The organism is Spirillospora sp. NPDC029432 (assembly GCF_040703975.1).
In the GTDB taxonomy this organism is placed as follows: domain Bacteria; phylum Actinomycetota; class Actinomycetes; order Streptosporangiales; family Streptosporangiaceae; genus Spirillospora.
In genome coordinates this window covers 55,499-112,946 of the sequence record NZ_JBEZWH010000023.1, presented here as the reverse complement: position 1 = coordinate 112,946, position 57,448 = coordinate 55,499, and the positions used below count along the sequence as shown (strand labels likewise).

Annotated in this window: 51 protein-coding genes and 2 tRNA genes (2 of these 53 cut by a window edge); 33 read left to right on the top strand and 20 right to left on the bottom strand. The window is 71.4% G+C overall.

Annotated features, from left to right (window positions below; all coding sequences use genetic code 11):
• A protein-coding gene (locus AB0881_RS20220; protein WP_366618646.1) for an MFS transporter crosses the window boundary here: on the top strand, positions 1–788 show its 3' portion. Its footprint begins 496 nt before the window's first position; only the last 788 of its 1,284 coding nucleotides appear in the window; its start codon lies off the left edge, out of view; it ends in the stop codon at positions 786–788.
• Here the strand turns inward: AB0881_RS20220 and AB0881_RS20215 are convergent.
• Positions 743–2,077 (bottom strand): adenosylmethionine--8-amino-7-oxononanoate transaminase, encoded by a 1,335-nt coding sequence (locus AB0881_RS20215; protein WP_366618644.1) that lies wholly within the window; start codon positions 2,075–2,077, stop codon positions 743–745. The two genes, AB0881_RS20220 and AB0881_RS20215, sit on opposite strands and share 46 nt — an antisense overlap.
• The gene (locus AB0881_RS20210) at positions 2,074–3,540 is read right to left on the bottom strand and encodes a CCA tRNA nucleotidyltransferase (protein ID WP_366618642.1); all 1,467 of its coding nucleotides are present in this window, start codon (positions 3,538–3,540) and stop codon (positions 2,074–2,076) included. Before AB0881_RS20210 ends, AB0881_RS20215 begins: the two co-directional genes overlap by 4 nt.
• A 386-nt stretch (positions 3,541–3,926) precedes the next feature.
• Here AB0881_RS20210 and AB0881_RS20205 point away from each other — a divergent pair, with 386 nt between their 5' ends.
• From AB0881_RS20205 to AB0881_RS20180, 6 genes are all read left to right on the top strand, one after another.
• Positions 3,927–4,637 carry a YbaK/EbsC family protein gene (locus AB0881_RS20205; RefSeq protein ID WP_366618640.1) on the top strand — a complete coding sequence of 237 codons (711 nt, stop codon included), beginning with the start codon at positions 3,927–3,929 and terminating at the stop codon, positions 4,635–4,637.
• Between the two features lie 174 nt (positions 4,638–4,811).
• On the top strand, positions 4,812–7,601 hold the full coding sequence (locus AB0881_RS20200) for a DUF6049 family protein (protein ID WP_366618638.1): 2,790 nt from the start codon (positions 4,812–4,814) through the stop codon (positions 7,599–7,601).
• A gap of 1 nt (position 7,602) precedes the next feature.
• The gene (gene murJ / locus AB0881_RS20195) at positions 7,603–9,399 is read left to right on the top strand and encodes a murein biosynthesis integral membrane protein MurJ (protein ID WP_366618664.1); all 1,797 of its coding nucleotides are present in this window, start codon (positions 7,603–7,605) and stop codon (positions 9,397–9,399) included.
• A gap of 226 nt (positions 9,400–9,625) precedes the next feature.
• Complete coding sequence (locus AB0881_RS20190) at positions 9,626–11,284, top strand: AMP-binding protein (RefSeq protein WP_366618636.1); 1,659 nt, start codon at positions 9,626–9,628, stop codon at positions 11,282–11,284.
• A gap of 218 nt (positions 11,285–11,502) precedes the next feature.
• A complete protein-coding gene (sigM, locus tag AB0881_RS20185) occupies positions 11,503–12,096 on the top strand; it encodes an RNA polymerase sigma factor SigM (protein ID WP_366618635.1) in 594 nt (197 codons plus the stop codon).
• A 26-nt stretch (positions 12,097–12,122) separates the two neighbouring features.
• Positions 12,123–12,929, top strand: coding sequence for a hypothetical protein (locus AB0881_RS20180; RefSeq protein WP_366618634.1), 807 nt, complete (start codon positions 12,123–12,125; stop codon positions 12,927–12,929).
• Between the two features lie 109 nt (positions 12,930–13,038).
• Here AB0881_RS20180 and AB0881_RS20175 read toward each other — a convergent pair whose 3' ends face one another.
• Positions 13,039–13,608: a dienelactone hydrolase family protein gene (locus tag AB0881_RS20175; protein WP_366618633.1), complete on the bottom strand. Its 570-nt coding sequence runs from the start codon at positions 13,606–13,608 to the stop codon at positions 13,039–13,041.
• Between the two features lie 171 nt (positions 13,609–13,779).
• Here AB0881_RS20175 and trxB point away from each other — a divergent pair, with 171 nt between their 5' ends.
• The 3 genes from trxB (at position 13,780) to AB0881_RS20160 (ending at position 16,095) form a co-directional block, all read left to right on the top strand.
• Positions 13,780–14,757 (top strand): thioredoxin-disulfide reductase, encoded by a 978-nt coding sequence (gene trxB / locus AB0881_RS20170; RefSeq protein WP_366618630.1) that lies wholly within the window; start codon positions 13,780–13,782, stop codon positions 14,755–14,757.
• 18 nt (positions 14,758–14,775) lie between these two features.
• A complete protein-coding gene (gene trxA / locus AB0881_RS20165) occupies positions 14,776–15,090 on the top strand; it encodes a thioredoxin (RefSeq protein ID WP_366618628.1) in 315 nt (104 codons plus the stop codon).
• A 444-nt stretch (positions 15,091–15,534) separates the two neighbouring features.
• Positions 15,535–16,095 (top strand): hypothetical protein, encoded by a 561-nt coding sequence (locus tag AB0881_RS20160; protein ID WP_366618626.1) that lies wholly within the window; start codon positions 15,535–15,537, stop codon positions 16,093–16,095.
• Positions 16,096–16,131: 36 nt separating this feature from the next.
• Here the strand turns inward: AB0881_RS20160 and AB0881_RS20155 are convergent, their stop codons facing one another.
• Positions 16,132–16,749, bottom strand: a complete 618-nt coding sequence (locus AB0881_RS20155) for a GNAT family N-acetyltransferase (protein WP_366618624.1) — start codon at positions 16,747–16,749, stop codon at positions 16,132–16,134.
• 256 nt (positions 16,750–17,005) lie between these two features.
• Here AB0881_RS20155 and AB0881_RS20150 point away from each other — a divergent pair, with 256 nt between their 5' ends.
• From AB0881_RS20150 to AB0881_RS20140, 3 genes are all read left to right on the top strand, one after another.
• Positions 17,006–18,262: a PLP-dependent aminotransferase family protein gene (locus tag AB0881_RS20150; RefSeq protein WP_366618662.1), complete on the top strand. Its 1,257-nt coding sequence runs from the start codon at positions 17,006–17,008 to the stop codon at positions 18,260–18,262.
• Positions 18,263–18,362: 100 nt separating this feature from the next.
• Positions 18,363–19,316, top strand: coding sequence for a D-alanine--D-alanine ligase (locus tag AB0881_RS20145; protein ID WP_366618622.1), 954 nt, complete (start codon positions 18,363–18,365; stop codon positions 19,314–19,316).
• A 312-nt stretch (positions 19,317–19,628) separates the two neighbouring features.
• Entirely contained in the window at positions 19,629–20,240 is a 612-nt protein-coding gene (locus AB0881_RS20140; protein ID WP_366618621.1) for a hypothetical protein, read from the top strand.
• Between the two features lie 254 nt (positions 20,241–20,494).
• On the opposite strand, the gene AB0881_RS20135 is transcribed toward AB0881_RS20140, so the two are convergent.
• The 3 genes from AB0881_RS20135 to rsmG form a co-directional block, all read right to left on the bottom strand.
• Positions 20,495–21,490 (bottom strand): ParB/RepB/Spo0J family partition protein, encoded by a 996-nt coding sequence (locus AB0881_RS20135; protein WP_366618619.1) that lies wholly within the window; start codon positions 21,488–21,490, stop codon positions 20,495–20,497.
• Positions 21,487–22,296, bottom strand: coding sequence for a ParA family protein (locus tag AB0881_RS20130; RefSeq protein WP_366618617.1), 810 nt, complete (start codon positions 22,294–22,296; stop codon positions 21,487–21,489). The genes AB0881_RS20135 and AB0881_RS20130 overlap by 4 nt, the downstream gene beginning before the upstream one ends.
• 263 nt (positions 22,297–22,559) lie before the next feature.
• The gene (gene rsmG, locus AB0881_RS20125; protein WP_366618615.1) at positions 22,560–23,219 is read right to left on the bottom strand and encodes a 16S rRNA (guanine(527)-N(7))-methyltransferase RsmG; all 660 of its coding nucleotides are present in this window, start codon (positions 23,217–23,219) and stop codon (positions 22,560–22,562) included.
• A 176-nt stretch (positions 23,220–23,395) separates the two neighbouring features.
• On the opposite strand from rsmG, the gene AB0881_RS20120 reads away from it, so the two are divergent.
• A complete protein-coding gene (locus AB0881_RS20120) occupies positions 23,396–23,854 on the top strand; it encodes a DUF6458 family protein (protein ID WP_366618613.1) in 459 nt (152 codons plus the stop codon).
• Positions 23,855–24,090: 236 nt separating this feature from the next.
• On the opposite strand, the gene AB0881_RS20115 is transcribed toward AB0881_RS20120, so the two are convergent.
• From AB0881_RS20115 to rpmH, 5 genes are all read right to left on the bottom strand, one after another.
• The gene (locus AB0881_RS20115; RefSeq protein WP_366618611.1) at positions 24,091–24,576 is read right to left on the bottom strand and encodes a R3H domain-containing nucleic acid-binding protein; all 486 of its coding nucleotides are present in this window, start codon (positions 24,574–24,576) and stop codon (positions 24,091–24,093) included.
• Between the two features lie 36 nt (positions 24,577–24,612).
• Positions 24,613–25,587: a membrane protein insertase YidC gene (gene yidC, locus AB0881_RS20110; RefSeq protein WP_366618609.1), complete on the bottom strand. Its 975-nt coding sequence runs from the start codon at positions 25,585–25,587 to the stop codon at positions 24,613–24,615.
• Positions 25,580–25,861 (bottom strand): membrane protein insertion efficiency factor YidD, encoded by a 282-nt coding sequence (yidD, locus tag AB0881_RS20105; RefSeq protein ID WP_366618660.1) that lies wholly within the window; start codon positions 25,859–25,861, stop codon positions 25,580–25,582. The genes yidC and yidD overlap by 8 nt, the downstream gene beginning before the upstream one ends.
• Before the next feature lie 71 nt (positions 25,862–25,932).
• Complete coding sequence (gene rnpA / locus AB0881_RS20100; protein ID WP_366618607.1) at positions 25,933–26,301, bottom strand: ribonuclease P protein component; 369 nt, start codon at positions 26,299–26,301, stop codon at positions 25,933–25,935.
• 13 nt (positions 26,302–26,314) lie between these two features.
• On the bottom strand, positions 26,315–26,452 hold the full coding sequence (gene rpmH / locus AB0881_RS20095) for a 50S ribosomal protein L34 (protein ID WP_366618605.1): 138 nt from the start codon (positions 26,450–26,452) through the stop codon (positions 26,315–26,317).
• Between the two features lie 754 nt (positions 26,453–27,206).
• Between rpmH and dnaA the strand changes: the two genes are divergently transcribed.
• The 10 genes from dnaA (at position 27,207) to AB0881_RS20045 (ending at position 40,904) form a co-directional block, all read left to right on the top strand.
• Positions 27,207–29,339 carry a chromosomal replication initiator protein DnaA gene (gene dnaA / locus AB0881_RS20090; RefSeq protein WP_366618603.1) on the top strand — a complete coding sequence of 711 codons (2,133 nt, stop codon included), beginning with the start codon at positions 27,207–27,209 and terminating at the stop codon, positions 29,337–29,339.
• Between the two features lie 722 nt (positions 29,340–30,061).
• A complete protein-coding gene (gene dnaN, locus AB0881_RS20085; RefSeq protein WP_366618601.1) occupies positions 30,062–31,204 on the top strand; it encodes a DNA polymerase III subunit beta in 1,143 nt (380 codons plus the stop codon).
• 158 nt (positions 31,205–31,362) lie between these two features.
• Positions 31,363–32,283, top strand: a complete 921-nt coding sequence (gnd, locus tag AB0881_RS20080) for a phosphogluconate dehydrogenase (NAD(+)-dependent, decarboxylating) (protein ID WP_366618599.1) — start codon at positions 31,363–31,365, stop codon at positions 32,281–32,283.
• Positions 32,284–32,442: 159 nt separating this feature from the next.
• The gene (gene recF, locus AB0881_RS20075; RefSeq protein ID WP_366618597.1) at positions 32,443–33,609 is read left to right on the top strand and encodes a DNA replication/repair protein RecF; all 1,167 of its coding nucleotides are present in this window, start codon (positions 32,443–32,445) and stop codon (positions 33,607–33,609) included.
• Positions 33,610–33,622: 13 nt separating this feature from the next.
• Positions 33,623–34,180 (top strand): DUF721 domain-containing protein, encoded by a 558-nt coding sequence (locus AB0881_RS20070; protein ID WP_366618595.1) that lies wholly within the window; start codon positions 33,623–33,625, stop codon positions 34,178–34,180.
• Between the two features lie 517 nt (positions 34,181–34,697).
• Positions 34,698–36,638 carry a DNA topoisomerase (ATP-hydrolyzing) subunit B gene (gene gyrB / locus AB0881_RS20065; protein ID WP_366618593.1) on the top strand — a complete coding sequence of 647 codons (1,941 nt, stop codon included), beginning with the start codon at positions 34,698–34,700 and terminating at the stop codon, positions 36,636–36,638.
• Positions 36,639–36,748: 110 nt separating this feature from the next.
• Positions 36,749–39,259, top strand: a complete 2,511-nt coding sequence (gene gyrA / locus AB0881_RS20060) for a DNA gyrase subunit A (RefSeq protein ID WP_366618592.1) — start codon at positions 36,749–36,751, stop codon at positions 39,257–39,259.
• Positions 39,260–39,352: 93 nt separating this feature from the next.
• Complete coding sequence (locus AB0881_RS20055) at positions 39,353–40,363, top strand: DUF3566 domain-containing protein (protein WP_366618590.1); 1,011 nt, start codon at positions 39,353–39,355, stop codon at positions 40,361–40,363.
• Between the two features lie 88 nt (positions 40,364–40,451).
• Positions 40,452–40,525 (top strand) — tRNA-Ile (locus AB0881_RS20050).
• A gap of 121 nt (positions 40,526–40,646) precedes the next feature.
• Entirely contained in the window at positions 40,647–40,904 is a 258-nt protein-coding gene (locus tag AB0881_RS20045) for a hypothetical protein (protein ID WP_366618588.1), read from the top strand.
• A 132-nt stretch (positions 40,905–41,036) separates the two neighbouring features.
• Here the strand turns inward: AB0881_RS20045 and AB0881_RS20040 are convergent, their stop codons facing one another.
• From AB0881_RS20040 to AB0881_RS20030, 3 genes are all read right to left on the bottom strand, one after another.
• Entirely contained in the window at positions 41,037–41,807 is a 771-nt protein-coding gene (locus AB0881_RS20040) for a DUF899 family protein (RefSeq protein WP_366618586.1), read from the bottom strand.
• Positions 41,808–41,946: 139 nt separating this feature from the next.
• Entirely contained in the window at positions 41,947–42,474 is a 528-nt protein-coding gene (locus tag AB0881_RS20035) for a hypothetical protein (RefSeq protein WP_366618584.1), read from the bottom strand.
• A 21-nt stretch (positions 42,475–42,495) separates the two neighbouring features.
• Complete coding sequence (locus tag AB0881_RS20030; RefSeq protein ID WP_366618582.1) at positions 42,496–43,065, bottom strand: hypothetical protein; 570 nt, start codon at positions 43,063–43,065, stop codon at positions 42,496–42,498.
• A 153-nt stretch (positions 43,066–43,218) separates the two neighbouring features.
• Here AB0881_RS20030 and AB0881_RS20025 point away from each other — a divergent pair, with 153 nt between their 5' ends.
• The 3 genes from AB0881_RS20025 to AB0881_RS20015 all read left to right on the top strand — a co-directional run bounded on the left by AB0881_RS20025 (position 43,219) and on the right by AB0881_RS20015 (position 46,145).
• The gene (locus tag AB0881_RS20025; RefSeq protein WP_366618580.1) at positions 43,219–43,983 is read left to right on the top strand and encodes a DUF4253 domain-containing protein; all 765 of its coding nucleotides are present in this window, start codon (positions 43,219–43,221) and stop codon (positions 43,981–43,983) included.
• A gap of 105 nt (positions 43,984–44,088) precedes the next feature.
• On the top strand, positions 44,089–45,378 hold the full coding sequence (locus AB0881_RS20020) for an SGNH/GDSL hydrolase family protein (protein WP_366618578.1): 1,290 nt from the start codon (positions 44,089–44,091) through the stop codon (positions 45,376–45,378).
• 50 nt (positions 45,379–45,428) lie between these two features.
• Complete coding sequence (locus AB0881_RS20015; RefSeq protein ID WP_366618576.1) at positions 45,429–46,145, top strand: VOC family protein; 717 nt, start codon at positions 45,429–45,431, stop codon at positions 46,143–46,145.
• Positions 46,146–46,175: 30 nt separating this feature from the next.
• On the opposite strand, the gene dnaE is transcribed toward AB0881_RS20015, so the two are convergent.
• Both dnaE and AB0881_RS20005 read right to left on the bottom strand, forming a co-directional pair.
• On the bottom strand, positions 46,176–49,697 hold the full coding sequence (gene dnaE, locus AB0881_RS20010; RefSeq protein ID WP_366618574.1) for a DNA polymerase III subunit alpha: 3,522 nt from the start codon (positions 49,695–49,697) through the stop codon (positions 46,176–46,178).
• Between the two features lie 19 nt (positions 49,698–49,716).
• A complete protein-coding gene (locus AB0881_RS20005) occupies positions 49,717–50,331 on the bottom strand; it encodes a TetR family transcriptional regulator (RefSeq protein ID WP_366618572.1) in 615 nt (204 codons plus the stop codon).
• A 759-nt stretch (positions 50,332–51,090) separates the two neighbouring features.
• Between AB0881_RS20005 and AB0881_RS20000 the strand changes: the two genes are divergently transcribed.
• The 3 genes from AB0881_RS20000 (at position 51,091) to AB0881_RS19990 (ending at position 53,210) form a co-directional block, all read left to right on the top strand.
• Entirely contained in the window at positions 51,091–51,324 is a 234-nt protein-coding gene (locus AB0881_RS20000) for a hypothetical protein (protein WP_366618570.1), read from the top strand.
• Entirely contained in the window at positions 51,281–52,207 is a 927-nt protein-coding gene (locus AB0881_RS19995; RefSeq protein ID WP_366618569.1) for an AraC family transcriptional regulator, read from the top strand. Before AB0881_RS20000 ends, AB0881_RS19995 begins: the two co-directional genes overlap by 44 nt.
• Before the next feature lie 64 nt (positions 52,208–52,271).
• On the top strand, positions 52,272–53,210 hold the full coding sequence (locus AB0881_RS19990; RefSeq protein WP_366618567.1) for a DMT family transporter: 939 nt from the start codon (positions 52,272–52,274) through the stop codon (positions 53,208–53,210).
• On the opposite strand, the gene AB0881_RS19985 is transcribed toward AB0881_RS19990, so the two are convergent.
• Both AB0881_RS19985 and AB0881_RS19980 read right to left on the bottom strand, forming a co-directional pair.
• A complete protein-coding gene (locus tag AB0881_RS19985) occupies positions 53,191–54,987 on the bottom strand; it encodes a M64 family metallopeptidase (RefSeq protein WP_366618565.1) in 1,797 nt (598 codons plus the stop codon). The two genes, AB0881_RS19990 and AB0881_RS19985, sit on opposite strands and share 20 nt — an antisense overlap.
• A 222-nt stretch (positions 54,988–55,209) precedes the next feature.
• Positions 55,210–55,419, bottom strand: a complete 210-nt coding sequence (locus tag AB0881_RS19980; protein ID WP_366618563.1) for a hypothetical protein — start codon at positions 55,417–55,419, stop codon at positions 55,210–55,212.
• Between the two features lie 227 nt (positions 55,420–55,646).
• On the opposite strand from AB0881_RS19980, the gene AB0881_RS19975 reads away from it, so the two are divergent.
• Positions 55,647–55,763, top strand: coding sequence for a DLW-39 family protein (locus AB0881_RS19975; RefSeq protein ID WP_366618562.1), 117 nt, complete (start codon positions 55,647–55,649; stop codon positions 55,761–55,763).
• Between the two features lie 194 nt (positions 55,764–55,957).
• Positions 55,958–56,030 (top strand) — tRNA-Ala (locus AB0881_RS19970).
• Between the two features lie 235 nt (positions 56,031–56,265).
• Here AB0881_RS19970 and AB0881_RS19965 read toward each other — a convergent pair.
• Positions 56,266–57,216: a helix-turn-helix domain-containing protein gene (locus AB0881_RS19965; RefSeq protein ID WP_366618560.1), complete on the bottom strand. Its 951-nt coding sequence runs from the start codon at positions 57,214–57,216 to the stop codon at positions 56,266–56,268.
• 72 nt (positions 57,217–57,288) lie between these two features.
• Between AB0881_RS19965 and AB0881_RS19960 the strand changes: the two genes are divergently transcribed.
• Positions 57,289–57,448: the 5' portion of a rhodanese-like domain-containing protein gene (locus tag AB0881_RS19960; protein WP_366618558.1), read on the top strand. Its footprint extends 251 nt past the window's final position; 160 of the gene's 411 nt are visible here — the first part of the coding sequence; it begins with the start codon at positions 57,289–57,291; the stop codon falls past the right edge of the window.

Sequence of the window (57,448 nt, the reverse complement as noted above, 5' to 3'; positions counted from 1 at the left end):
TGCTGCGCGGCCTGTTCGGGGCCGGGCACGCCGGGACGGCGCTGATCCTGCTGTGCTGCGGCGGCATGTTCCTGCTCGCCGGGCTGGTCGCGACGTCGCTGCCGCGCGGCGTCCTCGGCCCCCATCTGGACGAGGCGACGCCGCAGACGCGCGAGGCCCTCGGGAACGTCCTGCGCGGCCTCGTGGACGGCGGGCGGCACATCGTGCGGCGGCGCCCGGCGGCGTTCGGGCTGGCGGCGATGTCGTTCCACCGGTTCCTGTACGGCGTCGTCCTGATCATGACGCTGCTGCTGTGCCGCAACCACTTCGCGGACGACGCCGACGCGGGGCTCGCCACGTTCGCGATGATGCTGGGCGTCTCGGGCGCCGGCTTCTTCGCCGCCGCGGTGATCACGCCGCTGGTGGTGCGGCGGATCAGCAAGCAGGCGTGGATCACCGTGCTGCTGGCGGCCGGGGCGGTGTGCCTGCTCGTGCTCGGCACGCCGTTCAGCGAGCCGCTGTGGGCGGCCGGCGGGTTCGCGCTCGGGGTGGTGTCGCAGGGCGTGAAGCTCTGCGTCGACACGATCCTCCAGGAGTCGATCGACGACGCCTACCGGGGGCGCGTCTTCGCCGTGTACGACATGCTCTTCAACGCCACGTTCGCGGCCGCCGCCGCTGCGGCGGCCGCCTGGCTGCCCGCTGACGGGCTCTCCTACCCGACCCTGGGGATCGTCGTCGCCGCGTACTCGGTGGGCGCCGCCGTCTACTGGGCCGCGTCGTCGCGCACTAGGGACTCGGCGATCGCGTAGAGGGCGTCGGCGATGTGGCCGGTCTCGTCCTCGGTGCAGACGTACGGCGGCATCGCGTAGATCAGCTTCCCGAACGGCCGCAGCCACACGCCGTGGTCCATGGCGATCTGCTGGACGTCCGTCACGTCCACCGGCTCGCGCGCCTCGACCACGCCGATCCCGCCCAGCACGCGGACATCCGCGACGCCGGGCAGCCCGGCCGCGCCTTCCAGGCCGGCGGTCAGCACCGCCTCGATCGTGTCGACCTCGGAACGCCAGTCCCGCGACAGGAGCAGGTCGATGGACGCGCTCGCGACCGCCGCCGCCAGGGGGTTGGCCATGTACGTGGGGCCGTGCATGAGCGCCCCGGCCTCGCCCGAGGAGATGCCGTGCGCGACCTCGTCGGTGCACAGGGTCGCGGCCATCGTCATGTAGCCGCCGGTCAGCGCCTTGCCGAGGCACATGATGTCGGGAGCGATCTCGGCGTGGTCGCAGCCCCACAGCTCGCCCGTACGGCCGAAGCCGGTGGCGATCTCGTCCAGGATCAGCAGCAGGCCGTGCTCGTCGGCCAGCGCGCGCAGGGCCTGGAGGTACTCGGGGGCGTAGAAGCGCATCCCGCCGGCGCCCTGGACGATCGGCTCGACGATGATCCCGGCGAGTTCGTGCGCGTGCTTGCCGGCGAGGTCGGACAGCTCGTCCAGGTAGGCCGCGTCGGGCTCGGCGGCGTACCCCAGCGGGGGCGGCGGCGCGAAGACGTGCCGCGCCAGCACGTCGCTGAACAGGTGGTGCATCCCGTTCACCGGGTCGCACACGGCCATGTCGCCGAACGTGTCGCCGTGGTAGCCGCCCCGCACGGTCAGCAGGCGGTGCTTCTCCGGCCTGCCCTGCGACCGCCAGTACTGGAGCGCCATCTTGATCGCGACCTCGACCGACACCGAGCCGGAGTCGGCGAAGAACACCTTGGTCAGCGGCGCGGGGGAGAGCTCGACCAGCTTCCCGGCCAGCTCCACCGCGGGCGGATGGGTGAGGCCGCCGAACATCACGTGCGCCATCTTGCCGAGCTGCCGGGTCACGGCGGCGTTCAACGCCGGGTGGTCGTAGCCGTGCACGGCCGCCCACCAGGACGACATCCCGTCGATCAGCTCGGTGCCGTCGGCCAGCGTCAGCCGCACTCCCGACGCCGACACCACCGGCAGCACGGGCGCGGTCGCCGGCATCGGCGCGTACGGGTGCCAGATGTGCTCGCGGTCGAACTCCAGCAGCCGGTCGGCCTCGGCCGGGCTCATCCGGCCGAGGTTCAGCTCGATCACGGCGCCTCCCCGCCGATGATGCCCTGCTCGGCGCCCCAGCGGCGGAGCTCGTCGGCCGCCGCGTCGTGCCCGATCGGGCCGCGGTCCAGGCGCAGTTCGAGCAGGAACCGGTACGCCTTCCCCACCAGCGGGCCCGGCGTGATCCCGAGGATCTCCTGGATCTCGTTCCCGTCGATCTCCGGGCGGATCGCGGCCAGTTCCTCCTCCTCGGCCAGCCGCTCGATCCGCGCCTCCAGGTCGTCGTACGTGCGGCGCAGCCGGTCGGCCTTGCGCCGGTTGCGGGTGGTGCAGTCGGCCCGGGTCAGCTTGTGCAGCCGCGACAGCAGCGGGCCCGCGTCCCGGACGTACCGGCGGACGGCCGAGTCGGTCCACTCGCCGGTGCCGTACCCGTGGAAGCGCAGGTGCAGCTCCACCAGCCGCGACACCGCCTGGACGACGTCCTTCGGGTAGCGCAGCTCGGTCAGCCGCCTGCGCGTCATCTTCGCGCCGACCACCTCGTGGTGGTGGAACGACACCCGCCCGCCGGCCTCGAACCGCCGCGTCTTCGGCTTGCCGATGTCGTGCAGCAGCGCCGCCAGCCGCAGGATCAGGTCCGGCCCGTCCTCCTCCTGGGCGATCGCCTGCTCCAGAACGATCAGCGAGTGCTCGTACACGTCCTTGTGCCGGTGGTGCTCGTCGATCTCCAGCCGCAGCTTCGGCAGCTCCGGCAGCACGTGCGCCGCGAGACCGGTGTCGACCAGCAGCGCCAGCCCCTCGCGCGGATGCGCCCCGCAGATCAGCTTGGACAGCTCGTCGCGGACCCGCTCGGCGGAGACGATCTCGATCCGGCCGGCCATGTCGGTCATCGCCGCCACGACGTCCGGCGCGACCGTGAAGCCGAGCTGGGACGCGAACCGGGCGGCGCGCATCATCCGCAGCGGGTCGTCGCCGAAGGAGTCCTCCGGCCGGCCCGGCGTCCGCAGCACCTTGTCGCGCAGGTCGGCCAGCCCGCCGAACGGGTCGACGAACTCGTGCCCGGGCAGCCGGGCCGCCATCGCGTTCACCGCGAAGTCGCGGCGCCGCAGGTCCTCGTGCAGCGACGTGCCGTACTGGACCTGGGGCTTGCGGGACTTGGGGTCGTACGACTCGCTGCGGTAGGTGGTGATCTCCAGCTCGTGGGAGCCCTTGCGCAGCCCGACCGTGCCGAACTCGATCCCGATCGTCCAGATGTTGTCGGCCCAGCCCTTGATGAGCTCCAGGATCCGTTCCGGCGGGGCGTCGGTCGTCAGGTCGACGTCCTTGCCCGGCCGGCGCAGCAGCGCGTCCCGGACGGGCCCGCCGACCAGGGCCAGCTCGTGACCCGCGGCCTCGAAGCGGGCGCCGAGCTCGTCCGCCACGGGGGCGATGGGGCGCAGCAGCTCGGCGATGGCGACGCGCCGCTCGGGCGTCTGCTCTGGGGTCACTTGGTGATTGGACACGGCCATCCAGCGTATTTCCTCGGGAACCTGCGGACAAAAGGCTTTGCGTACCCCGGGGAGAGCCTTCGTCCGCGAAGGTGGAGTAAGAAGACCCTTCACATGGTGCGATCTCCGGGTTACGTTCTGGACACCCCCGATGACGCCCCGCCGTACCGGACGGACCATCGCCGAGGACTCCCGTAAGACGCTCAACGGTAGCGGGGAGCAGCGGGGGGCGTTCCACCCGCGTCGCGAGCCGGCCGGAAAGAGCGCCGGTGGCGCGCCGGCGCGGCACGGATGAAGACGGGCTCCGGGGGTATGTGGGGGGCTCTCACTACACGGGCCCACCGGGGTGCAGGGACCGGAACCGGGGGTGTGCGCGGGGACGGATCCCCCGCGGGACGGAGGCGAAGATGAAGGACGCCCTCACCATCCACCGATCGCTCCTCGAACGGGAGATCCAGCACGAGATCGTCCGGCTGCCGGTCGGGATCGCCCGTGCGGACGAACTGCCCGGCGCGCTCGGGCTGCCCGCGCACCGGTGCCTGGCGACGCGGGTCTTCGCCTGCAACGACGTCCAGCGCGGCCGGCGCTTCCTCGCGGGCGTGATCGTCCGGGCCGGGACCGAGCCGCCCGCCGAACCGGTCCGGCAGGCCACCGGCGCGCGGCTGATCCGGCCCGCCCGTGCCGACCTGGTCAACTCGGTCACCGAGTACGCCGCCGACCTCGTCTGCCCGCTGCTGCTGCCCGACGGCATGCCGGTGCTGGTCGACCAGGGGATGCTGGACGCGCTGCCGCTGGACGACGTCGTCTACACCGCGACGGGGGAGGCGTCGACGGCGCTGGGGATCCGCGCGTCCGACCTTTGCGCGCTGAGCGGCGCCAAGCCCGTCCGGCTGAGCGAGCGCGAGCGTCCCGACCGTTCTGAACGTGCCGAGCGCGCCGAGCGCGCTGAGCGGACGGAACGCGCCGAGCGGGCCGAGCGGCGGCCGCCCTGGCAGTCCAAGGCCGGGCTCCCGGCTCGGCGGCGGCACGGCACGGGCTCGTCCGCGTCCTCATCGCCCTCTCCGGCGTCTCAGCCGTCTCCGTCGTTCCCCTATCGGGCCAACCCGTCCAGCACGTGACCCCGCCCACGTACTTCCGGGCATGCTCCTTTCGCGTCTTTACGCCGACGTGAGGTCCGAGGCGGCAGAGTTGGGGGCGAAGGCGAGCGAGACGGACGGCGATGATCAGGAGGGGCAGGTGGCGGGGACGGACCGGTCCGGCGGCGCGCTCCCGGGCGGCGTGCGGCCGGGGCGGTGCGGCGGCGGGGCTACGATCGTGCGCGTGATGCGGGAAAGCGACGCCCGCTGTCCCCGGGCGCCCGGCGGCCTCCGGGTGGGATTCCGGACGGGTCTCCGGGTGGGAACGGTGTGGACGGACAGGGCGTGAGAACGGTCCTACACGCGGTGGCTGCGACCACCCTGCTCTCCTGCGTGGTCCTGGGCACCGCGCCCACGGCCATGGCGGTACCCGCCGAGCCGGCGGCCGGCGCGGCCGCAGCGGCGGACCCCGCGCGGGACCGCGGCGGCGCCGCCCAGGACCGGTCCAAGACCCAGGTCACGCTCGCGCTCGGCACGGTCACCCCGAAGACCGCCGAGGCCACCGGCGCCAAGTCCAAGATCACCGTCACCGGAGCGGTACGGAACGTCTCGGGCCAGGCGCTTCCCGGCGTGACCGTGCGGCTCCGCACGTCCGCCCACCGGATGAGCAGCCGCACCGAGCTCGCCCAGTTCGCCGCCGGCCAGCCGGCCCGGCTGAGCGGCGCGCCCGCGTCCCGGCCGCTGCCGCAGGCGGGCGCCGCCGGCGGCTCGGCGTCCTTCTCGCTCAGCACCACGACGGCGGCGATCGGCCTCCGCCAGTTCGGCGTCTACCCGATCGGCGTCGAGGTCCTGAACCAGTACGGCCAGGCGCTGGCCGGCGTCACCACGTTCGTCACGTTCATGCCGAGGGGCACGCAGGTCAAGCCGCTGTCGGTGGCCTGGGTCTGGCCGCTGATGAGCCGCCAGCACCGCGCCGCCGACGACACCTTCCTCGACGACCGGCTCGCCGCCGAGATCTCGCCGCAGGGCCGGCTGGGCGGCCTCGTCGGCGCCGCCGCGGGCACCCGCACCCCGCTCACGTGGTCGATCGACCCCGCGCTGATGGACGACGTCCACACGATGGCGAGCGGCGCGTACACGGTGAAGCCGCCCAAGACCGAGCGCGGCACCCGCAAGGAGAAGAGCCCCGCCGCCGAAACCTGGCTGAACGCGCTGCGCACGGCCTCCAAGGACGACCCGTACTTCACCGTCCCGTACGCCGACCCCGACGCCGTCGCGCTCGTCCGCCACAAGATGCAGAACCACCTGGGCATCGCGTACGGCAACACCGGCGTCGCGGGCCAGGTCCTACGCCGCCAGCCGAACGCCCAGGTCGCGTGGCCGCCGTCCGGGATGGCGGGGCCGGGCACCCTCGACCAGATGGCCAAGCTGGGCCGGCTCGGGAACGGCCCGTTCCTGATGAGCAGCGCGGCGTTCGCCGACCCCGCGCAGGGCTACACGCCGAGCGCCACCACCTCGCTCCCGACGTCCGAGGGCGCCAAGCGGGCCGTCGTGTACGACGAGACGCTCAACAAGATCGTCAGTGCCGACACCCGGTCGCCGGGCGCCGCGGTGCTGGCCGAGCAGCGCTTCCTCGCCGAGACCGCGATGATCAGCGCGGAGGCGCCGACGCTGGCCCGGTCGCTGGTCGTCGTCCCGGACCGGCGCTGGAACCCCTCGCCCGCGTTCGCCAAGAACCTGCTGAACCACACCGGCTCCAGCGCCTGGATGCGGACCACGGAGCTCGCCAAGGTCGCCGCGGCGACGCCGCAGGAGCGCGTGTACCGCGGCTACCCGGACTCCATGGAGGCGTACGAGCTGGGCGAGCGCTACCTGCGGGAGGTCGCGCGCATCTCCCGGTCCGCCGCCCGCTTCGGCTCCGTGATGGCCGAGCCGATCACGATGAACTACCGGCGCGCGGTGCTGCGGGCGGAGTCGAGCGCGTGGCGCGGCAAGTCCCGCTACCGGCAGGCCGTCGCCGCCCGCGGTTCGCTGGACGACCGGCTCGACGCGGACATGGGCCGGGTCACCGTCATCCCGCCCGAGAAGGACCGCGTCTCGCTGGCGGGCGACTCGGGCAAGTTCCCCATCACCATCGTGAACGGGCTGCCCAACCAGACGATCGAGGTCCGGCTGGAGGTCGTGTCGGAGAACACCGCCCGGCTCCAGGTCGGCGAGGTCGACGACGAGGACAAGCTGATCACGCTCGGGCCCGGCCAGAAGCGATCCCGCTGGATCCCGGTCCAGGCCGCCGGCAACGGCGACGTCCGGGTGCAGGCGCGGCTGAAGTCGTCGGACGGCCGGACGTTCGGCGAGGCCACGTACATCAAGGTCCGCACCACCGGCTACGGGCAGCTGGCACTGCTCATCACCGGTGGCGGACTTGCCGTACTCTTCGTGGGCGTCGGAGTGCGGGCCATCAGAGCGAGGCGCCGCCGGAAAGCGGAGGCAGCCGGTGACGGATCGACCGGAATGGGACCAGCGGCGGCCGGACCCGCGGGAGCCGCGGGATCTGGAGCGGCCGCCGGCGCCGGACCCGTGGCCGCCGGTACCCCCGACTTCAGGCCCCCCACCCGGGCGGAGGCCGCCCGGCCCCCCGCCGGGCCAGGACCAGTGGGCCCCGCAGGGACGCCCGGGTCCGCAGGGACCGCAGGGCCAGTGGGCGCCGCAGGCGCAGCCGGGCCCGCAGGGGCCCCCGGATCCGCGTGGCCGGGAGGCGTGGCCGCAGAATCCGCAGCACCCGCAGGCCCCGCAGGGCCCCCGGAGTCAGCCCCACCCGCAGAATCCGCAGACCCCGCAGACTCAGCAGACCCCTCAGGCTCCTTCGGGACCGCCGCCGCGGACCCCTGGCCGGCACGCGAGGCCGGCCCCGGGGCAGCCCCAGGCCCCTCGGCCGACGCCGAATCCGGGGCAGGGACGTCCGGGTGGCCCGCCGCCGGCCGGCACCGGGGCGGCGACCAGGGTTGACCTGCCGCTGCCAGGCGGCGCGGCCGCCGGGCTCGGCCAGTCCGGGCCCGCGGCCACGCCCGGGACCCCGCCCGGCACCGGAACGCCGGACGCGACCGCGGACCTGAGCGCCGCGGGCGGCGGCCCGTCCCAGGAGCAGCCGCCCGGCTCGGGCGGCGGCGGCCGGGGCGGTGGCGCGGCCGGGCTGCTCAGGTCCGGCGCGATGATGGCCGTCGGGACGCTGGCCTCCCGCATCACCGGCTTCCTGCGGACCGCGCTGCTGGTCGCCGCGCTCGGCACCGGCGCGCTGGCCGACGCGTACAACACCGCCAACACGGTCCCGTTCATCGTCTACGACCTGCTGCTCGGCGGGATCCTGACCGCCGTGGTCGTCCCGCTGATCGTGCGGGCCAGGGAGCGCGACGCGGCGTACGGCGCCCGCTACGAGCAGCGGCTGTTCACGCTCGCGGTGCTCGGCCTCGCGCTGATGACCGCCGTGGCGGTGCTGCTCGGCCCGCTGTTCATCGGCATCTACGGCGGCGGCATGGAGGGCGCGCAGCGCGATCTGGCGGTGCTGTTCGCCCGGCTGTTCGCGGTGCAGATCTTCTTCCTGGGCGTCAGCGCGTTCTCCGGCGCGATCCTCAACACCCGCAAGCGGTTCGCCGCGCCGATGTGGGCGCCCGTCCTCAACAACATCGTCATCTGCTGCACCGCGGGCGCGTTCCTGCTGGTCGCCACCGGCCGGGTCACCCCCGACTCGATCAGCGACGGGCAGGTCGCGCTGCTGGCCGGCGGCACGATCGGCGGCATGGCGCTGCAGACCCTCGCGCTGTGGCCGTCGCTGCGCGGTTCCGGCTTCCGCTGGCGCCCGCGGCTCGACTTCAAGAAGGGCGAGCTCGGCCAGATCGGCAAGATGGCGGTCTGGACGCTCGCGTACGTGGTGATCACGCAGATCGGGTTCGCGGTGACCACCCGGCTCGCCAACGCGGCCGGCGTGCTGGGCCGCGAGCAGGGCCTCGGCGACGTCGGGTACACCCCGTACTTCAACGCCTACCAGCTCTTCCAGCTGCCGTACGCGATCATCGGCGTCTCGGTGATCACGGCGCTGCTGCCGCGGATGAGCGAGCACGCGGCGGCCGGCCGGATGGCCGAGGTCCGCGACGACTTCTCCAGCGGGCTGCGGCTGTGCTCGGTGGTGATCCTGCCCGCCGCCGGGCTGATGGGCGTGCTGTCCTCGGAGATCACCGTCGTGCTGTTCGCGCACGGCGCCACGACCGTGGAGAACGCGCAGGTCATCGCCGACGTGCTGCGGATGTTCGCGATCGCGCTGGTGCCGTTCGCGGCGTACCAGCTCATGCTGCGGGTCTTCTACTCGATGCAGGACACCCGGACGCCCACGTTCATCGGCGTCGGCGTGGTGATCACCAATGTCGCGATGGCGCTGACCGCCTACGCGGTGCTGCCCACCGACAAGATCATCGTTGGGATCGCGGGCGGGTTCGCGATCGCGCAGACCGTCGGCGCGGTGCTCGGCTGGGCGATCCTGCGCCGCCGGCTGGGCGGCATGGACGGCCGCCGCATCTTCGTCTCCTACCTGAAGCTGATCGTCGCCCTGTGGCCGCTGATCGGCTTCGCGTACGCCGTCCACGCGATCGTGGACGCCGCGCTCGGCCCCGGGCTGGGCACCGGACTGCTCGCGCTCGCGGCCGGCAGCGCCGGCGGCGGGTTGCTCTACCTCGCCTTCGCACGGATGATGCGGGTGGACGAGGTCGGCTCGATGATGTCGATGATCACACGCCGTCTGCCGGGACGGAAATGACGGAAGAGCAGGAGGCCGTGGACGAAGGCCGGGAGAACGGCCGAGGTACGCGTGACAAAGTACACAGGACGCGCCCCGATAAGGCAGCCGCCCATCAGAGTTAGCACTACCATGGTTGGGCAGTACGGCTTGCGGGGCGACACCCTGGGGAACGCAAAAGGAGGGTCGGAGGCGTAAGCTGCCACGCCACGAACATGGGATCTGACCACCTGTGCAGGACGCTGCCGTGAGCACGTCCGTCATCGAGCCCGGCACGCGCCTCGCCGGTCGCTACCGTCTCGAGAAGCGCATCAAGGAGTCGGGCGGCTCCTCGTTCTGGAAGGCCATCGACGAGATCCTGGCCCGTGCCGTGGCCGTCCGGACCTTCGACCCCGACTTCCCTCGCATCGCCGAGGTGGTCACCTCCGCACGCGCCGCCAGCCGGCTCACCGACCCCCGCCTCACCCAGGTGTTCGACGCCGACGACAGCGGCGAGAGCGCGTACGTGGTGAGCGAGTGGGTCGCCGGCGAGACCCTGGAGCAGATGCTCCAGAAGGCCCCGCTGGAACCCGGCCGCGCCGCGACCCTCCTCTACGAGGCGGCCGAGGCCATCGCCGCCGCCCACGAAGCCGGCCTGGCGCACCTGTGCCTGTCGCCGCGCGACCTGGTGTGGACGACCGGCGGCACCGTCAAGGTGCTCGGCATCGCCACCGACGCCGTCCTCGCCGACCGCTACTCCGACGAGCCCGCCCGGCGGGACGTCGAGAGCCTGGGCGGGATGCTGTACGCGGCGCTGACCGCGCACTGGCCCGGCGACCCGGAGCGGTCGGCCCTGCCCGCCGCCCCGGAGGCCGACGGCTCGGTCAAGGCGCCGCGCCAGGTCCAGGCGGGCGTCCCGTACGCGGTGGACGCGATCGTCTGCCGCTGCCTCGGCATCGAGGTCGCGGGCCAGGAGCCGCTGGCCGACCCCGCCGAGCTGGCCAAGGCCCTGCGCGGCGTGCCCCGCACGCCGCTGCCGCTGTTCGCCGGCCTGGGCAGCGCCCAGCCTCCCGCGCCCGCCCGGCACAACACGCAGGCGCGGACGCAGCACGTACCGCCGCCGGCCCGCCCGGCCGAACGGCAGGCCCCCGGCCGGGGCCAGCGCTCCGCGCAGCACCAGCACCCGCAGCAGGGCGGCCGCCGGCAGCCCGCGCAGCAGGGACGCGCTCAGCGCGGCCCGCAGCACGGGTCCCAGCACGGGCCGCCGCCCGCCGTCGGCACCCGGGGCACGATGCCCGCGTCCCCGCGTCCGGGCGGGTTCAGGACGGGCAACCGCGCGCTGCTCGGCGTCGCCGCCGCCGCGCTCACCGTGATCGTCGGCCTGGGCGCCTGGGCCATCGGCAGCAGCGGCTCGTCCGGCGAGGGCGAGCGGCCCGGCGCCACCGACCAGCCCCGCGCGTCGCGGTCGGCCGCGCCCCAGGCCGGCAGGCTCGACGTCGCGAACGTCTTCGAGGCCGAGAAGTCGTCCCGCGGCAGGCACGACACGACCATCGGCAAGAACCTGAACGTCCTCACCGACGGCCGCAACGGCGAGATCTGGGAGACCCAGACCTACGCCGGCCCCGACTTCGGCAAGCTCGCCGAGGGCCTCGGCGTCGTGCTCGACATGGGCAGGAACGTCGAGGTCAGCAGCGTCAAGGTCGCCACCCCCGCGGGCGGCGGCAACATCCAGATCAAGGTCGGGGCCCAGCGCGACATCGGGTCGATGGCCGCGTTCGCCAGCCAGTCCCCGAACGCGGGCGAGACCACGTTCAAGGGATCCGCCCGACCGACCGGGCGCTACGTCCTGGTCTGGTTCACCCAGCTGCCCTCGCCCCCGAAGGGCAAGATGAGCGAGATCACCGTGTACGGCGTCGCCAAGGGCTGACCGGCCCGCCTTCCCCGGCGCCGTACCGGCCGGTCGAAACGGTTCCCGTCGCAGATGACGTGACGAGGACCGTCCCGCGAGGCGGTGCCAGTCGGTATCGTGCCTCTGAGCAGATTGTCCCCTTCCCCCAGGATTTCAGCGGTGTCGACGCGACCAGGCAGGATCGACCGCACGCATCCGGCACGGAGCGGCGCACACACTCGTGAGAGCGGGCGCTCATGACGTCGGTGAGCATGCAGCATGTGGACGAGGTACCGGACAAGGAGCTGCTCGCCCGGCATTCCCAGGGTGATCCGCACGCGTTCTCGGCGCTGGTGCACCGGCACCGGGACCGGATGTGGGCGGTCGCCCTGCGCACCCTCGGCGATCCGGAGGAGGCCGCCGACGCGCTGCAGGACGCGTGCCTGTCGGCGTTCCGCGCGGCGGGCAGGTTCCGCGGCGACGCGGCCGTGACCACATGGCTGCACCGGATCGTGGTGAACGCCTGCCTCGACCGGATCCGCCGCAAGTCCGTACGGCCCGCCACCCCGATGGGGGACGACGCCACCTTCGACGCGGTCGCGCCCAAGATGCCCGACCCGACCGACGCCCACGGGGTGTCGCTGGACGTCCACACCGCGCTGGCGCAGCTGCCGTTCGAGCAGCGCGCCGCGCTCGTCCTGGTCGACATGATGGGCTACTCGGTCGACGACGCCGCGCAGGTCCTCGAGGTGCCGGCCGGGACGATCAAGAGCCGGTGCGCGCGCGGCCGCGCCCGGCTGGCGCCGCTTCTGGTCCACCACAGGAACCGCCGGGACCGCAAGAACGTCTGAGGTGTGGAAGGAGGTGGCATGCCCTAATGAACCCCGCGCATTATGACTACGACACCCTGGCCGACCTGGCCGAGGGACTGCTCGAAGACGACCAGGCCGCCTCCGTCAACGCGCACCTCGAATCCTGCGCCGACTGCCGGGACCGATCCGCCGACCTTGCGGACGTCTCCCGGATCCTGGCGGAGGCTCCCGTCCCGTCCATACCCGCCGAGCTGGCGTCCCGCATCGATTCGGCCATCGCGGCCGAATCGCTGAGCAACGCCACCGTGGTGAACCTGGAACAGAGACGTGGAAGGCGGCATTGGCGGATCCTCTCGGCCGCGGCGGCGACCGTGATCGTGCTCGGCGGCGGCGCCGTCGTCGGCACGGTGGCCCTGGACGGCAACGAGCATCAGGCGACCGCGCCACCGCTCGGTGACAACAAGGACGCCGGCTCGGAGCGGAGCACGAGCGGCGCCAGGCCGAGCACGTCCGAACTGATCGCTCCAGGCGAGCCCGCCCCCGAGAAGCCCGCCTACAAGGTCACCCGCAGCGGTGTCGACTACCGCGCCGACACCCTGGACCAGCAGGTCAGCGGCGCGCTCGACCGGAGCGGCGAGCTGCGCTCCGCGGCCGGGCCGCCCGACGCCCGGCTGGCCGGCTGCGTCGGCGCCGTCACCGCCGGAAAGCCGCCCGAACTGGTCGACAGCGCCACCTACGACGGCGAGCCCGCCACCGTGATCGCGGCACCGGCCGCCACCGCGGGCACGCTGGACGTCTGGGTCGTCGGGCCGGACTGCTCCGCCCAGGACACGCAGGTCCGCAAGCGGACGACGGTCCGCCGCGGCGGCTGAGCCCCTTCGTGATCCGCCCGGGAGGCGACGCCGGAGGCGAGCCTGCCCGGGCGGATCACGCACGTTCCGCCGAGGGAACTTCCAGAAGGTCCGTGGCCCGGCCCGGACTCTAGAGGTCGTCGAGGAAGTCCTGGGCGATGGCCCAGGTGCGTTCGGCGGCCTCGGCGTCGTAGTCGGGGAGGTCCGGGTCGGTGTAGAGGTGGCCGGCGCCCCCGTACCGGTAGACCTCCACGTCCGCTCCGGCACGGCGCATGCGCAGGTACCAGGCGTTGAGCCAGTCCACGGGCTCGTACGTGTCGGGATCGGCGACGTGCAGCTGCACCGCGAGCTCGGTGGACACGTCGTCCGCGAGGTCGGACGTGCCGTGCAGGAGCAGCAGGCCGCGGGCCTTCGCGTCCGCGAGGGCGAGGTTCTGGGCGATCGAGCCGCCCAGCGAGAACCCCGCGTACACTAGGCCCTGGTCGATGTGCGGCGCGGCGGCGGACACCGCGCGCCGCAGCAGCTCGTCCCGGCCGATCTCCTCCTTGATCGCGCCGCCCTCCTCGGGGTCGTCCACGACACGCCCGTCGTACAGGTCGGGCACGTGCACCTCGTGGCCGGCCGCGCGCAGCCGGTCGGCCGCCTCGTGCACGGCGGGCCGCAGCCCGTACATCGAATGCAGCAGGAGAATCGGCGCCATGGGATCAGCCTAGGGCCGGAAAACCCCTGCTCGCACGGTGCGGGAATCACCGGGGCCTAGTATCGGTTGTCGCGACTGGCAGGCCGGGCCGTACCGGGGGTGCGGCGGCCGGCGTCGCGACCACGGGACGCCCGCCGGCACCCAAGGTGAACAGAGGAGAGGCACAGAACAGTGAGCGACGTCCGCAACGTCATCGTCATCGGCTCGGGCCCCGCCGGCTACACGGCCGCCATCTACGCGGCGCGCGGCGACCTGAAGCCGCTGGTCTTCGAGGGCTCGGTGACCGCCGGTGGCGCTCTGATGAACACCACCGACGTGGAGAACTTCCCCGGCTTCCCGAACGGGATCATGGGCCCCGACCTGATGGACGGGCTGCGCCAGCAGGCCGAGCGGTTCGGCGCGGAGCTGATCGCCGACGACGTCACCGAGGTCGACCTGGCCGCCGACCCCAAGATCGTCAAGGTGGGCGACGAGGTGTACCGCGCCCGCGCGGTGATCGTGGCGACCGGTTCCGGGTACCGCGAGCTGGGCCTGGAGAACGAGAAGCGGCTGTCCGGCCGCGGCGTCTCCTGGTGCGCCACCTGCGACGGCTTCTTCTTCCGCGAGCAGGACATCGCCGTCGTCGGCGGCGGCGACACCGCGATGGAGGAGGCGATCTTCCTCACCAAGTTCGCCCGTACGGTCACCGTGATCCACCGCCGTGACGAGCTGCGCGCCAGCAAGATCATGCAGGATCGCGCGTTCGCCAACGAGAAGATCAGGTTCCTCTGGGACAGCGAGGTCGCCGAGGTGCTCGGCGACGACCGCCTCTCCGGCGTGCGGATCCGCAACACCAAGACCGGCGCCGAGAGCGAGCTGGAGGTCACCGGCCTGTTCATCGCGATCGGCCACGACCCGCGCAGCGAGCTGTTCGCCGGCCAGCTGGAGACCGACGCCGACGGGTACCTGCTCGTCGACGCCCCCACCACCCGTACCAAGATCCCCGGCGTGTTCGCCGCCGGCGACGTGGTCGACCACATCTACCGCCAGGCCATCACCGCGGCCGGCAGCGGCTGCTCGGCCGCCATCGACGCCGAGCGCTGGCTGCAGGACCAGGGGGCCGCCGAGACCGTCCAGCAGCCGCCCAAGGAACTGTCCCACCAGGGCTGATCAGAGAACGGAGATCCGATGAAAGCCGTGACCGACGCCGACTTCAAGGCCGAGGTGCTCGAAAGCGACAAGCCCGTGCTGGTCGACTTCTGGGCCGAATGGTGCGGTCCGTGCCGGATGGTCGCCCCGATCCTGGAGGAGATCTCCAAGGAGCACGGCGACAAGCTGGAGATCGTCAAGCTCAACATCGACGAGAACCCGAAGGTGCCGGCCGAGTACCAGATCCTCGGCATCCCCACGCTGAACGTCTACAAGAACGGCGAGGTCGTCAAGCAGATCCAGGGCGTCAAGCCCAAGGCCGCCCTGCTGCGCGAACTCGGCGAGTTCATCTGAGCCGCCCCTGAAGACCTCGCCACCTCCCGCGGCGAGCGCGAGACGACGGGCCCGTACCGGACATCCGGTACGGGCCCGTCGCTTTCTCCATAGAGTGCCGGGATGCGAGCCGTACTGCAGAGCGAGCGTGAGTTCCCGCCCGAGTCGTCAGTTGGGCGTGCTCCCGGTGGACGCTTCCAGATGCAGACACCTGGCGAGCTCCTCGTCTTGGACGCGAGGCTCCGTACGGTACGTACGTTCGCGTTGCCGCAATGGGCACGTTCCAGCGCAACCCAAGGAGGACTGGAATCGGCGGCCGTCAGCGGGCCCGACCGTGTCGGCGTCGTGGAGGTCGGCGGCGGAGTGCGCTGGGAGGTACGCCATGCCACCTGGAGGCCGCGCCTGGGCGCGGCCGCGTCCTCGGGCTCCTGCGCGTTCAGCTCTGACGGGACGCAGGTGTGGGCGGTGACACCGCAGGAGGACGGCGATGACCTGTGGACGGTGCACGACGCCCTGACGGGCGCCGCACTGGGCCGCGTCTCCTTGGGGTGCGCGAGCGTGGGCTCCACCACGCTGCCCCATGCCGAGGGCCCCTGCCTCTCCGTGGATCTGGCGGGCGGCGATGGCGGCGGCTGGATCGGCACGGGCCGCTGGGAGGACGGGCGGCCGATCGTGGACGTCCGCGCTTCGCCGTACGGGGTGCTGGCGGACGTCCATCCGGACGGGCACGGCCACCTCACCGTCCCGATGGAGGACGGGCGGCTGACCGTGTGCCACCTCCCGGACGGGGCGCCCGAGGCCGTCCAGGAGGGGGACTTCGACCTGTGCGGGGGATACCTGGACGCCGACCGAGTGATCGCCAAGGAGTTCGACGGTCCCACGGCGCTGTTCACATCCGATTCGCTGGAGCCGATCTGCACCGTCTCGTACCCGCCGGGAGCGGTCACGGACCTGCCGCTCCCCAATGGCCGAGGTACCTGGACGACCTACGCCAGGGGCCGTCTCCAGTCCTGGCGGACGGCGTAGCGACGGGCCCGCGCATCACGGAGCGCTGAGAGGGCCTCAGACGGGACGGAGGGCGCCTTCTGGGGTCATGGAGCCGAGGAGGCGCTCCAGCGCCACCTCGACGTCCTCACGCCATGACAGGGCCGACTTCAGCTCCAGCCTGAGCCGCGGGTAGCGGTGGTGCGGCCGTACGGTCTTGAAGCCCACCGACAGCAGGTAGTCGGCCGGGACCAGGCAGCCGCCCTCCTCGACCTTGAGGTCGCCGAACGCCTCGATCGCCTTCACCGCCCGCCGGGTGAGGTCCTTCGCCACGCCCTGGACGAGCATCCGGCCGAGCCCGCCGCCGGCGAACTCCGGCAGGATGTGCGCCGTCATCAGCAGCACGGCGTCGGCGCTGACGGGACTGGTCGGGAAAGCCACCGAGCGCGGCACGTACAGCGGCGGCGCGTACATCACGAAGCCCGCCGGAACGTCGTCGACGTAGACGATCTTGCCGCAGCTGCCCCACTCCAGGAGCGTGGAGGAGATCCACGCCTCCTTCTCCAGCTCCGGGTCGCCCGCCTCGACGGCCCGGTCGCGGCTCACCGGATCGAGCTCCCAGAACACGCAGCGGCGGCAGCGGCGCGGGAGATCGTCCAGATTGTCCAGCGTGATGTTGACGAGACGACGCGACACCGGAACAGCACCCCCTGCGGAAACGTGCGGTGCGCCACTTCGCGAGATTCCCGGCAACACTCGGGGATCCTCGGGCATCGTATCGGACAGGGGGCTTTCCGCCCGCGAACGGCGCGGCCCGGCCGCCCCGCCTCGTCGAGCATCAGGACCCATGTCGTAGTTTGCAAGAACGTCCGAACACCCCCGGAGGTGCCTCGTGGAACAGCACTCGCGTACAGACGCCTACTCCGACCGCTACGCCGCCCGTGCCGCCGGCATGGTGCCGTCGGAGATCCGGGCCCTGTTCGCGGTCGCCTCCCGTCCCGAGGTCGTCTCCCTGGCGGGCGGCATGCCGTACGTCTCCGCCCTCCCGCTGGACGCCCTGGGCGACATGATCGGCGAGCTGGTCGCGCGCAACGGCGCCGAGGTCCTCCAGTACGCGTCCGCCCAGGGCGACCCGCTCCTCCGCGAACGCATCTGCGAGGTGATGTCCCTCGAAGGCATCCAGGCCTCCGCGGACGACGTCGTCGTCACCGTCGGCGCCCAGCAGGCGCTGGACCTCATCACCCGCATCTTCGTGGACCCGGGCGACGTCGTCCTGGCCGAGGCGCCCTCCTACGTCGGCGCGCTCGGCACGTTCGCCTCGTACCAGGCGGACGTCGTGCACGTACCGCTCGACGAGGGCGGCCTGATCCCGTCCGCGCTCCGCGAGACCCTCGAACGGCTCCGCCGCGAGGGGCGGCGGGTCAAGTTCCTCTACACCGTCCCCATGTTCCAGAACCCGGCCGGCGTGACGCTCACCGCCGCCCGCCGCGCCCAGGTCCTGGAGATCTGCGCCGAATACGACGTCCTGATCCTGGAGGACAACCCGTACGGCCTCCTCGGCTTCGACGGCGAGCCCATGCGCGCCCTCCGCGCCGACGACGCCGAGCGCGTCATCTACCTCGGCTCGTTCTCCAAGACGATCGCCTCCGGGCTCCGCGTCGGCTGGTGCCTCGCGCCGCACGCCGTCCGGGCCAAGCTCGTTCTGGCGGCCGAGTCCGCCGTCCTGTGCCACCCGAGCTTCTCGCAGTTCGCCGTCCGCGAGTACCTCTCCACGCAGCCGTGGCAGGAGCAGATCAAGGACTTCCGCGAGCTGTACCGCGAGCGCCGCGACGCCATGCTCGAAGCCCTGGACGCGATGATGCCCGAGGGCTGCACGTGGACCCGTCCCGCCGGCGGCTTCTTCGTCTGGCTCACCCTCCCCGAGGGCCTGGACGCCAAGGCCATGGCCCCGCGCGCCATCGCCGACCGCGTCGCGTACGTCCCCGGCACGGGCTTCTACGCCGACGGCGGCGGCCACCGGCACATGCGGCTGTCGTACTGCTACCCGGAGCCGCACCGCATCCGCGAGGGCGTCCGCCGCCTGGCCGCCGTGATCGAGCAGGAGATCCGGCTCCGCGACACCTTCGGCGGTGGCGTCGGCGTCGGTGTCGGCGGTGTCGGCGCGACCTCCCCGGCCGGGGTCGACACCCCCGGACCCGGCCTGGTCTGAAATCCCGTACGAGGCGCGCCGACTCCCCCATCCTGGAGCCGGCGCGCCTTTGCGAAAACCGTCAGGGCAAACCTCTGATTCCCGTCTAAGGAGCATCGTTTTGGAACTCGGCCATGTGGTCGTCCTGGCCGGAGGCCTCTCGTACGAGCGCGAAGTCTCCCTCCGCTCGGGCCGCCGTGTCGTGGACGCGCTGCGCGCCCTGGACGTCCCGGTCGAGCTCCGCGACGCCGACGCCACACTCCTGGACTCCCTCTCGAACGACCCGCCGGACGCCGTACTCCCCGTCCTCCACGGCGCCGCCGGCGAGGACGGCTCGATCCGCGACGTCCTCGAACTCATGGGCGTCCCCTACGTCGGCTCCCGCCCCGACGCCTGCCGCGTCGCGTGGGACAAGCCCACCGCCAAGGCCGTCGTACGCCAGGCGGGCCTGAACACCCCCGCCTCGGTCGCCCTCCCCAAGGAGGTCTTCCACGACCTCGGCGCCTCGTCCGTCCTCGACCACATCGTCCGCCGGCTGGGCCTGCCCCTCTTCGTCAAGCCCACCCGCGGCGGCTCCGCCCTCGGCGGCTCGGTCGTCCAGGAGGCCACCGAACTCCCCGCCGCGATGGTCGGCTGCTTCGCGTACGGCGACGCCGCCCTCGTCGAGCAGTACATCCCGGGCACCGAGGTCGCAGTCTCCGTCATCGAACGCGACGGCTCGCCGCACGCCCTCCCCGCCGTGGAGATCGTCGCCCCCGGCGGCCGCTACGACTACACGGCCCGCTACGACGCCGGCGACACCGAGTTCATCACCCCGGCCCGCCTCACCCCCGAGGCCGCCCGCCGCGCCACCCACGCCGCGGTGACCGCCCACCGCGCCCTGGGCCTCCGTGACCTCTCCCGTACCGACCTCATCATCGACCACACGGGCGAGGCCCACTTCCTGGAAGTGAACGTGGCCCCCGGCATGACCGAGACGAGCCTCTTCCCCCGCGCCCTGGCCGCCGCATCCATGGACCTCGGCACCCTCTGCAGGAGCCTCCTCGGCAACGCCGGCCCCAACACCGCCCCCTGAACACACCAACACCGCATCGCCCCAACCGTCTCGGACCCCAGCCCCCACCACGGGCAGCCCGATGTTTCCCGTGAAACATCGGGCCCTCATCCCCGAACAAGGCGCACGGCCCTCACCCACAGAAGACCGGCCCACAGGCGACGTTTCTCGTGAAACATCGCCCCACGGCGCCTTCTGAGGGAGCGGTGGAGGTCCTTTCACGACGGGGCGCCATCGCCCGCGGGCTCCAGTGCATGAATCACCCGGGCGGGGGAGGGACCTGCCCGGCACGGGCGATCATCAGCGTGGGGGCGGGGCGGAAGAGTGACGGGCATGGAGATCAGCAGAGTCGTACGCCTCGTCCTGCACACCGGTCCCAGCGAGAGCGACACCGAGCGGCCCGTTCCGCGCTGGGTGATGCGGCTTGCCTACGCGATGCCGTTATTGCTGTTGCCCTCATGCCTGTGGCGGCTGCCTTTCGCCTTCCATTTCGACATGGGGCAGCAGCACGACACCGGCATGCCGAGTCTGTGGGTGAGCGTGCCGTATGTATTCGCGCTGAGCGTCGTGTCGGAGCTGATCGCGTTCCTGTGCATCGGGCTGGTGCGCCGCTGGGGCGAGGTGGCGCCCGCCTGGATCCCACTGATCGGCGGCAGGCGAGTCCCGCCGCTGGCGGCTGTCGTCCCCTCGGTGCTCGGCGGGCTGGCCCTCACCGCGCTTTTCGGTTCCGTGCCGATCGGCGGCGGCCAGCACCTCACCGTGTTCGGCGTGGGTGAAGACATCGCCTACGACAACGGCTGGTGGGGAGCGCTGGCGATGATCTGCACCGCCCCGATCGGCATATGGGGACCGGTCATCCTCGTCCTCGCGGGGGCCTACTATCTGCGCCGCCGTCAGGAGACCGGCAGGCCCCCGGCGATCGTGGAACAACCCGCGAACGTCTGACGTCCCGCGACAAGACGGCGTCCAGACGGAAGTACTGCTCTGGCGGTTGGGGACGAGGTTTCCCGTGAAACATGCGCAGCGGAATCGCTTGGGAAGTCGGTTGGGAGATCGCTGCTGACCATGTGGGGCGGGCGTTCGGCGTAGCGGGTAAGCGGGGGTGGGGGCGTGGCCGATAGGCGGCCTTGGGGGTGAGGCGGGGGAGGGAAGAGGCGGTGGAAATGAAAACGCCCCGGGGTAGCCCGGGGCGTTGGTGGTCAGAAGCCTTGGTCGTCTGGTTCGTCGTCCAGGGTCATGGCCTTGATGATGCGGTCGAGGTCCTCCATGGAGGCGAACTCGACGACGATCTTGCCCTTCTTGGCGCCCATGTCGACGCGGACCTTGGTCTCGTAGCGGTCGGAGAGGCGGTCGGCCAGCTCGCGGAGTTCGGGGGCCGTGGACTGCTTGCGGCGGCCCTGGCGGGGGGTCTTGGGGCCCTCCTCGACCTCCCGCAGGGTGATCATCTCTTCGACGGTACGGACGGAGAGGCCCTCGGCGACGATCCGGCGGGCGAGCTCCTCCTGGGCCGCGGCGGTGTCGAGGCTCAGCAGCGCGCGGGCGTGGCCGGCGGTGAGGACGCCCGCGGCGAGGCGCTTCTGAACGTCCGGCGGGAGGTTCAGCAGCCGCAGGGTGTTGGTGATGTGCGGACGCGAGCGGCCGATGCGGGTGGCGAGCTGCTCGTGGGTGGCGCCGAAGTCCTCCAGGAGCTGCTGGTACGCGGCGGCCTCTTCGATCGGGTTGAGCTGCTGCCGGTGGAGGTTCTCCATGAGGGCGTCACGGAGCATGTCGTTGTCGCCGGTGTCGCGGACGATCGCCGGGATGGCGTCCAGGCCGGCGATCTCCGAGGCGCGCAGCCGGCGCTCGCCCATGACGAGCTCGTAGTCGTGCTCCGGATCGTCGATCCGGCGGACGACGATCGGCTGGAGCAGGCCGACGATCGAGATCGACTCGGCGAGTTCGGCCAGCGGCTCCTCGGCGAAGTTGTCGCGGGGCTGCCTGGGGTTCGGGCGGATCCGCCCCAGCGGGATCTCGGCGAAATGCGCGCCGATCGGTACGGACCCCGCGGCGGGCGGACCGGCGGCGGGCGCGCCGTTGGACGGCACGTCCCCGGGATCGGCCGGGGCGGGGGCCGGGGGCGCCGCCGGCGGGCGGGTCGGGATGAGGGCGTCCAGCCCCCGGCCGAGGCCGGGCTGCCTGCGTCGCGACTGGCTCACTCGGGCGCTCCCCGGTACGCCATCTCCGAGGCGGCCTCGCTGTAGGCGAGCGCGCCGCTGGAGCCCGGGTCGTACGTCATGACCGACTGCCCGTAGCTCGGGGCCTCGGACACCCGGACGCTCCGCGGGATCACGGTGTTGAGGACGACGTCGCCGAAGTGGTTCCGGACGTCCTCCGCGACCTGGGCGGCGAGGCGGGTGCGGGCGTCGTACATCGTGAGCAGGATCGTCGAGACGACGAGTTCCTGGTTGAGGTGGGCCTTGACGAGGTCCACCGTACGGATCAGCTGGCCGAGGCCCTCCAGCGCGTAGTACTCGCACTGGATCGGGATGAGCAGCTCGTGGCCGCCGACGAGGGCGTTCACGGTGAGCAGGCCCAGCGAGGGCGGGCAGTCGATCAGGACGTAGTCGAACCTGCTCGTGTCGTACGCGCTGAGTGCCTTCTGCAGCCGCGACTCGCGGGCCACTTTCGAGACGAGTTCGATCTCGGCGCCGGCCAGGTTGAGGTTGGCGGGGGCGCAGTGCAGGTTCGGGATCTCGGGGGCCGCGACCACGATCTCGTCGAGGGGAAGATCCTCGATCAGGACTTCGTAGATCGACGGCACATCGGCGTGGTGCTCGACGCCGAGGGCGGTCGAGGCGTTCCCCTGCGGGTCCAGGTCCACGACGAGGACCTGCGCGCCGTGCATGGCCAGCGAGGCGGCGAGGTTGACCGAGGTGGTGGTCTTGCCCACGCCGCCCTTCTGGTTGGCGATGGTGATCACCCGGCACTCGGCCGGCCGCGGCCACTCCTTCTCCCGCCGCACGGGGCGTACCCGACGGCCTGTTTCATGTGAAACCTTCGCGTCCTTCAGCGCTTCACGCACCAGTTCAGACTCCCCCTGAGATGGCCCGTTGCGCGGCCCGGGCGGCTCCTGGGCGCCACCGTTCGTCGGTACGTAACCGACGTTCTCCGCGGTTCCGGACGTCGTACTTCCCCACATCGCGTGTCCGGAGGGGAGGGCCTCCCCGCCGTCGCCGTTCGCCTGGGGGGATTCAACGGAGCGGTCAGGCCGGCCCGGTCCTGTGCTCATGAAGACCTCTTCTTCCTCGACCCTTTGGTGCGCCGGGGGGCGCGTTCGCGTTCGGCGACCACACGGACAAGCGTCGTCGGCGGGTCGACCATACCGCGCCCTACTTGGAGCAGTTCGGCGGAGCGGACACCGAAGCGCTTCAGCACGGGCTGCGCCTCCTCCAGCTCCACCGCGGCCCGCTCGCCCTTGAGGGCCAGCAGTTCCCCGCCGGGCCGCAGGAGCGGCAGCGCCCACTTCGCCAGGCGGTCGAGCGGTGCGACGGCGCGCGCGGTGGCGACGTCCATGGAGAACTCCTGGACGACCTCCTCCGCGCGTGCGCGGCGCACCTCCACGTTCGGCAGTTCCAGCATGTCCACGCATTCCTGGAGGAACGTGGTCCGGCGCAGCAGCGGTTCGAGGAGGGTGACGGAGAGGTCCGGCCGTACGATCGCCAGCACGATCCCGGGCAGGCCCGCACCGGAGCCGATGTCGACGACACGCGCCTTGTCCGGTACGGCCTCGGCGACCACGGCACAGTTGATCAGGTGGCGTTCCCAGAGCCGATCGACCTCGCGCGGGCCGATCAGGCCACGCTCGACCCCGGCGCTCGCGAGGAACTCCGCATAGCGTTCCGCGACCGGCAGCGTTTCCCCGAAAACCTCACTCTGAATCCCCACCGTACGAATCGTTCCACATAAGGCCGGGACGGCGCACAGCACACACTGCTCCGGAAGCCATAGGAACCTTACGGATCCCCGTACGGGCGAGGCCGCACGCATACTCCCCGCCCTCAGGGTAAGGAACGGGCAATGCCGACCACCTGATCACGGAAAAGGGAAGGAGGCTCCGAACCATGGGGATCGGAGTCAGTCTCGCCTTCATCGCCATCGGCGCGATCCTCGCGTTCGCGCTCCAGGTCGACCTCAGTGGAATCAACATCGATCTCGTGGGCTGGATCCTGATCCTGGTCGGCCTGGTCAGCATGTGGTTCACGTACAAGTACACCCGCCCGCGCCGCCGCGCGAACACTATGGCCGGCGCCGACCCGGGGTACGTCGAGGCCGAGGGCGCCGCGCCGGCCGAGACGGTCGTCCACGAGGAGCGCATCATCGAGCGTCCTGTCGACGGCCCGGTGGAGCGTGTCGAACGTGTGATCGAACGTCCCGTCGCACCGCGCGACCGCACCGCCCACTCCCAGCCGACGGGCCACGCGGCCCAGGACCCGGCCGTGGCGCAGGACCCCGCCGTCGCCCAGGACCCGGCCCGGGAGAACGTGACCCCGACCCGCCGCCGCTCCCCGTTCCGCCGCTGATTTCCCGGTACGAACCGCTTCAGGGGCAATTGTTCGGTGCGAAAAGGGCTGCGTCACGCGCGTCTGAGAGCCGGAGCGGGGGCGCGGGCGACGACCCTGGTTTCAGGAGAATCCTTCTCCACGAACTCCCCGCGCCCCTCCCGCCCGCCTGAAGGGGCCGCAAAAGCAGATCGCTCCGCGTCTCTTCCCGCCGGAGGGCGGGAGGCGACGCGGAGCGATTCGGCGTTCGACGCGGGCTACTCGGGGTGGACGACCACGTAGCGGTCCGGCTCCTCGCCCTCGGACTCGCTGCGCAGGCCCGCGGCCGCGACCGCGTCGTGCACGATCTTGCGCTCGAACGGGGTCATCGGGGCCAGCGGCTTGGCCTTGCCCTCCTGCTTGACCTCGTTCGACACGTCCTGGCCCAGCTTGGTCAGCTCGGCGCGGCGGCGCTCGCGGTAGCCGCCGATGTCGAGCATCAGGCGGGAGCGGTTGCCGGTCTGCCGGTGGACGGCCAGCCGGGTGAGCTCCTGCAGCGCCTCCAGCACCTCGCCGCGCTTGCCCACCAGCTCGTCCAGAGCGCCGCCGACGACGGCCACCATCGCGCGCTCGCCCTCGACGTCCATGTCGATGTCGCCGTCGTAGTCACCGATGTCCAGCAGGCCCTCGATGTAGTCGGCGGCGATCTCGCCTTCCTGCTCCAGGGCCTGGACGTCGACCTCAGTGGTGTCGGTCTGGCTCAACGGGGTCTCCTTCTTCGGCGAGGACAGAGGTCAAAACTAGCGCTTCGGGCTGCCGCTGCGCTTGCTCCGCGACTTGCGCGTCGGCTGGTTGCGCACGACCTTCGGCTTGGGCTCCGGCTCGGGGACGGACTCGGGGTCCTTGCGCAGCTTGGTCTTGACGCCCGTCGACTTCGCCGGCGCCGCGTTCTTGCCGCCGCCCTTGCCGCCCTTGCCGCCCTTGGCGGCGTCGCCGTTGCCGTTGCCGTCGGCGCCGATCGGCGGGTACTTGGAGTAGATGTAGTGCTGCTGCACCAGGGTCCAGCTGTTGGACGTCACCCAGTACATGAGGACGCCCAGCGGGAAGCCGAGACCGAAGAGGCCGAACACCGGCGCCAGGAAGACCATCATCTTCTGCGCCTGCATCATCGGGTTGTTCTCGTCCGTGACGGGCTGGCGCTTCATGCTGGACCGCACGGTGAAGAACGTCGTGCAGGAGCTGATGATCACGGCGATGCCGGTGACGGTGATCGCGCTCCAGTTGCGCGGGTCGCCGCTCCAGGCGTTCAGGAACGTGTCCGGGATGTGCGCGCCGAGGATGTTGGCCTTCTGCGCGCTGTCCACCAGCTCGGACGTCATCGCGTAGACGCTCTGGCCCGGGTTCGCGTCCGAGATCTTGCGCAGGACGTTGAAGAGGCCGATGAACACCGGCATCTGCACCAGGATCGGCAGGCAGCCCGACAGCGGGTTGGCGCCGTTCTCCTGGTAGAGCTTCATGACCTCCTGGTTCATGCGCTGCTTGTCGTTCTTGTACTTCTTGCGCAGCGCCTGAACCTTCGGGTTCAGCTCTTGCATCTTCCGGGAGGCGTGGATCTGTTTGACGAACAGCGGCACCATCAGCAGGCGCAGCAGCACCGTCAGCAGGATGATGGAACCGCCCCACGCCCATCCACTGTCCTTGGGGACGACAGTGCTCAGCCCCGTGTGAATCCACACGATCAGCTGGGCGACGATTCCGTACAACCAGTCAAGCACCGGGCAGCTCCTTGGGCTCTGCTAGGGCGGGGCCGCTCTCCGCGCGGCCGGAGGTCGTGGAGGGGGCAGCGCCCTTCGCCGGCGGTACGGGGTCGTACCCGCCGCGATGGAAGGGGTGACACCGGCCGATCCGGCGCACGGTCAGCCAGCTGCCGCGCACCGCGCCGTGCACCTGGAGGGCCTCCAGGCCGTACGCGCTGCAGGTGGGCTGGAAGCGGCACTGCTGCCCGAGCAGGGGGCTCAAGAAGCGGCGGTAGGCACGGACGAGGAGCATCAGCGCACGGGCCGCCGGGCTGACGCCTCCGGCCGCGTGCTCCGAGGGGGAACGCCCCTCTGGATGGCTCGTCATCTCCGCCCCTTGGACGTGGGCCGCAGCAGCCGGTCGAGCGCCGACTCCAGATCCGCGGCCAGGTCGTCGTTGCGCGCCGCACCCGCGGCGGGATTGGCGCGCACTACGAGCAGGCTACCCCGCGGCAACCGGTGCAGGTGATCCCGCACCAGGTGCCGGAGCCGCCGGCGGGCGCGGTTGCGGACGACCGCGTTCCCCACCGTGCGGGCCACGATGAAGCCGACCAGGGGTTCGGCCTCGTCGTCGGGAACGTCGTCCCGGCGAAGCAGATGTACGACGACGGTCGGCCGTCCCGCGCGGCGCCCGCGCCGGACGGCCAGGGTGAACTCGTCCCGCCGCCGCATCCGGTTACCGGAGGGCAGCATGCGAGGGGAGAGGTCAGACCGCGATGCGGGAGCGGCCCTTGCCGCGCCGCGAGGAAATGATGGCGCGCCCAGCGCGGGTGCGCATGCGCAGCCGGAAGCCGTGCTTCTTGTGGCGACGACGGTTGTTCGGCTGGAAAGTACGCTTGCTCACTCGAGGCTCCAGTGCTGCGGTCGGCTTGTTTGACAGGCGCGATGGCTCGCATCGAGGGCCGCGTCCGGTCCCCCGCAGCGGGGGCCCGTCCGTGCCTGCCCGGGTCTCTCGGCGAGATGGTGGGACAAGACGGCGGGCACGCGTCATCTCCGTCGATGCGACTCGACCTCAGAACGTTACGGGCTACCAGGGCACACGGTCAAACGGAGCGGCGGTGTACGGCGGGAAGTGAATGTCACATTCCTGCCATTCCAGGCTCCGCGGGAACGGCGGCCGGGCCCCGTCCCCCGCGCCTCCCAAGGCTCGGCCGCGGCGCGAAGTACCCAAAGTTCGCATGCGCCTCTCCCGGTTGCAGCGGAACACCGGGCTCGCTAGTGTCTTCCGAGCCGGTCGGCGCCCGTCCTTCGGATCGCGCCGGCCCGAAGTCTCCGAAGTCTTTCCACACCCGCCACCGTCGCGGGTACCTTCGCTTCCCGCACGCTTCCCGCACGCCCCCGCTACACCCCTCGCACGTCATCTTCGAGTCCTAGCGCCATCCCCCGGGTGGTGCCGTTCGTGCTCTGCCGGCACGCCGTGCCGACTTATGCACAGGGCTCCCCATGTTCATGCACAGCGTGTGGACAACTCTGTGGACAACTCGTGAGAGAGTAAGTTCTCCGCGGCGTCCCGAGGCCATCGGGACGGAGCGCGGCCATGGGGAAGCCGGGCAGTCGGGTGCTCCGGATACGGAGATGTTGGGGAGGGGACCTTGCGCATGGACGGTCAGGATCTCGCGTCGGTCTGGACCCGCACCCTTACCGCCCTGTCCGAGGGGGAACTCCCGCCGAGCTACCGCGCGTGGCTTCCGATGGTCCGGCCGCTGGCCCTGGTCGAGGGCACGGCGCTGCTCGCCGCGCCCAACGAGTTCGCCAAGGACGCGCTGGAGACGCGGCTGCGCAACCTGATCACGCAGGCACTCTCGCACGAGCTGGGCCGCGAGATCCGCGTCGCGGTGACCGTCCAGCCGGAGCCGCCGGCCGCCTCCGGCGGCGAACCGGGCCCGGCCCATCACGACCGGCCGCCCGACTCCTTTACCGACCGGCCTTACTCCCAGGAACAGTCGTACGGCGAGGGCCGCCCCTTCGAGGAACGGCCGTACGAAGACCGCCCATTCGGCGAGCAGCAGTACCGGGAACAGCCGTACGAGTCCTATGGGGACCGTTCCTATCCCGAGCACGGGTACGGAGGGCCGCCCCAAGGAGGCTCTATCCACAGCCCTGGGGGAAGCGGTGGATATCCCCTTCAGGAAGAGGACCGCGGCTGGCCCCAGGGCGGGGATTCCGAGCACGGCGGTGGATATCCGCCGGCGTCGTCCCGTCCTCCCGCGTACGGCGGAGGCCCCCGGGGCGGCGGGCCTTTCGAGGGGCGCGGCCCGCGCGGCGGCTATCCCGGAATGGGCGGCGGAAGCGGCTCGGAAGGCTTCGAGGGTTACGAGGGTTATGAGGGTTACGGCCCGGAAGGCTTCGGCCCGGGCGGGGAGGGCCGCGGCGGACGGCACGGGCAGCAGCCCTTGCAGGGACACGCCCCCTCCCATCTGAACGACCGCACTCTAGGCGCGCCTCCGGCTCGCAATGGGGAGAACCAGAACGAGCCGCCGCGAGGCCGTTCCAATAACGACGACGCTTTCCCGCAGGGCAAGGGCGCCGAATCGTTCAGGGGCGAGGAGTCCTCCTATAGAGGAGAGGGCGGCTCCGCTTTCCGTGACGACGAGGCGATGAGCGCTCTGCCGGAGCCTCGCACCGGGGGCGGCGGTTCTGGGGGCGGCAGCGCAGCCGGGAGCGGCGGCGGGAATCCCGCTCCCAGCGCGGAGCACGCCCGGCTGAACCCGAAGTACACGTTCGAGACGTTCGTCATCGGGTCGTCCAACCGGTTCGCCCACGCGGCGGCGGTGGCGGTGGCCGAGCAGCCGGCCAAGGCGTACAACCCGCTGTTCATCTACGGCGACTCGGGACTCGGCAAGACGCACCTGCTGCACGCCATCGGGCACTACGCGCAGAGCCTCTTCAACGGGGCGCGGGTGCGGTACGTGAGCTCCGAGGAGTTCACCAACGACTTCATCAACTCGATCCGGGACGGCAAGGCGGACGGGTTCCGCCGCAGGTACCGGGACGTGGACATCCTCCTCGTCGACGACATCCAGTTCCTTGAGGGCAAGGAGCAGACGCAGGAGGAGTTCTTCCACACCTTCAACACCCTGCACAACGCGAGCAAGCAGATCGTGATCTCCAGTGATCGGCCGCCCAAAGAGCTGGTGACGCTGGAGGACCGGCTGCGCAACCGGTTCGAGTGGGGGCTGACCACGGACGTGCAGCCGCCCGAGCTGGAGACCCGGATCGCGATCCTGCAGAAGAAGGCCCGGCAGGAGGGCCTGGCGGCGCCGCCGGACGTGCTGGAGTTCATCGCCTCGCAGATCGCGACGAACATCCGCGAGCTGGAGGGGGCGCTGATCCGGGTGACCGCGTTCGCCAGCCTCAACCGGCAGTCGGTGGACATGAAGCTGGCGGAGATCGTCCTCAAGGACCTGATCCCCAACGACTCCGGGCCCGAGATCACCGCAGCGATGATCATGGCGCAGACGGTCGAGTACTTCGGGACGACGATCGAGGACCTGTGCGGCCCGTCGCGGTCCCGGATGCTGGTGACCGCCCGGCAGATCGCGATGTACCTGTGCCGCGAGCTGACCGAGCTGTCGCTGCCCAAGATCGGCCAGCAGTTCGGCGGCCGCGACCACACGACGGTGATGCACGCCGAACGCAAGATCCGGTCGCTGATGGCCGAGCGCCGCGCGATCTACAACCAGGTGACCGAGCTGACCGGGCGGATCAAGCACCAGGCCCGCAAGCGCTGAGGCCCCGCCGGTCCCGTCCGTCCCGCCTCATCCCGTCCGTCCGCCCCTTGGCGCCTCGCCGGGGACGGGCTTGTCCACAACGTGGATAACCTCTGGCGCGCCGCCTCCCGCAGGGTGGATAACCGTTCCGTACGGGATCCCGGCCTGTGGACGGCGCCGGGACGCGACACGCCGAGCGAACCGCCCCCGGACCCACAACCTGGGGAAAACTCTGGGGATCCCGGTGGATAGTCGGGGGACAACCTGCGGACAACCTGAGGATGGATGGTGGATGGTTTGTGGACCGTCCGTGGACGGCTACCGGCATCATGGGGACGCACACGTGGACAACCTGGGGACGTCCTGGGGACGGGGTGGGGACGGAGCGCCCGGCGGCTCCCGAGTGCCGTGCCGGCCCGTGGAGAGGCGTGGACGACCTGCGGAAAACCCGTGGACAACCGGGGGATGAGGTGAGGATGACGTGTGGGGAAAGAATCCCCGTCCTCAGGCGGCGCTCGCCCGTCCACGGCCAGTGCACAGGCCCGGTGGACAAAAACAGGCCCCCGACCTGGGAGGACACCGCTTGTCCACACTATCCACGGCCCCTATGACGAGTACTGCTCTCTTTATCTATCCAAGAAAAGATCCTTCTCAACTCAGGGCCTGGGGATGAGCGCGCCGAGCGCGCGGATTCCCGGGGCGCACCCCACCGTTGAGCCGAAACCTGCAGGAGGCGGGTCCCCGTGAAGTTCCGCATCGACAGAGACGCCCTCGCCGACGCCGTGGCCTGGACGGCCCGGACGCTTCCGGTACGGCCCCCGGTGGCCGTGCTCGCCGGCATGCACCTGGAGGCCGGCGGTGAGGGCAACGGCGACCGGCTCAAGCTCTCGGCGTTCGACTACGAGGTGTCCGCTCAGGTCGCCACCGACATCGACGTGGAGGAGGCGGGGAGCGCGCTGGTGTCCGGCCGCCTCCTCGCCGAGATCTCGCGCAGCCTGCCTCCACACCCTGTGGAGGTGACCACGGACGGGGCCAAGGTGATGCTCCGCTGCGGCAGCGCGAAGTTCACACTCCTCACCATGCCTGTGGAGGACTACCCGACGCTGCCGGAGATGCCGCCGGCCGCCGGCTCCGTGGGCAGCGACGAGTTCGCCGCCGCCGTCAACCAGGTCGCCATCGCCGCCGGCAAGGACGACACGATCCCCATGCTCACCGGCGTGCGGGTGGAGATCGAGGGCGAGACCGTCACGCTCGCCGCCACCGACCGCTACCGGCTGGCCGTGCGGGAGATGCACTGGAAGCCGGACCGCCCCGACTTCTCCGCCGTCGCCCTGGTGCCCGCCAAGACGCTCGCCGACACCGCCAAGTCGCTGACCACCGGCGCCGAGGTGTCGATCGCGCTCGGCGGCGCGGGCGCGGCCGGCGAGGGCATGATCGGCTTCTCCGGCGGCGGCCGCCGCACGACGTCGCGGCTGCTGGACGGCGACTTCGTCAAGTACCGCTCGCTGCTGCCCAGCGAGTACGCGGGCCTCGCCGAGATCCAGACCGCCCCGTTCATCGAGGCCGTCAAGCGGGTGTCCCTGGTCGCCGAGCGGAACACCCCTGTACGGCTCTCGTTCAGCCAGGGAGAGGTCGTCCTGGAGGCCGGGACCGGGGATGAGGCCCAGGCCGTGGAGGCGCTGGAGGCGACGCTTGAGGGCGACGACATCGACATCGCCTTCAACCCCGGGTTCCTCCTCGACGGCCTGGCGGCGATCGGCTCGGACGTGGCGCGGCTGTCGTTCACGACCCCGACCAAGCCGGCGGTCCTGACCGGCAAGCCCCCGCAGGACGGCGAGAACCCCAACTACCGCTACCTGATCATGCCCGTCCGCCTCTCCGGCTGAGCGGAGCCGGACGGGCCGGGCAGGCCGGAGGCGCGTCCATGCGTAGGCGTACGTGTGCGGGTACGCCTAGGCGCGGACGTCTGTGCGCAAGGGGCCCCGCCGGGCCCTGGCAGTCGACGACGTAGAACGCTGAACACGGCAGGGACAGGGGAGTAGCAATGGAGCTGGGGATCATCGGCCTGGGCAAGATGGGCGCCAACATGGCCGAGCGGCTGCGCCGCGGCGGGCACACCGTCGTGGGGTACGACCGCAACCCGGAGATCAGCGACGTCGCCTCGGTGGAGGAGCTGGTCGGACGCCTTTCCGCGCCGCGTGCCGTGTGGGTGATGGTGCCCGCGGGCGGCCCCACCCAGGAGACGATCAACAGGCTCGGTGATCTCCTGGAGGCCGGCGACGTCGTCGTCGACGGCGGCAACTCGCACTATGTGGACGACCAGAAGCACGGCGAGGAGCTGGCCGCCAAGGGCATCGGGTTCGTCGACTGCGGGGTGAGCGGCGGCGTGTGGGGGCTGGAGAACGGCTACGCCCTCATGGTCGGCGGCGACGAGGAGAACGTGAAGCGGCTGATGCCGGTCTTCGAGACGCTGAAGCCGGCGGGCGAGTACGGCTTCGTGCACTCGGGCAAGATCGGCGCCGGCCACTTCGTGAAGATGGTCCACAACGGCATCGAGTACGCGATGATGCAGGCCTTCGGCGAGGGCTGGGAGCTGATCGAGGCGAGCGACGTGGTGACCAATGTCGCCGAGACGTTCCGCAGTTGGGAGCAGGGGACGGTCATCCGTTCGTGGCTGCTGGACCTGATGAACCGGGCGCTCCAGGACGATCCACAGCTCGACGACATCCGTGGATACGCCAACGACTCGGGCGAGGGCCGCTGGACCGTCCAGGCCGCCGTCGACCACGCCGTCCCGCTGCCCGCCATCACGGCATCGCTGTACGCGCGCTTCGCCTCCCGCCAGGAGGACTCCCCCGCGATGAAGGTCGTCGCGGCCCTCCGCAACCAGTTCGGCGGCCACTCCGTGGAATCGGCGAAGGGCGCGGACTCCCCCGGCGCCGACGTCACTCCCCCAGCCATGTGACGCCGGCGGGCACCGTCCACAGGGTGTGGACGCGGGGGCGGACACGGAGGCGGACGCGGAGGCGCGGCTCCTGGCCCGCCTCTTGGCTCGCCCCTTGGGCCGCCTCCCGGGTGCTTCCCGCGTCGTCCCACCCGGCGGGAGGCTCTACTCTCGTGTCTCGTGCATGTCGCCCACCTGTCGCTCCAGGACTTCCGCTCCTACGCCACCGCCGAGGTCGCGCTGGAGCCGGGGGTCACGGCGTTCGTGGGGCCGAACGGCCAGGGCAAGACCAACCTGGTCGAGGCCATCGGGTACGTGGCGTCGCACGGCAGCCACCGCGCGGCCACGGACGCCCCGCTGGTGCGCCAGGGCGCGCCGCGGGCGATCGTGCGCGCCGGGGTGGTGAAGGACGACCGCAAGGCCCTGATCGAGCTGGAGATCAACCCGGGCAGGGCCAACCGGGCGCGGCTCAACCGCTCGCCCGTCCCCAGGCCGCGCGAGATCCTGGGGATGCTGCGGACCGTCCTGTTCGCGCCCGAGGACCTGTCGCTGGTGAAGGGCGACCCGGGGGAGCGCCGCCGGTTCATGGACGAGCTGCTGACGGCGCGCGCGCCGCGGTTCGCCGGCGTCCGTTCCGACTACGACCGGGTCCTGAAGCAGCGCAACGCCCTGCTGAAGTCGGCGGCCGCCCACCGGCGCTCCCCGGGGCCCGAGGTGCTGGCGACGCTCGACGTGTGGGATTCGCACCTCGCCCGTACGGGGGCGGAGCTGCTCGCCGCCCGGCTGGACCTCGTCGCGGCGCTCCGCCCGCTCGTCGCGCGGTCGTACGCGGCGCTCGCCCCTGACAGCGGGATCGCCGATCTCATCTACAAGAGCTCGCTGGGCGACGTCGAGTTGTCCACAGACCGTGCACAACTCGCGGAGCAGTTGCTCGGCGGTGTCGCCGAGGCGCGCCGCCAGGAGCTCGAACGCGGAGTCAGCCTCATCGGGCCGCACAGGGACGAACTCGTCCTGCGCCTGGGGGAGCTGCCCGCCCGCGGATACGCCAGCCATGGGGAGTCGTGGTCGTTCGCCCTGGGGCTGCGGCTCGCCGCCTTCGACCTGCTGCGCGCGGACGGGGACGACCCCGTTCTGATCTTGGACGATGTGTTCGCCGAGCTGGACACCGGCCGGCGTGACCGGCTGGCCACGATGGTGGCACCGGCGGAGCAGGTTCTCATCACCGCGGCCGTCCCCGCCGACGTTCCGGCCGAGCTGACGGGCGGCTCGTACACCGTCGAGGGCGGGCAGGTCACGCGCGAGCATGGTGAACAGGACCTCGCAGGGGAGGGGACGCCGGGTGAATGATCGTCCACAGGGTGTGCATAACTCCCCCGACTCGGTGAATATCGAGGGCAGTGGGGACACCGCCGCTTCGTCCACACCCTCTGGGGAAGAGACGGGTCCTCCCGCCAAGTCCGGCATCGAACTGGCCCGCGAGGCGCTGGCGCAGGCGAAGGCGGACGCCCGCAAGCGCGGTTCCGTACCGGGGCAGGGCAAGCGGAAGGGCGGCGGGCGTACCCCCGGCGGGGTACGGGAGCCCGGCCGCGGCGGCGACCCCAAGGCGTTCGGCGCGGCGATCCGCGAGCTGATGGCCTCGCGCGGCTGGGAGCAGCGCGCCGCGGTCGGCGGCGTCTTCGGCAACTGGCCGGGCATCGTGGGCCCCGAACTGGCCGAGCACACCCGTCCGGAGAAGTTCGAGGACGGCGAGCTCACCGTCGTGGCCGACTCCACGACCTGGGCCACCCAGCTGCGGCTGCTCGCGTCCACGCTGGTCAGGCGCCTGAACGAGGAGCTCGGCGACGGCACGGTCCGCCGGGTCAAGGTCGTCGGCCCGTCCTCGGGGCCGCGGCGGGCCGGCGCCTGGCGGGTCCGCTGACCTCCGGCCAGCATCCGGCCGGCCTCCGTTCCGGGACGGGGCGGCCGCCGCCGGTACCCTGCGTGATCGGAACGCCCGCCGGCGGACACGAAGTGTCAGTGGCGTGTGACAGCCTTCGTTCCGCAAGAGCAAGACCACCACAAGAGAAGATGCGGACCGACGACCGGAACGTGACCGCCCGTGCACGCGGGGTGGCCGGCGGGGTGGGAACATCTGTTCGGTGTGACGCCAGATGAATTCCGGCGCCAGCGCGCCGTGGGCCCCACAACCCCCCGGGGGCTGTGGGGGGAGTAATCTCCTCGCCTGCTCGCCCGCCACACGCGCACACAGCGCCCGACAGTGCCACTTTTTGCCTGGCGACCCGGTAGAATGAAATCGGGTTCAGGATGCTGCGCCGCCATGGGTCGCCCGGGTCTCTGGCCGTTGGACCAGAGCGCGAGGGGCGCCCTTATGTGTGTTACGGGGCACGCCGCGTTCTCTTCGCGGGCGACGAGCATCCCCGGCAGGAGGATCTCCTTTGGCGTACGACGCTAGTTCGATCACTGTCCTTGAAGGTCTCGAGGCGGTGCGCAAGCGCCCGGGCATGTACATCGGCTCGACCGGGGAAAGGGGCCTGCACCACCTCGTCTACGAGATCGTCGACAACTCCGTCGACGAGGCGCTGGCCGGCTATGCCGACGACATCGTCGTGACGCTGCTCGCCGACGGCGGCGTGCGCGTCCAGGACAACGGCCGCGGCATCCCGGTGGGCGAGCACCCGGTCGAGAAGCGCCCCGCCATCGAGCTGGTGCTGACCACGCTGCACGCGGGCGGCAAGTTCGACGGCAAGTCGTACGCGGTCTCCGGCGGCCTGCACGGCGTCGGCTCCGCGGTCGTGAACGCGCTGTCCACCCGGCTGACCGCCGAGGTCCGGACGGACGGCCATGTCTGGCGCCAGTCCTACACCTGGCAGGGCCCCGAGGCGCCGCTGGCCAAGGGCGAGCCGACCGACGAGACCGGCACCACCATCACCTTCTGGCCTGACGGCGACATCTTCGAGACCCTCGAGTGGAACTACGAGACGCTCTCGCGCCGCATGCAGGAGTACGCGTTCCTCAACCGCGGCCTGTCCATCACGCTGCGGGACGAGCGGCCCGACCACTCCAACGGCGAGCCGCACGTCGTCCGCTACCACTACGAGGGCGGCATCGAGGACTTCGTTCGCTACATCAACAGCAAGCGGGAGTCCGTCCACGACTCGGTCGTCTACTTCGGCGACGACACCGAGGGCATGTCGGTGGAGATCGCCATGCAGTGGAACTCCTCGTACGCGGAGTCCGTCCACACCTTCGCCAACACGATCAACACGGCGGAGGGCGGCACCCACGAGGAGGGCTTCCGGGCGGCGCTGACGAGCATCGTCAACCGCTACGCCAGGGAGCAGAAGCTCCTCAAGGAGGGCAAGGACGACAACCTCAGCGGTGAGGACGTCCGCGAGGGCCTGACCGCGATCATCTCGATCAAGCTGGCCGACCCGCAGTTCGAGGGGCAGACCAAGACCAAGCTCGGCAACACCGAGGCCAAGTCGTTCGTACAGAAGGCCTGCCACGAGCACCTGCGGGACTGGTTCGACCGCAACCCCGGCGAGGCCAAGGAGATCATCAACAAGGCCACGCAGGCGGCGCGGGCGCGGATCGCGGCCCGCCAGGCGCGCGACCTGACCCGGCGCAAGAGCCTGCTGGAGTCGACCTCGCTGCCCGGCAAGCTGTCGGACTGCCAGTCCACCGACCCGTCCAAGTCCGAGCTGTTCATCGTCGAGGGCGACTCGGCGGGCGGCTCCGCCAAGGGCGGTCGCGCCGTGCAGTACCAGGCGATCCTGCCGATCCGAGGCAAGATCCTCAACGTGGAGAAGGCGCGGATCGACCGCATCCTCAAGAACAACGAGGTGCAGGCGATCATCACGGCGCTGGGCACCGGCGTGCACGACGAGTTCGACATCTCCCGGCTCCGCTATCACAAGATCATCCTGATGTCGGACGCCGACGTCGACGGCCACCACATCAACACGCTGCTGCTGACGCTGCTGTTCAGGTTCATGAAGCCGCTGATCGAGGCCGGCCACGTCTACCTGTCCCAGCCCCCGCTCTACAAGATCAAGTGGGACGCCCGGGGCCAGGACTCCGACTACGCCTACTCCGACCGGGAGCGGGACGCGATCATCGAGGCGGGCGTCGCCGCCGGCAAGCGCGACCCCCGCCCCCGCGACCTGGTCCAGCGCTTCAAGGGCCTGGGTGAGATGAACGCCAACGAGCTGTGGGACACCACGATGGACCCCGACAACCGGGTCCTGCTCCAGGTCACGCTGGACGACGCCGCCCAGGCCGACCAGCTGTTCAGCGTCCTCATGGGCGAGGAGGTCGAACCGCGCCGCGAGTTCATCCAGCGCAACGCCAAGGACGTCCGGTTCCTGGACATCTGATGGTGCGCGCGACCGGCCAGGCGGAGACGCCGCTCCCGGCACCCGGGGTGCCCGCCGGAGCGCCGGCGCGATCGAGCTTCCTTCCCACTACTTAGAAGAGGTCTTTCAGAGTGACGGACGTGACCACAGAGGGCGGCGGCCCCGGCGAGCGGATCGAACCGGTCGACATCCAGGTCGAGATGCAGCGCAGCTATCTCGACTACGCGATGTCGGTCATCGTCGCGCGGGCGCTGCCCGAGGTGCGCGACGGCCTCAAGCCGGTGCACCGCCGGGTCCTGTACGCGATGTACGACGGCGGCTACCGCCCCGACCGCGGCTACTTCAAGTGCGCCCGCGTCGTCGGCGACGTCATGGGGAACTACCACCCGCACGGCGACTCGGCCATCTACGACGCGCTCGTCCGGCTGGCCCAGCCCTGGTCGATGCGCTACCCGCTCGTCGACGGCAACGGCAACTTCGGCTCGCGCGGCAACGACCCCGCGGCGGCCATGCGTTACACCGAGTGCCGCATGGCGCCCCTGGCGATGGAGCTGCTGCGCGACATCGACAAGGAGACCGTCGACTTTTCCCCCAACTACGACGGCCGTTCGCAGGAACCGGACGTCATGCCGTCGCGGTACCCCAACCTGCTGGTGAACGGCTCCGCCGGCATCGCGGTCGGGATGGCGACCAACATCCCGCCGCACAACCTCCGCGAGGTCGCCGAGGGCGTCCGCTGGTTCCTGGCGAACTACGGCGCCTCCGACGAGGAGCTGCTCGACGCGCTGATCGAGCGGATCAAGGGCCCCGACTTCCCCACCTCCGGCCTGATCGTCGGCCGCAAGGGGATCGAGGAGGCGTACCGCACCGGCCGCGGCTCGATCACCATGCGGGCCGTCGTCGAGGTCGAGGAGATCCAGGGCCGCACCTGCCTGGTCGTCAGCGAGCTGCCGTACCAGGTCAACCCCGACAACCTCGCTTTGAAGATCGCCGAGCTGGTCAAGGACGGCAAGCTCGACGGTGTCGCCGACGTCCGGGACGAGACCTCCGGCCGCACCGGCCAGCGGCTGGTGATCGTCCTCAAGCGGGACGCCGTCGCCAAGGTCGTCCTGAACAACCTCTACAAGCACACGCAGCTGCAGGAGACGTTCGGCGCCAACATGCTGGCGCTGGTGGACGGCGTGCCGCGCACGCTGCGCCTCGACCAGTTCGTGCGGCACTGGGTGGCGCACCAGATCGACGTCATCGTCCGGCGCACCCGGTTCCTGCTCCGCAAGGCCGAGGAGCGCGCCCACATCCTGCGCGCCCTGCTCAAGGCGCTCGACAGGATCGACGAGGTCATCGCGCTGATCCGGCGCTCCCCCTCGGCGCAGGAGGCGCAGCGCGGCCTGATGGGCCTGCTGGAGATCGACGAGGTCCAGGCGCAGGCCATCCTCGACATGCAGCTGCGCAAGCTGGCCGCCCTGGAGCGCCAGCAGATCACCGACGAGTACGACAAGCTCATGGCGGAGATCGCCGACTACAACGACATCCTGTCCTCGCCCGAGCGGCAGCGCCGGATCGTCGGCGACGAGCTGGCCCCGATCGTCGAGAAGTACGGCGACGAGCGGCGCACGCAGATCATCCCGTTCGAGGGCGACGTCTCGTACGAGGACCTCATCGCCGAAGAGGACGTCGTCGTCACGATCACCCGCGGCGGCTACGCCAAGCGCACCAAGACCGACCTCTACCGGGCGCAGCGGCGCGGCGGCAAGGGCGTGCGCGGCGCGCAGCTGAAGCAGGACGACATCGTCGACCAGTTCTTCGTCACCACGACGCACCACTGGATCCTGTTCTTCACCAACAAGGGCCGGGTCTACCGCGCCAAGGCGTACGAGCTGCCCGACGCCGGCCGCGACTCCCGCGGCCAGCACGTCGCCAACCTGCTGGCCTTCCAGCCGGACGAGCACATCGCCCAGGTGATGGACCTGCGCGACTACGACGTCGCGCCGTACCTCGTGCTCGGCACGAAGAAGGGCCGGGTCAAGAAGACGGCGCTGCGCGACTTCGACTCGCCCCGCACCGGCGGCATCATCGCGATCAACCTGGTGGACGACGACGAGGTGATCGCCGCCCGGCTGGTCTCGCCGGACGACTACCTGCTGATGGTCTCCACCGGCGCCCAGGCGATCCGGTTCCGCGCCGACGACGACTCGCTGCGCCCGATGGGCCGCGCGACCAGCGGCGTGATCGGGATGCGGTTCGACGACGACCAGCACGTCCTCAACATGCTGGTCGCGCAGCCCGGCGCGGCGGACGTCCTGGTCGCCACCCAGGGCGGCTACGCCAAGCGCACCCCGATCGACCAGTACCCCGTCCAGGGACGTGGGGGTAAGGGTGTTCTGACCGCTAAGATCGTGGAAACTCGCGGTGGCTTGGTAGGGGCGCTGATGGTCGGCCCCGACGACGAGGTGTTCGCGATGACGTCGAACGGGGGCGTCATCCGTACCACCGCGGCGGAGATCAAGCAGTCCGGCCGGCAGACCATGGGGGTTCGACTGATGAACCTCGCCGAGGGGCACAGCGTGGTCGCCGTCGCGCGGAACGTAGAGTCCATGGAGGACTCGGACGCCGAGGCGGGCGAGGGGAGCGACGGTGAATGACGCCCCCCGGTCCGTCCCCGAGCCGCCGGGGCGTGGCTCTCGGGTCTCGCCCTTGGCCGAGCCGAAGGAACACGCCCTAGGCCAGGAGGACACGTGAGCACCCAGTCCGGCAAGAACAAGGGCCGTGCCGGCAAGGGTCCCGGCGACTCTGCGGGCGGTAAGCCGAAGAAGACCGTCGCCGCCTCGGCCGCCAAGCCGGGACGGGACGAGACCACCGTGGAGATCGACTCCGCCGAGGAGACCAAGGTCGATCTGCCCCGGGTCGAGCCGGACGGCGAGGGCGGCGAGAAGGACGGCGCCGCTGCCAAGGGCAAGGCCGGGACCAAGGCGGGGTCCGGGACCGGGAAGGACGGCGAGTCCGCGTCCCCCGAGATCGCCCCGGTCAAGGACCCCGCGGACGCGGACTGGGCCAAGCCCGCCGAGCCCGCCGACTCGGTCTCCGCCCGCCGGGTGGAGCCGGAGACGGCCAAGAAGCCCGCCACCGGCTCCTCGGCCGCCTCGGGGGCGGCCGCCGGGCCCGGCCCGGCCCGCCCGGCCCAGGCGCCGCAGCCGGGCGGCCCCCTGCCCGGCTCGGGCTCGGGCCCGACGTTCGCCGAGGCGCCCGCAGCGTCCCCGACGTCCCCGACCTCTCAGGCCTCCCCGACCTCCCCGACCTCCCCGGCCGGCTTCGCCAAGGCGATGCTCAAGAACCGCACGGCGGCCAGGACCCCGTCCGCCTCCGGCAAGGGCGCCAGGAAGGCCCAGCTCCAGCTGGCGCGGCTGGAGCCGTGGTCGGTGATGAAGTTCAGCTTCGTGATGTCGCTGGTGTGCTTCGTCGTCCTGCTCGTCGCGGTGATCGTCCTGTACGGCATCCTGTCCGGCCTGGGCGTCTTCTCGACGATCGGCGACACGGTCAACGACCTCACCCGCAACCCGGGTGAGACCTCCGGGGGCCTGGACGCCGGCAGCTGGTTCTCGTTCTTCCGCGTCTTCGGCTACACGATCCTGGTCGGCGCCCTGAACGTGCTGCTCATCACGGCCCTGTCGACCGTCGGATCGGTCATCTACAACCTCGCCGCCGACCTGGTCGGCGGTATCGAGGTCACCCTCAAGGAGGCCGACTGACCCCTGCCCGCCGCCCGGGCGCAATGGATTACCGATCGCCCTGCCAGATGGGGTAATCTCTCGTTGCGCCGCAAGGCGGCGGCAGAGCGGGCGTATAGCTCAGTCGGTTAGAGCGCATCCCTGATAAGGATGAGGCCCCAGGTTCAAGTCCTGGTACGCCCACCGTTCCAGAAGCCCCCACCGTACTCGGTGGGGGCTTTTCTGATCGCGGCCGTGACGGCACGCGGCTCCCCCGGTCGGGGGAGGGGGTCGGGCCGGCGGCCGGGCGATCCCGGCGAGGGCCGTGGTGATCCCCGCCTGGATCGCCGTCGCGGTGCACGCTGTGCTGTGGACGCCCTTCCTCACCTGGTGGGCGACGCCGCATCCGGACATGACCGGGACGGGGCGTCTCGTGGTCGGTCTCCTGTATCTGCCGCTGGTGGCCTGGGCTCCGCTGATGGCCGCCGCGACCGTCGCGTACCAGCGCCGCCGCGCCACCTGGGGAAAAGAAGCGGCGAAGGGTGTGGAGGAGAGTTATCCACAGGGTGTGGAAACCTGTTGATCGTGGCACATCGTCCCAGGTGAGAGTGTTGTGTGGGCGCCGTCCACAGAGACGGGGCAGGGGATGGACGGTGGACGACGCGAGTCCCGGCTGGGGACGGGCGTCGTCCACATGTGGATGACCGGGAGAGCGTCAGTGGTCGCCGTGGCGGCCGAGGGTCGTCACGGGGGTGGCGCCGGGGCGGGTCCACTGCGGTACGGGGCGGCTGGTCGGGCCCCAGGTGGCGTTGCCGTCCGCGTCCGAGCGCCAGTACCAGCATGGGACGTCGCCCTTGGGCCAGCCCTCGGGCTTGTCCTCCCACGCCTCGCCGCGGCCGTAGGGCGTCATGTCGAGCAGGCCCATGGAGCCGTTGGCCCGCTCCGTGCCGCGGCCCGTCGTGGAGTAGGTGAGGAACGTGCGGTCGCCGTCGCGCAGGTAGCAGGTGAGGTAGCCCATGGGGTCGCCGATCGGCGCGTCCGCGCCGCGCACCGAGTACCAGGGCTGGGTGTAGCCCATGAACTCGACGTAGGCGGCCACCTCCTCCCACCGGCCCGTGGTCAGGATCGCGAACGAGACGCCGCGGGCGTTGAGGTAGACGGCGTCCCGCAGGTGCCAGGCCGTCGTGGTGCAGCCCTCGCACTGCCCCTGGGGCGGCGCGCCGTCGTGCCACATGTGCCGGTAGGTGACGAGCTCGTCGCGGCCCTGGAAGAGGTCCAGGAACGGGACGGGGCCGTCGGGTCCGACGACCTCGGCCGTCCCGTCGAACTCCACCATCGGCAGTCGGCGGCGGGCCGCGGCGATGGCGTCGCCCTCGCGGGTGTGGGCCTTCTCGCGGACCAGCAGCTCGTCGCGGGCCGCCTGCCAGGTGGCCAGGTCGACGACGGGCGGGCGGCCGGTGGCCGGGGCGTCCGGCGTGTTCGTCATGGTGTCCTCCGTGGTGTCTCGGCATGCGGCGGTCATGAGGACGGACCAGCGGGGGCGCCGGAACTCATCGCGGCCGGAGACGGCCGCGGCCGCGCTCGTGGAGCGCGGCCGCGAAGAAGGGCTTGGGCGTGGGCGCCGGCTACTTCTTGTACGGGGCGAGCTTGTCGCGGAGCTCGGCCATGGTGTCGCGCAGGAGGCCGCTGAGGCGCTCGCGGCTGGGCGGGTCGGCGCCGAGGAGGTCGTCGATGTCGATGATCTGCTTCTTCGTCGCCGTCACGGAGTTGAGCTGGTGGTCCAGCTTGATGTCGCCCAGCCACGGGTTGCGGAAGAGGTTGGCCATGTCCGTGCGGAACATCGCCACCAGGTCGTCCGGGTCGGCGAGCTGGTTCTTGACCTCGCCCACGAACTTCAGCGTGGCCTTGCTGCCGATGACGGCCTGCTGCAGCGCGCTGTCACCGGTCTTGCGGTCGAGGATCACGGTCATGCTGTAGAGGACGTCGTCCTTGACGGGCTTGAACCGCACGTACTGCATGTCGGTTCCGGCGTGGAAGCCGATGGCGGGGCAGCCGAGGTGCGCCATGGCGAACACCATCTCGCCGATGAGGTTCTCGTCCTTGCTCTCGCGGGCCTCGGCGTTGTTCTTGAACTTGGAAAGCATCGACAGCATCGGAAGCTCCTTGGGGTGAGGTCAGCCGGTGGTGGCGGCGAGGCGGCCGTGCAGGTACTTGGCGAGCGCCTGCCGGACCGCCGCCAGATGCTGCTGCAGCACGGGGTAGCGGACGGTGTAGTGGTCGGCGAAGTACGGTTCGAGGTCGAGCAGCAGCTCGACCTGCACGTACACGTAGCTGGTGGTGAGGTCGGCGTCCACGGTGATGACGCCGGGTTCGCCGACGTCCAGGAAGCCGCTCTTGACCTCCGACTTGAGCGCCTGCCAGACCGTGCGGGTGTCCTCCACGTACTCGCCGTACGCCATCTGGACGGCCGAGTAGTGGCCGAGCGTCTTGGCGGCGGTGACGTTCCCCGTCGCGTGCGTGAGCCGGAACATCAGCCGGTGCCGGTCGCGCGGGTTCTGGAACCGCAGATGGTGGTGGTTGCCGTCGGAGTTGAGGTCGATGAGGGAGTTGCCCTCCGCGACCATCGCGGTCACCACCGCGCCGACCAGCAGATCGTCGATCTCCCGGGTCGTCCGCTGCTCGTCGTACCGCTGCCAGCTGCGCTTCACCAGCTGCCCGAAGACCTGATCGAGCTCTTCGCTCACCGCTGTCCTCCGTCCTGGGGTGTACGAGGAGCGCGACGATGCGACCGCTCCCCCGTATCGCCGCACCTTAGTGCCGAACCGGTCGATCGGGAGGAAACAGCGGGTGACCACTTTCAGGGGTGGTTGTCAGGGCGGAGCGCTAGATTTCTGGGCATGGCTCGTGGATCCGCGCTCGATGAGTTGCCGCAGGGACTGCCTCCCGGCCGCCTGGTCGCCCCCGATCCGGACTACTTCGACGATCCGACGTGGTCGCGGGACGTGCTGTGGGTCTCGGACGGGAGCGTTCCGGACGCGGCCGCCCGCTGGCTCCGGCTGTACGAGGCGCGGGCGGAGACCGGGCTCCATCCCCTCCTTCTCGACACGCTCGACGGGGAGCCGGAGCGGCCGTGGCGCGCCGGCGAGCTCAGCCCGGCGCCGGTGGGCACGATCGACGTGCTGAGCGCGGACGGTGTGCTGCGGCGCTTCTGGGACGACGTGGCGCTGCCCGAGGACGGGGACTGGCCCGGGCTGGCGGAGGCGGGCGAGAGCGCGCGGGACGCCGACGACGCCGCGCGGTCCCTCGCGGAGTCGCTGGCGGGGGACCGGGACTGGTCGCTCGGGCTGGTGCCGGCCGGGCGGGGCGCGGACGCCCTGGCCCTGGCGGGCTGGGACGGGCCGTGCAACCACACCAACCACACGCAGGAGATCTCGGCCGTGCTGCGGTCGTGGGAGGACCGGTTCGGGGCGCGGGTCGTCGCGGTCGGGTTCGCGACGCTGATGGTCTCGGTGGCGGCGCCGCCGGTCACGGCCGAGCACGCGGTGCGGGTCGCCGCCGAGCATTTCGCGTTCTGCCCCGACAACTGGGTGGATCACTCGACGCTGGAGGACTACGCCGAGACGATCCTCAAGGCCGATCACTGGTCGTTCTGGTGGGACTGACCCTCGTCCACAGTCTGTGGACGAGGGCGGGGTGGGGATAGCCCCACCCGGATTGTGGAGCCTGCCCCGCTGATCCGAGTCCGGCCAGGCGGTGGAATCGGTTGCATGAGCCCTTCTCCGCCGCGCTTCGTTCAGATCACGATCGGCACCGTGGTGGCCGCCGTGCTGGTCGCCGGGATGGTGCGGACGTCCCCCGCGCGTTCCACGGTCTCCGCGGCGTGGCGGGACGCCTCGACGACGGCCTCGTGGGCGGGCGCGTGGGGCGCGGCCGTGCAGCCTCCCGTGGACGGCTGGTCGAAGAAGGGCTTCGAGAACCAGACCGTACGGCAGGTCGTCCGGCTCAGCACGGGCGGTTCGCAGGTGCGGATCCGCCTCTCCAACCTGTACGGCACCAGGCCGCTGCGCGTGGACGGGGCGACGCTCGGGCGTTCTGCGGGCGGCGGGATGGTGTGGCCGAGGACGCTCACGCCGCTGGCGTTCGACGGCAGGGCGGGCGTCGTCATCCCGGCGGGGCGGGACGCGGTCAGCGATCCGGTCGCGTTCTCGACGTCGGCCCTGGAGCGCCTGTCGGTCTCGCTGAAGTTCAGCGGACGTACGGGGCAGGCCACGTTCCACCGGCACGCCATGAGCTCCTCGTACCGCGCGCAGGGGGACCACCTGCTCGACCAGGGGAGCGGCGCGTTCACGCAGTCGAGCCCGTCCTGGTACTACCTGAGCGGTGTGGAGGTGTCGGGCGCCGCGGTGCCGCGCGACCGGAACACCGTCGTCGCGTTCGGCGGCGCGCTGGTGGACGGGGTCGGCTCGACCGCGGGTGCGGACCGGCGCTTCCCCGATCTGCTGGCGGAGCGGCTCGTCGCCGCGCACCGGCCGCTGGCCGTGACGAACGCGGGGATCGCCGCCGGCAGGCTGCTGAGCGATTCCGGCTGCGGCGGCGAGGAGGGGCTGACGCGGTTCCGCCGGGACGTGCTGGAGCGGCCCGGCGTGCGGTCGGTCATCGTCTCGCTGGGCGCGCACGACATCGCCGCTCCGGAGGGCGGCGACCCGTGCGTCCGGCCGGGTCCGCGGGTGACGGCGGAGCAGGTCATCGCGGGGCACCGCACGCTGATCCGGGCCGCGCACGCGCGCGGGATCAAGGCGGTCGGGATGACGATCCCGCCGATGAGGGGGGCGCCGGTCCCGTACCTGGGCCCGGGCGGCGAGAAGGTCCGCCAGGCGGTGAACGCGTGGATCCGGACGGGCGGCGCGTACGACTCGGTCGCGGACGCCGACCGGGCGATGGCGGACCGCGCCGACGCGCGGCTGCCGCGCTCCGGCTACGTCCACCTGGACGGCGTGCACCCGAACGACGCGGGCCATCTGGCCATCGCCGGAACGGTCGATCTCGACGCCCTGTGAGAAGGCTAATCAAGTTTGACTAGCGGCCCGGAGCGGCTTACGCTCCGGGCATGGCTGAGCGAACCGTCCCGATATTTCCGTGCCGCTCGATCGACCGGACCTGGGAGTTCTACGAGGCACTCGGCTTCGAGCTGCTCCTCCGGCAGACCCGCCCCAACCACTTCATCCAGGTGGGCCGGGAAGACCTGGAGCTCCAGTTCTTCGGCTGGAAGCGGCACGATCCCGCCGCCTCCATGTACATGTGCTACGTGACGACGGACGCCGTCGACGCGCTGTACGAGGCGTTCCGGGGCGGGCTGAAGGCGGCGTTCGGCCGCGTGCCGGCCCGCGGGTTCCCCCGCCTGGGGCCGCTGAAGGACATGTCGTACGGCGTGCGGCAGTTCCTCATGACGGACCCCGACGGCATACAGCTCCGGGTGGGGCAGCCCATAGCCGAGAGCTTCGAGCACATCGAACGTCCCAAGGAGAAGTTCGCGCGCGCCATGCACGACGCCGCTCTCCTTGGCGACTCCAGAGAGGACGCGGAGGCGGCCGCCAGGGTGCTCGACCGGCTGCTAGCTGCGGAGGACGTGGCGAAGACGCCGCCACAGCTCGTGCAGGTCCTTGTCATGCGCGCCGACATGGCCGTCCGTATGGGGGACTGGGCCCGTGCCAAGGAACTGGTGGCGCAAGTACGTTCCACGACCCTCGCGGAAGAGGAGCGGGGCGCCGTACAGGACGAACTCGACCGGCTGGTGGATCTGGAGAGCGCCATCACCGCCTCCTGAGAACTCCCGAGGGTCCCGAGGTCTCCTGCGTCACAGGACGGCGGGGCCGAAGGCGGCCTTCAGCTCGCTCGTCAGGGCGGTGCCGGGGGTGACGCGGTAGCGGTCGTCGATGCGCATCAGGACGGTCCTCTCAGGAGATGTGAGCCTGATGCGCACCTCGGTCGCGCCCGGATGGGCCAGCAGGATCTCCTTCAGGCGCGCGACCAGGGGCGGCGTGACGGCCGCGTCCGGGAACGCGAGCGTGAGGGGCCCGGTGGCGGCCGACAGGTCGGGGACGTCCAACTCGGTCACCATCAGGCGCGGGACGTCCTCGCGCTTGTCCAGGCGCCCCTTGAGCAGGACGATCCGGTCCTCGGCGAGCCGCGGGCCGGCCAGCAGGTAGGCCGCCGGGAAGAACAGGCACTCGATGGTGCCGCCGAGGTCCTCCAGGGTGGCGATGGCCCATGGCTTGCCCGCCTTCGTCATCTTCCGCCGCAGTCCGGAGATGATTCCGCCGACGGTGACGACCGTGCCGTCCGCGAGCCGGTCGTCTCCCGCCAGCGCGGCGACCGTGTGGTCGGTACGGGCGCGCAGCGCGCCCTCCAGGCCCATCAGCGGGTGGTCGGACACGTACAGGCCGAGCATCTCCCGTTCCTGCGCCAGCCGGTACGGCTTGTCCCACTCCTCTGTGGAGAACTCCAGGCCGAGGCTGAACGCAGGATCGGTGTCGGCGCCCCCAAGGCCGAAAAGGTCGTCCTGGCCGTACGCGCTGTTCCGCTTGACCCCGATGACGGCGTCGACGGCCTGCTCGTGCTGCTCGGCCAGTCCCTTGCGGGTGTGGCCCAGGGAGTCGTACGCGCCGGCCTTGATGAGCGACTCGATGGTGCGCTTGTTGCAGACGACCGCGTCGACCTTGTCGAGGAAGTCGGGGAACGACGTGAACCTGCCCTTGCCCTCGCGGGCGGCCGCGATCGAGTCGACGACGTTCGCGCCGACGTTGCGCACGGCGGCGAGGCCGAACCGGATCCGGTCGTCCTCCAGGGGCGTGAAGTCGGCGTCGGAGTCGTTCACGTCGGGCGGCAGGACCCGGATCCCCATGCGGCGGCACTCGCCCAGGTAGAGCGCCATCTTGCCCTTGTCGTCCTGGACGCTGGTGAGGACGGCCGCCATGTACTCGGCCGGATGGTTGGCCTTCAGGTAGGCCGTCCAGTACGAGACGAGCGCGTAGGTCGCCGCGTGCGCCTTGTTGTATGCGTATCCGGCGAACGGGACGAGCACGTCCCAGACCGCCTGGATCGCCTCGTCCGAGTAGCCGCGCTCGCGGCACCCCTTCTGGAATGGGACGAACTCCCTGTCGAGGATCTCCTTCTTCTTCTTGCCCATGGCGCGGCGCAGCAGGTCCGCTTGCCCGAGGCTGTAACCGGCGAGCGTCTGCGCGGCGAACTGGACCTGTTCCTGGTAGACGACCAGTCCGTACGTCTCGTCCAGGATGTCGCGCAGCGGCTCCTCCAGTTCGGGATGGATCGGCGTTATCTCCTGGCGGCCGTTCTTGCGGAGCGCGTAGTTGGTGTGGGAGTTCATCCCCATCGGGCCGGGCCGGTAGAGCGCGGTGACCGCCGTGATGTCGGCGAAGGCGTCCGGCTTCATCAGGCGCAGCAGCGAACGCATGGCGGCGCCGTCGAACTGGAACACGCCCAGCGTGTCGCCCCGGGCGAACAGCTCGTACGTGCGCGCGTCGTCGAGCGGCAGGTCGAGCAGCGTCAGGTCGATCCCGCGGTGCCGCCGGACGGACCGCACCGCGTCGTCCATGATCGTGAGGTTGCGCAGGCCGAGGAAGTCCATCTTCAGCAGCCCCAGCGTCTCGCACGTCGGGTAGTCGAACTGGGTGATCACCGTGCCGTCCTGCGGCCGCATGAAGACCGGCACATGCTCCACCAGCGGCTCCGCCGACATGATCACCCCGGCCGCGTGCACCCCGGTCTGCCGGATCAGCCCCTCCAGGCCGCGGGCGGTGTCGATCACCTCGCGGACGGCGGCGTCCCCCTCGTACAGCGCCCTGACCTCGGCGGCCTCCGCGTGCCGCGGGTGCCCGGGGTCGGAGATGCCGGACAGCGGGATGCCCTTGCCGCCCACGTCGGCGGGCATCGCCTTGGTGATCCGGTCGCCGAGCGCGTACGGATGGCCGAGCACGCGGCAGGCGTCCTTGACGGCGGCCTTGGCCTTGATGACGCCGAACGTCACGATCTGCGCGACCTTGTCCGCGCCCCACTTCTCGGTGACGTACCGGATGACCTCGCCGCGGCGCCGTTCGTCGAAGTCCACGTCGATGTCCGGCATCGAGACGCGCTCGGGGTTGAGGAACCGCTCGAAGATCAGGCCGTGCGGGAGCGGATCGAGGTCGGTGATCCCCAGCGCGTACGCCACCAGCGAGCCGGCCGCCGAGCCGCGCCCCGGGCCGACCGCGATGCCGTTCTCCTTCGCCCACATGATGAAGTCGGCGACGACGAGGAAGTAGGACGGGAAGCCCATCGCGGCGATGATGCCGAGCTCGTACTCGGCGCGCTCGCGGTAGTCGTCCCCGTAGCCGTGCGGGAAACGCCTCTCGAGCCCGCGCCGCACCTCGTCCCGCAGGCGGCTCTCCTGCGTCTCCCCCTCCGGGACGGGGAAGCGCGGCATCAGGTCCCTCTTGTCGAACATGCCGGCCGTGTCCACGCGTTCGGCGATGAGCGCGGTGTTGCGGCAGCCCGACTGCCACGCCTCGGACGGGTCGATCGCGTACATCTGCGCGGGCGACTTGATGAAGTACCCGGAGCCCTCGAACGAGAACACCGGGTCGGCCAGCTGCGAACCGGTCTGCACGCACAGCAGCGCCGTATGGGCCGTGGACTCGCGCTCGTACGTGTAGTGCGAATCGTTCGTGACCACGAACGGCGCCCCTAGGCGCGCGGCCACCCGTTCCAGGCCGGGACGGGCCCGCCGGTCGATGTCGATGCCGTGGTCCATCAGCTCGACGTAGAAGCCGTCCTTTCCGAAGATGTCCTGGAACTCCCCTGCGGCGCGGGTCGCCTCGTCCTCCTGGCCGAGCCGTATGCGCGTGGACACCTCGCCCGATGGGCAGCCGGTCGTGGCGATGAGCCCGTCCGCGTACTGCGCGAGCAGCTCGCGGTCCATGCGCGGCTTGCGGAAGTACCCCTCCAGCGCCGCGCGCGACTGCAACCGGAACAGGTTGTGGAGACCGGTCGCGTTGTAGGCCCAGATAGTCATGTGCGTGTACGCGCCTGCGCCCGAGACGTCGTCCCTTTTCTGCGCGGGGGTGCCCCACCGTACGGGCTCCTGTACGCGGCGGTGCGCGGGCGCCAGGTACGCCTCGATCCCCAGGACCGGCGTGATGCCCGCCGCCGTCGCCTGCGTGTAGAAGTCGTACAGCCCGTGCAGGTTGCCGTGGTCGGTCATCGCCAGCGACGACATCCCGAGATCGCCGGCCGCCTGGAACAGGTCGTGCAGGCGGGCGGCGCCGTCCAGCATCGAGTACTCGGTGTGGACGTGCAGGTGCGCGAAGTCCTGGGAAGCCAACGGTGCGTACCTCCGCCCCTTACTCCGTACCCGCGCCGTCGGGATCCGCGGCGCCCTCGGCGGCGCCGGTAGTGCCTTCCAGTTCGCGCACCATCGCCCGCAGGCCGAGCAGCACGTCGTCCGCGGACGGCGCGTTCTCCGGATCGACCAGCCACTGCATGGAGAGCCCGGCGGTGAGCGCCATGTGCACCGAACGGGCGGCGCGGGCCTCGCGCTCGTCGCCGCCCGCGTGCAGGTCGGACACCTCCCCGGAGCGGAACCGCTCGTACGCGCCGGCGATCTGCGTCCGTACGGCCGGGAGCCGCTCGGCCTGCGCCAGCGCCTCGGTGGTCGCGACGATCATCGCCCGTTCGGTGGTGAACGACCGGATCACCTCCTCCCACATCGCGCGCAGCCGCTCCGCCGGAGCCTCGCCCGCGGCCGCCGCGCCGGAGGGGACGACCTTGCCGCCCCAGGCGTCCACGGTCTCCATCAGGGCGGCGGTGAGGAGCTCCTCCTTGGAGCCGTAGTGGTAGTTGACGGCCGCGATGTTGGCGTTCGCGGCGGCGGCGAGGTCGCGCGAGGTCGTCCGCGCGTAGCCGCGCTCCTCCAGGCAGCGCTTGGCCGCGGTCATGAGCCGTTCGCGTTGTCCCATGGCGAGAGACCCTAGCGGATTTCAAGCGCACGTTTGAAACGCTTGTTTGAATCGGGCAGAAGCCCCTGAACAGGGCATCACGGTGTGTCGGCTGGAGCGCGCCCGCGGGCGCCGCGAAGGTGTTGTGCACAGGCGGGTGCTGTTGACGCCACTGGGGAAAACCGGTGGGCAACGGATATCCACCGGAAGGCCCCCGCTGTGGACGTACTCCGCCCACAGGCTGTGAACGGGGTGTGGGTGCCCGTCCGTCCGGAGCCCCTTCCTGGCTGGTCAGAAGGTTGTCCACGACGTGGACAACGGATGCGTCCCCATGGGGAGGACCGGTGGACGAACGAGCGGGCCCGCGACCCACACCTTGTGCACAGAAGTTATCCACAGGGTGTGGATTCCATAGTGTGGACAAGTGGACGATCTTGAACGGGCGGTCCGGCCGCCGGATGCCCGAAAGGCCGGTTCTCCTGGGGATATCCGTGTGGATACACCGCTCCGCAGGCCCCGCGCGCAGGGGGCGCGGGATGTGCATGGGGCCGCCCCCAGCCTGTGGATTACGGGGTCGCGGCCGGACTGTGGACATGGCCGCCGCCGCTGCGCCTTAATGGCGGCATGAGGTCCATGAGGTCAAGGCGCGCGCCACGCCCGCCCCGCCGAATTGCGCGCGCGGACGAACCGCCGGCCCTACCGTGAGAGCCGGGCCCGCCGCACTTTCATGGCCTCCCACCTGCGAACACCAGTTCGAATCGGTGCTAGGCTCGCGAAACCATGGGGCACCTTCTCAACGAGCCGATCCGGGCCGAGCACGACCCGGCGGGGCGGCTCACCGCGTACGAGTGGCGGGGGTCGCGCTACGCCGTGGACGCGATCCTGAAGACCTACGGGACGTCCCGCGAGGCGCGGGTCTACCGGGTCCGGATCAACGGCGACGACGGAGTCGCGATCGCGGAGCTGAGCCGTGACGCCGACCACTGGCGCATCCGCCACCTCTTCTCCGCCTGAGCCCGCCGGCCGGCCTCCCGAGCGGCCCGACCGGCCCGACCGGGCCGTGTGGACGCGGGTCGACGGGATCGGGGACGCGCCGCTGGACCTGATGGCCGCCCGGATCGGCAGCATGCACTACGCGCCGCACGCGCACGAGGAGTTCGCGATCGGCGTGTGCACCGCCGGCGCCGAGGTGATCGACTACCGGGGCGAGCGCCACCGGGTGGGCCCCGGCGGCGTGGTGATGCTGGAGCCCGGCGAGCCGCACACCGGCGGGCCGGCGGACGAGACCGGCTTCTCGTACCGCGTGCTCTACCCGCCGCCCGGCCTGTTCGAGGGCGCGGCGCTCCCGCACTTCCGCGAGCCGATCGTCGCCGACGCGCGGCTGGCCCGCGACCTGTGGACGGCCCACCGCGCCCTCAGCGCCGCCCCCGGGACCGTGGAGCCGCTCGAAGGCGAGTCGATGCTCCTCGGCGTCCTCGGGGGCCTCGTGCGGCGCCACGCCGAACGCCCCCTCCTCACCGGCCCGCGGGACGGCGCCGCCGGCGACACCGCGGCGGCCCGGATCGCCCGTACGGTCACCGAGCGGCTCGCCGACGAGCTGACCGCCCCACCCACGCTCGCCGAGATGGCCGCCGACCTGGGCCTGTCGCGCTACCGGCTGCTGCGCGGGTTCCGCCAGGTGATGGGGATGCCGCCGTACGCCTGGCTCGCCCAGCACCGCGTCGCCCGCGCCCGCCCCCTCCTGGAGGCGGGCCACCGCCCGGCCGAGGTGGCGGCGATGGTCGGGTTCGCCGACCAGGCCCACCTCAACCGCTGGTTCCGCCGCGTCCTGGGGATCACGCCCGGCGCGTACCGCAACAGCGTTCAAGACAGCGTCCGCCTGCCGCGCCGACACTGAACGGGCACGGGGCCGGTCTCGCCCCGAGCCTGCGATACGGACTGCGATAACTGCGGAGGTGGGTGTGAGTCGTCGCGGGTGGGTGCTGTTCGCGCTGATGAGCGTGCTGTGGGGGATCCCCTACCTGATGATCAAGGTGGCGGTGGAGGGCGGCGTCTCGGTGCCCGTTCTCGTGTTCGCGCGGACGGCGCTCGGCGCGCTCGTCCTGCTGCCGCTGGCGATCTGGGGCTCCTCCGGCGGCGGGCTCGGCACGCTGCGCCGGCACTGGAAACCGATCGTCGCGTTCGCCGCGCTGGAGATCCTCGGACCGTGGGCGCTGCTGTCGGACGCCGAGCGGCACCTGTCCAGCTCGATGACCGGGCTGCTGATCGCGGCGGTGCCGATCGCCGGCGTGGTCATCGGCCGGCTGGCCGGCGACGCCGAACGGCTCGGGCCGCTGCGCTGGCTCGGCCTGCTGACCGGGCTGGCCGGGGTCGCGGTGCTGGCGGCGCCGCACCTGACCGGGGACGGTAGCGCCTGGGCGATCGGCGAGATGGCGCTGGTCGTGCTCGGCTACTCGATCGCCCCGATGATCGCCGCACGGCGGCTGGGGGACGTCCCGGGCGTCCAGATGACCACGGCCTGCCTGCTGCTCGCCGCGCTCGTGTACGCCGCCCCCGCGGCCGCCACGTGGCCCGCCGAGATGCCGGACGGGACGGTGCTGGCGGCGCTCGCCGGGCTCGGCGTGGTCTGCACGGCGCTGGCGTTCCTGGTCTTCTTCGCGCTGATCCGCGAGGCCGGCACGTCCCGGGCCATGGTGTTCACGTACGTGAACCCGGCCGTGGCCGTCACCGCCGGGGTCCTCTTCCTGGACGAGCCGCTCAGCGGCACGATCCTGGCGGCGTTCGCGCTGATCCTCGGCGGCTCGGTGCTGGCGACGGTACGCGCCCGCACCGACAAGGAGGACCCCGCGCCGGGACCGGACGCGGCTGCGGACGCCCCGGTCAGCGCAGAGTCACGGTGAACCGCCGCGGCTTCCCGGCGTTCCCGGCCGGGTCGATCGCCCGGTACTCGATCGTGTGCCGGCCCTTGCCGATCCCGCCGTACGAGAGGTGGTCGATCACCGTCCCGTCCGCCGTGAACCGGAACGGCGCGGTGGAGTCGGTCGGCCAGCCGAAGTAGTGGTACCAGCCGTCCCCGTCCACGCGGAACTCCCCGACCACGGTGCCGGGGCGGTCGTCGGACGGGGACAGCCGCATCGTGAACGGGCCGTCGAAGACGTACTCGGGCGGGCGCCCGGGCCGCCGGTGCGTCGCCGCGGCCTCGGACAGCTCGTACGCGACCTCCGGCGGCGTCGCGTCGACCGTCCACGCGCGCTCCGCGTTCCCGACCCGGGCGGTCAGGCGGTGCGTGCCGGGGGAGAGCCGGAGCCGGCCGAGGTCGATGGACCGCTCGCCGCCCCGCACCCGGCGGCCGTCGATCTCCCACCGGATCCTCGGGATCTCCCGTACGGGATGGGTCGTGTCGGCGTGGACGACGTCGTTCGCGCCCACGGCGCGGTCGGTCGGGGTCGTCCCGGTGAAGCCGGCGGGCACCTCGGCGGGCGGCGTCGCGATCCGCGTGTCGACCGCCCAGGTGCGGGTCTGCGTCAGCGCGGCGGACGCCCGGATCGCCGGATCGCGGACGAACTCGGTCGGATCGGTCACCGTGGCCGTGACGGTGTGCGTGCCGGGCTTCAGGCGCAGCCGCGCGAGATCGAGGTTGCGGGTCCCGCGCCGCACCGTCTTCCCGTCGACCGTCCAGGACACCTCCAGCTCGTGCGCGTTCGGCTGCGGGGTCTCCACCCACAGGACGCGGTCGTCGCCGACCGGCGCGCCGTTGGGCGTGGCGTCCTGGACGAGGTTCACCTTGCCGGAGATCCGCTGCGTCATGCGTTCGCGCGCGGGCTGGTCGAAGTAGTACCCGAGCGTCTTCATCATCGAGTGCCTGCTGGGCCGCCAGACGCCCTTGGTGTTGTAGAGGCCGCCCTCGTAGCGCCCGATCGTGCCGCCGGACTCGCTCGGCTCCCCCAGCCAGCGCCGCCACTTCAGCCTCCGGTCCCGCATCTCCCGCTCGGTCAGCAGCGTGTGGTGGATGGAGGCGGGCTCGGGACCGGTGTACGTGCCGCCCGGGACGCCGCGCTGGTAGTAGTCGTACTCGTCGTCCAGGCCGCCGAGCGAGTGACCCAGCTCGTGCGGCGTGATGAGGGCCGACAGCGCGTTGCCGCCGGAAGCGGTCGCGTACGTTCCGCCCGCGCCGCCGTAGGTGTCGCTGTTGGCGAGCGCGAGGATCTGCCTGTTGGCGGCGGTCGTGCCGGTCACCCTGTCGGCGTACGACTTGGCGGCACCGGAGTCCATCGTGAGCAGCCGCTGCGGTCCCGCCTCCTTGCAGCCGCCCCAGAACGCCATCTTCAGCGGCGTCGAGGGGCGCGGAGAGGACAGATCGGGGTCGCAGCCGACCCCCGACTCCGCCGAGTCGATCTCGACCGCGTAGACGTTGACGTAGTTGCGGTACGACTTGAACGGCTCGATCGTCCACAGCGCGTTCAGGTGCCGGTCCACATGCGCGCGGAACCGCGCCTGGTCGCCGGGCGTGTAGCCGTCCCCCATGATCACGAGGTTGAAGCGCCGCGCCGGATCCCCGGTGACCTGGACCGGCACGACCCGCGCCGGCGCGGTCTCGGCCGCGGCGGCCGGGACGGACACCAGCGCCAGCGGCAGCGCGATCGCGGTGACGGCGGCGGCGGCCGGGGCCTTCCCCATGCGCGGACCTCCCTGCGAAGGGCGCGCGGTGAGGCGGCGCGCCGGTTCGGCCCGCTGATCAAGCGGACTGAGCCGGATTATCGCTACTGGATCGCGATTTGTCGCCGTTCGTACGCCGTAAATTCAGGCGAGATGCTCCGGCCCCGCCGGTCTGCCGGTCGCGAGCGGGGAACCGCGAGAGCACTCACGCGCGGCCGCGGCGATGGCCGGAACCGGACGGGCTCACAACCCCGCCCGCCACAGCAGCAGGATCACCGATGACAGCACCAGCCCCGCCGCCCCCAACGGCACCTGCCCCATGGTGATCAGCGCCGTGCAGCCCGCCGCCGTCAGCGCCGCGACCAGCACCAGCGCGCGCCCGCTCCCGCCGGAGTCCCGCGCCCCGCCCTCCAGCTCCCGCTCCCAGAGGCCGAAGTCATCCTCGGTGCCCATGGCCGGATTATCCGGCCGTACGGCGCGCCCGGCGAGAGCCACCGCCGCCACACCCACCACACCGCCTCCGGAACGCCCACCGAGTTGGACGATCGGTCCGATACCCCCGACTGGGGTGCGGACCGTCCGGGAACGGTTGCTAGGCTGCGGAGAGCCTGGGGGAAAGCACCATCTGAACCGAACGCCCCCGGGCCTGGCTTCATAGTCGAGGTGAAGGGGTCCCCACCGTGAAGAAGCTGCTCGTTCTCGCTGTTGTCGCTCTCGGTGGCTTCGTGGTCTGGCGTCGGCTGCAGCAGGACCGCGCCGAGCTCGACCTGTGGACCGAGGCGACGTCCACCGACTGAAGTCCCCGACCACTTGCGCGAGCCGCGCCGAACGCGGCATCGCTTCGCGAACCGCCCGGGGAGGCCCGCCTCCCCGGGCGGTCAGCGCGCTCGCGCGGTGGCTGAGGCATCCGGCGCAGCCTGAACGGCTGGGTCGATGCCGTCGTGCCCGGGACGCGTACGCGGGGCGGTGCGATAGCCTCTGAAGGCGACTCGGGGTCATAGCTCAGTTGGTAGAGCGCCGCCCTTGCAAGGCGGAGGTCTGGGGTTCGACTCCCCATGGCTCCACTGTGTTTCTTGTTTTGCCCTTGGCGTCGGGCGTTGGACGCCCTCCTTCGGCGGGCAAAAGCGGCGATCGCTGCATCGCTCCGTCTCGCCTTGGCGGCTCGCTGCGCGATCAGATTCTCGCTCGCGCTCGAATCCGGCCTTCGGACGCGATCGCAACGCCTCGGGTCCGCGCGGCCTCGCCAGGCCACTTCGGCCCGTTGTGTTCGTTCTCCCGCCTCGCCTTCGGCATCGGGGGTCAGTTCGTTCTCCATTGGCGGGCGTAGGCGGACGGGGGCGTCTTCATCGTTCGGGTGAAGTGGTGGCGGAAGGTCGCGGGGGTGGCGAAGCCGACCTGGGCGCCGATCCTCTCGATGGGGAGGGTGCCGTTCTCCAGTAGGGGGAGGCTCGCCATGATGCGCTGGTGGACGACCCAGCGGAGCGGGCTGGTGCCGGTCTGGGCGTTGAAGCGGCGGATGAACGTTCTCGGGGACAGGCCGGCCTGGCGGGCCAGGTCGGCGACCGTGATGGGCGCCGCCAGGTTGGCCAGGGCCCAGGTGATGCTGCGGGCTATGGGGTCGTCGGCGGCGGGTTCGGGGACGGCGGCGGAGACGAACTGGGCCTGGCCACCGTCTCGGTGCGGGGGGACGACCAGGCGGCGGGCGACGGTGTTGGCGATCCGGGCGCCATGGTCCTTGCGGACGAGGTGGAGGCACAGGTCCAGGCCGGCGGCGCTGCCGGCGCCGGTGAGGACGTCGTCGCCGTCCACGTACAGGACGTCGGGGGTCACGCGGATCCGCGGGTAGCGGGCCTGGAGGACGCCCGCGTGGCGCCAGTGGGTGGTGGCCTCGCGGCCGTCCAGGAGGCCGGCGGCGGCCAGGGCGAAGGCGCCCGAGCAGATCGAGACGATGCGGGCGCCGCGGGCTCGGGCGCGGTGCAGGGCCTCGATGACGGGCGACGGTACGTCGCCGTGGACGTCCGGTACGGCGACCACCATGACGGTGTCGGCCGACGCGAAGTCGTCCAGGTCGTGGTCGGTGCGCAGGGTGAAGCCGCCTACGGCGCGGAGCGGGCCGCGTTCCAGGGAGCAGACGCGCAGGTCGTACCAGGGGACGTCCAGTTCGGGGCGGGGGAGGCCGAAGACCTCGACGACCGAGCCCAGTTCGAACGGGGACATCCCGTCGAAGGCCAGGACGGACACCGTGTGCATGGCGAGATCTTAGCGATATGCGGCGTTCATGCCGCTGTTGTGCCAGGTGGGTGGGCTGCCACGATTCTTCGCATGAACAGTGCGGTTGCTTACTTCTCGGGTCGGCTGGCGTTCGAGACGGATGTCGCGGACGTTGCGCAGGGGTTCGATGGTGTCGTGGTGGACGCGCGGAACGATGAGAGCTGGCGGCAGGGGCACGTGCCGGGAGCCGTCCACCTGCCGACGGCGGAGA

Excerpts from the sequence above, each read along its gene's own strand:
- sigM (WP_366618635.1), top strand. The coding sequence starts at position 11,503 with ATGACGTCGGTGAGCATGCAGCATGTGGACGAGGTACCGGACAAGGAG.
- AB0881_RS20025 (WP_366618580.1), top strand. The coding sequence starts at position 43,219 with ATGGCTCGTGGATCCGCGCTCGATGAGTTGCCGCAGGGACTGCCTCCC.
- AB0881_RS20040 (WP_366618586.1), bottom strand. The coding sequence starts at position 41,807 with ATGACGAACACGCCGGACGCCCCGGCCACCGGCCGCCCGCCCGTCGTC.
- AB0881_RS20015 (WP_366618576.1), top strand. The coding sequence starts at position 45,429 with ATGGCTGAGCGAACCGTCCCGATATTTCCGTGCCGCTCGATCGACCGG.
- AB0881_RS20120 (WP_366618613.1), top strand. The coding sequence starts at position 23,396 with ATGGGGATCGGAGTCAGTCTCGCCTTCATCGCCATCGGCGCGATCCTC.
- AB0881_RS20150 (WP_366618662.1), top strand. The coding sequence starts at position 17,006 with ATGGTGCCGTCGGAGATCCGGGCCCTGTTCGCGGTCGCCTCCCGTCCC.
- AB0881_RS20140 (WP_366618621.1), top strand. The coding sequence starts at position 19,629 with ATGGAGATCAGCAGAGTCGTACGCCTCGTCCTGCACACCGGTCCCAGC.
- yidD (WP_366618660.1), bottom strand. The coding sequence starts at position 25,861 with ATGCTCCTCGTCCGTGCCTACCGCCGCTTCTTGAGCCCCCTGCTCGGG.
- AB0881_RS20020 (WP_366618578.1), top strand. The coding sequence starts at position 44,089 with ATGAGCCCTTCTCCGCCGCGCTTCGTTCAGATCACGATCGGCACCGTG.
- AB0881_RS19965 (WP_366618560.1), bottom strand. The coding sequence starts at position 57,216 with ATGCACACGGTGTCCGTCCTGGCCTTCGACGGGATGTCCCCGTTCGAA.
- AB0881_RS20035 (WP_366618584.1), bottom strand. The coding sequence starts at position 42,474 with ATGCTGTCGATGCTTTCCAAGTTCAAGAACAACGCCGAGGCCCGCGAG.
- gnd (WP_366618599.1), top strand. The coding sequence starts at position 31,363 with ATGGAGCTGGGGATCATCGGCCTGGGCAAGATGGGCGCCAACATGGCC.
- AB0881_RS20180 (WP_366618634.1), top strand. The coding sequence starts at position 12,123 with ATGAACCCCGCGCATTATGACTACGACACCCTGGCCGACCTGGCCGAG.
- AB0881_RS20005 (WP_366618572.1), bottom strand. The coding sequence starts at position 50,331 with ATGGGACAACGCGAACGGCTCATGACCGCGGCCAAGCGCTGCCTGGAG.
- AB0881_RS19985 (WP_366618565.1), bottom strand. The coding sequence starts at position 54,987 with ATGGGGAAGGCCCCGGCCGCCGCCGCCGTCACCGCGATCGCGCTGCCG.
- AB0881_RS20205 (WP_366618640.1), top strand. The coding sequence starts at position 3,927 with ATGAAGGACGCCCTCACCATCCACCGATCGCTCCTCGAACGGGAGATC.
- AB0881_RS20000 (WP_366618570.1), top strand. The coding sequence starts at position 51,091 with ATGGGGCACCTTCTCAACGAGCCGATCCGGGCCGAGCACGACCCGGCG.
- AB0881_RS20175 (WP_366618633.1), bottom strand. The coding sequence starts at position 13,608 with ATGGCGCCGATTCTCCTGCTGCATTCGATGTACGGGCTGCGGCCCGCC.
- rnpA (WP_366618607.1), bottom strand. The coding sequence starts at position 26,301 with ATGCTGCCCTCCGGTAACCGGATGCGGCGGCGGGACGAGTTCACCCTG.
- trxA (WP_366618628.1), top strand. The coding sequence starts at position 14,776 with ATGAAAGCCGTGACCGACGCCGACTTCAAGGCCGAGGTGCTCGAAAGC.
- AB0881_RS19980 (WP_366618563.1), bottom strand. The coding sequence starts at position 55,419 with ATGGGCACCGAGGATGACTTCGGCCTCTGGGAGCGGGAGCTGGAGGGC.
- AB0881_RS20210 (WP_366618642.1), bottom strand. The coding sequence starts at position 3,540 with ATGGCCGTGTCCAATCACCAAGTGACCCCAGAGCAGACGCCCGAGCGG.
- dnaA (WP_366618603.1), top strand. The coding sequence starts at position 27,207 with ATGGACGGTCAGGATCTCGCGTCGGTCTGGACCCGCACCCTTACCGCC.